Genomic DNA, 54,864 nt, shown 5'->3' on the forward strand with positions numbered 1-54,864 from the left:
GTCGGAGCCGGCCGTGAGCAGCGCCTCGATGGCGCCGTCGCTCAGCAGCGGGCACAGCGCGAAGCTCATGTTGGCCGAGTTGAGCATCTCGCCGCAGGCCGCGCCGATGGTCTTGGGCAGGCCCTGGCCGCCGAAGTCCGCCGGATGCTGCAGGCCCTGCCAGCCGCCCGACACGTACTGCGCAAAAGCTTCCTTGAAGCCGGCCGTGGTGGTCACCACGCCGCCCTTGAAGGACGAAGGATCGCGGTCGCCCGCCACGTTCAGCGGCGCCACCACGTCCTGGTTGAAACGCGCGCATTCCTCGAGCACGGCCTGTGCCGTTTCAAGGCCGGCGTCTTCGAAGCCCGGCGGCTTGGCGATCTCGCCGATGTTGGCCAGGTGCTCGATGTCGAACAGCATGTCCTTGAGGGGGGCGATGTAGCTCATCTCATTGCTGCCTTTAAAAGCAGTTCCAAATTACTCGGTGATAACAAGTCGCGTGCGGATCCTCCGATCAGCCGGCCCCAATTTCTTTTTCCATCTTTTCCTTCTTCTCATGCGCATCGACGAGCTGTGCCAGAAGCCTCATGAACTCGGCGCGATCTTCGGGCGACAACGGCTCGATCAGCAGCTCCTGGGAGCGGTGAATGCTTTCCTGCAGATCGGTGATCAGGTTGAGCCCATCCGTCGTGATCACCGAGAGTCTCGACCTGCGGTCGCCGGGGTTGACGCGGGTTTCAACCAAGCCCTTGTCACCAAGACGCTTGAGCACTTCTGCAGTCGTCGTGCGGTCGAGCGACAGTTCCCGACCGATCGCTTTCTGATCCAGCCAGGGGTTCATCGAAAGCGCCGTCAGCATGCCGACCTGAAGAGGCGTGATGCTTTCCGACTTGCAGAGATCGAAGAAGATCGCCTGTCCGATCTGCGTCAGCCTGCGGATGAGGAAACCCGGCCGGCGCCACATGACCTGGCGCAATGGATTGAACGTCTCCAAGACCGGATGCTTTGCCACATCGGCTGAGCCGACCGTCTTTTTCTGAGCGGGGGAACGCTTTGTCATCATCTCGAGATCGCTGAAGTTTTCAGCCGACGAGTTTATCGACTCCCCTGTCTGTGAAACGGAGCAAGACACGCTTCGGATTGCGCTAGCGCAGGTCGAGCTTCAGGTAATCGCCGAGCAAGCGATAGAAATCTTCTTCGTCATCCCACGGGATCATGTGCCCGGCGTTCGACGCCGTGCACTGCGACAGCCCGGGCACAAGAGACCCGATCTCGGCAAGGTCCTCTGGCAGCATCACCCCTCCCCGGCCTGCCGCCATCAGAAGCGCGGGCGTCCTCAATTGGGGGAGATCGGCGTGGATGTCGTCCTCGTGGAAGCCGGCGTGCGCCTGAACGATGGCATCCGGGTCGCAGGTATGGAGCCATTCGGCCCTGAGGCGCAATTGGTCGTCCGTCCACGTGGGTGCATAGGGGCGAAGCTCTTCGGCTGTGATGCCCTTGAGCGCCATCTGGATGGAATCGGCATACCAGGCCAGCGGAACCGGATAAGGACGCCGGCCCGGCCCGGACACCGGCGGATCGACGAGCAGCAGCCTCGCCATGCGCCCCGGATCGCGCGCAGCGGCTCGAATCGCCACGCGGGCACCCATCGAGTGGCCCAGCACCGTCACCGACGACCACTGCAACACGTTCAGCAGGTCCAACACATCGGCCACCATGGCATCGAGGCTCGCAACCATGCCCGGCGCGCTGAAGGACAGGCCTCGCCCCCGGAAATCAAGCACATGAACATCGAAATGGCGAGCCAATCGCTCTGCGACGAAGCCCCAGGTGATGGCGGGACTCGTGATGCCGGGCAACAGCAGCAGGCGAGGACCCTGCCCTCCATAGCGCAGAAGATGCAGCCGCACCCCGTTCGCACGGACGTGATAGCCAAGAAGAAAGGAACTCATTCGGACCCCCTCGGCGGTTTGCCGAACCAGCCGCGGAAGCGGTTCCAGAGCACGCTCCACATCATCCCGGCGACGGACACCGTGGGTTGCGGCTCGTCGGCCGCAACCGTTTGGCCGCTCAGCCTTCGCGTGATCTGCTTTCCGAAGTCTGCGACCATGCGTCGCACGAAGTCCTTCACGAGTCCGGAGCGCGAGAACTGCGCGAGTGGGCCCTGCAGGGCATAGATCATGTCGACGTGCACACGGGTGCTGTCGGCCGTCAGTGCCTCCAGCCGATAGGTGATGTCGCCCTGTGTGCGTGACTTGCTCAGGCTGTCCTGGCCGGCACCGCGCAGGACCGCGCGCCTCGCGGCGTCGTCGCGCTCCAGCCGCGCAGCGCCTGCGAATGCCGCCGACATCGGCCCGAACTTGATCGCGATGGTGCCCTTGACACGCTCTCCTTCGTATGAGTCGATGGTCGCACCAGGTAGGCAGGAGGCCACCGCCGGCAGGTCTCCCATGAACTTCCACACTTGGTCTTCCGGATAAGGCACGTCGAAATGCACTTCGATGGCGTTGCCCTTGGCCTTGGCCTTGGCCATCGCGGCGGGATCGACCTCTGCCATTTCCGCAGACGCCGCAGATTCGGCCGCAGGCTGCCTGGCGGCGGCGACCGCGAGCGGCTGCGCCTGGCTCGGCGCCGTGGCCGGGCGCGGTGCAATAGTTCGCGGGGCACTCAGTGCATGCCGCAGCTTTTCGACTTGTGCGTCGGGGGTGTCGCGCTGCTGTTGCAGCACATCGAGAATGGCATCCACAATGCCCTGGTAGCCGGTGCAACGGCACAGGTTGCCGGAGAGCTCGAGGCGCACGCGCGCTTCGTCGGCCTGGGGCAGACGCAGTACGATGTCGCGCGCCGTGGTAAGCATTCCGGGTGTGCAGAAGCCGCACTGCAGCGCGTGATGCCGCGTGAACGCCGGGCGCAGACGCCTCATTACCGCATCATCGTCGTAGCCTTCGATGGTGGTAACTTCCTGGCCCTCGCACGCCACGGCGAAGGTGATGCATGAGCGCGTCGGCTGGCCGTTGACGAGCACCGTGCATGCGCCGCAAACGCCATGCTCGCAGCCAAGATGGGTTCCTGTCAGGCGCAGTTCGTCGCGCAGGAAGTCACCAAGATGCGTCCGTGGTTCCGCGTGCCGGCTGAAGCTGCGGCCGTTGACCTGAATAGCGATGGGGATCAAGTCTGTTACTCCGCTGGCTTGTGGTTGGAAAAAACACCCGACTGCGCCAGGGCGCGCTCGACACAGGCCGTGAAGAGCTTTCGGTCGATGCCGTCGCGATCAGGCAGCGCCCGGCCTACGGCCGCGCCCACCTTGTCGCGCTCTGCGGCTTGCGCGCCCTTGCTTGCAACTTCCGCCGCGAATTCGTTCAACAGGATCGGTGGCCCGTCTGACGCCCCCAGCACCACGCGCGCGCGCTTGCGCGAAACATCGAAATACACCGCGGCGCTGGCCTCGGCAAATTCGCCAGGCTTGCGGCAGACCTTGTGATAGCCCCAGCGCGTGGCCGGCGTTTCGCATGGCACGTGGACGGCCACGATCAACTCGTCGGACTCGAGCACCGTCGTATAGGCGCCGAGCATCACCCCATCCGCCTCGATCGTGCGTTCGCCGCGCGGCGACCTGAGCACGATCCGGGCGCCCAGTGCGGCGAGCGTGACCACCCAGTCCGCGGCAGGATCTGCATGCGCCAAGCTGCCTCCGACAGTGCCGCGGCTGCGAATCGCCCGGTAGGCGATCCCGCCCGCAACCTGACGCATGGGATGCGCCGCCAGTGGCGGGTGCACGCCATCTTCGATCTCGGCATGTGTGACTCCCGCACCGATCTCGACCCACTCGCCCTTGCGACTGACGGCGCGCAACGCTGCGATGCCGGCGATGTCGACCACCTGCGCCGGTCGCGCGAGTCTCAAATTGAGCATCGGGCCGAAGGACTGGCTCCCACTCAGCGCCTTCGCCATGCCGCCGCCGTTGGCCAGCACCTCGATCGCCTCATCCACGCCGAGCACTCGCGTGTACTCAAATTTCGCGGCTTTCATTTGACGAGCTCCTGTTGCGGCTTTGCGCTCTCGAGGGCTTTGAGCAGGCGCCGCGGTGTCAGGGGCGTCATCAGCACCTCGGCCGCGCCCGTGCCTCGCAATGCGTCGTTCACGGCGTTGAAGATCACCGCGGGCGGCGCGATGGCGCCTCCCTCCCCCACGCCCTTCGCGCCGAATTCGGTGTGAGGCGACGGTGTCTCGAAGTGCTCGATGCGGATGCGAGGCACTTCCGTGGCGCCAGGCAGGATGTAGTCGGCCAGCGTGGAAGCCAGCGGCTGGCCTTGGTCGTCGTACGGGCTCTCTTCGTACATCGCGGTGCCGATGCCCTGCGCGATGCCGCCGATGGTTTGGCCCTCCACGATCATCGGATTGACCATGGTGCCGCAATCCTCGACCACGACGTAGTCGAGGATCTCGACCTCGCCTGTCTGCGTGTCGACCGCGACGACGACGGCATGGGTTGCATACGTAAAGGTACCGGTGTCGACTTTGGGCTTGTACGCACGCGAAACCTCCAGGCCACCAAGATGCACCTCATCGGGCAGGTCCTGCGGCGTGAGGTACCACGCGCCACCCACTTCGGACAGCGGAATCGACTTTTCCCCGGCGACCGCGAACCCCTCGACCAGCGCGACAGTCTGCGGCTCCACGCCCATGAGATAACCGGCGATCGACTGGATGCGAGGCAACAGTTCCTTGCACGCGGTCGCGATGGCACCTCCCGACATAACGGTCGCCCGGGATGCGTAGGTGCCTGATGAAAAGGGCGTGAGCGCGGTGTCTCCATGCACGACCCGGATACGCGCAACGGGAATGCCGAGCACATCATTGGCGATCTGCGCGAAACTGGTCTCCATGCCCTGGCCATGCGAGTGCACGCCGACCCGCACCTCCAGCCCGCCATCCGCGGTCATCCGCACCACCGCCTGATCAAAACCGGGTACCACCGGAAGACCCCAGTTGGCGAACACGGTCGTGCCGTGCGCGGACTGCTCGGTGTAAGTGGCCGTGCCGAACCCGATCCGGCGTCCGTCCGGCTCTCCCCGGGTTTGACGCTCACGCACGGCAGCCACTCCGACCATCTCGACGGCGCGGCGAAGGCTCGCGGGAAAGTCGCCGCTGTCGAAGTGCTTGTTGGCCACGTTGACGTAGGGCATGGCAGCGGCCGGCACGAGGTTGTCCATGCGAACCTCCCACGGCTCCCGGCCCACTTCGCGCGCCACGGCATCCATAAGAAGTTCGATCGCAAAACAGACGCCGGTACGCGCCACGCCGCGGTACGCCATGAAGCCCGGCTTGTTGGTCGCGACACACAAGGTCTCGCAGCGGTAGCCACGGAATGTGTACGGACCCGGCAGGTTGCCGATCGCCTGTCCAGGCTCCAGGCCCACGAAGAACGGATAGTACGAATAGGCGCCGCCGTCGATGGTGATGACAGCGTCCAACGCCAGGAGCTTGCCCCTGCGGTCCGCGTAGGCAGTGAGCTGGTAGTGATGCTGCCGCGTGTTGGCACCGACGATCAGATGCTCGCGCCGATCCTCAAGATATCGAAATGGGGTTCGGTACGTCTTGGCCAGCCAGGCAATGCACAGATCTTCGGGGTAGAGCTGCCCCTTGTAGCCAAAGGCACCACCCACGTCGGGGGACACCACACGCACCGCCTCCTCGTTCATCGAGAGGTGCTGGGCGATGCCGACGCGCAGCAAATGCGGAACTTGCGTTGCACTGACGACCACAAGTTGATCGGCCTGAAAGTCCCAATAGGCCAACACCGACTTTCCCTCCAGCGGCACGATGCACTGACGCGACAGCTCGACGGTGCGACTGACTTTTACCTCCGCCTTCGCGGCAAGTTCATCGAAGTCGCGATTGGCCCGCAGCGTGAGAAAGACATTGTCTTTCCACCCGGGATGAAGGAAGTCTCCCGTCGCCGCAAGAGAAGACTCGGCGCCGTGGTAGACGAGCAGCTCGTCATAAGAAACCTGCACCTCTTCGAGCAGGTCTTCCGCCACTGCACGCGTTGGGGCAACGGCCATTGCGATCGCCTCTCCCACGTGCCGGACCTTGCCCGAAGCCAGCGGCGGCAAGGCCGAGTACTGGTATGTGGGCAGCGAAGACGGCGAACCGATGTCCGCCGCGTCCGTCATCATCTCGCGCACGAAGATCTTCCCCGCATGCTCCTGCGGAATCTCGACACCCGTGATGGTGGCGTGCGCCAGAGGGCTGCGCAGGAAGGCGACCTCCTGCAGACCAGGCAGCACGAAGTCGCCCACGAAATTGCCTTTGCCAACCATGTGGCGCGCGTCTTCCTTGCGAGGCACACGGGCGCCGATGCCCTCGGGCTTGAGAACTCTCGCCGGAATGTCTGCCTGGTTCATGCGTTTCCTTCTGCTTGACTGATTGTTCCCGGGCGCCGCTCGGGATGTGCGGCACCGTCCGAGATTAGGACTTCACTCGTATTTGCAACAGTACACGTTCATAAGTATAGGCCTGCTTGTCACGCGCGTGAAGACAGTGGCTAATGATGAAAACCCTGACACATCGATCTCCCTGAATCGGTGCGCATTCATGGACTACACGCACTGTTTTCGCCCTTTTCATACAGGCATCTCCATCCACCCTGGTGCAAGCCAAACAAGTACAAACCCGCACTTGAAAAAAGACGTTGACCTGCCTAATATGACAGTTCACTGAGTATTTATTTCAGTTCTCTGAATGACAGGATAGAAGCCCATGGATTGGATCAAGGTCGCCTCGGCGCAAGAGCTGAGCAACGATGAAGCGAAGACCGTCGATGTCGATGGCTACGGGGTTGCGCTGTACCGGATCGACGACGAGTTCTTTGCCACCGACAGCATGTGCACTCATGCCACCGCGCTGCTGTCGGAGGGCTACGTGGAAGACGGTTGTGTTGAATGCCCGCTGCACCAGGCCCGTTTCGACATTCGCACGGGCAAGGCGATGTGCGCGCCGGCCACCGCAGACCTGCGCACCCACACCGTGAAGCGGGAGGGCGACCACATCTACGTGCTCTCGCCCGTTGGCAAATGACATCGCGCGGCATCGTCATCGTCGGTGCGGGCCAGTCGGCGGCCGTCGCGGCACTCGCCCTGCGCGAGCACGGCTATAGCGGGCGCATCACGATGGTGGGCCGGGAGCGCCACAAGCCGTATGAGCGTCCTCTGTTGTCGAAGGCCGTCCTGATGGCTGCAGAGGCGCCCAGGCTCGACGTGCTGACCGACGACGCTTGGACACGCAGCGACGTCGAACTGCTGAGCGGCAACGAAGCGGTTGCACTGGATCTCCAGCGGCAGCATGTCCGTCTTGCGGACGGGCGGATACTCGCTTACGAGTCCTGCCTGATCGCCACCGGCGGTGAGGCCACCACGCTGGCGTGCGTGCCGGCCGGCCGTGCGGGCGTGCACTACATCCGCACGTTGGACGACGCGCACCGGCTGCGCACCGCACTCCAGGCAATGCCGCAGGTCGCGGTTCTTGGCGGTGGATTCCTCGGCCTCGAGGTCGCAAACTCGGCGCTGTCCGCGGGCGCCTCGGTGACGGTGCTCGAACGCGCGCCATCACTGCTCGATCGCTTCGTGCCACCGCAGGCGTCGGAATGGCTCGAAGCGAAGTTGCACGCAGCGGGCGCCAGGCTCCTGCTCGGCGCTTCCTGCAGTGGCGTCCATTCATTGCCGCAAGGCCGGTTGCGCTTGAGCACCAGCACCGGCGATCTCGAAGTGGACGAGGTGGTCATCGCCATCGGCTTGTCTCCCAACGACGCGCTGGCGCGCGATGCGGGGCTGCAGATCGCGGCAGGCGGCGGCATTCTGGTGGACGCGTCTTGCCGCACGAGCAACGCACACGTGTTCGCATGCGGCGACTGCACCAGCCAGCGCCGTGCCGGACAGGCGGCGCCGACGCGCCTCGAATCCTGGCAGAACGCAAACGAGCAGGGGCGCACGGCCGCCGCCGCCATGCTCGGCCTGCCTCTTCCCGCACCCGCGGTGCCGTGGTTCTGGACCGACCAGGGCAAACACAACATCCAGATGCTGGGCCTGCCGGCCAGCGATCTGGAATACGTGCGCCGTGGTAGCCCGGCCAACGACAAGGCGCTATGGATCGGCCATCGGGACTGCGTGCCGGTGCACGGCGTCGCAATCAACGCAGGCCCCGACCTGCGGGCCGTTCGCCCGCTCTTCGAACGCGGGCGGCGCGTGCAGTGGGACGACTTCGCACTGGACGCTACCAACCTTCGCACATGGGCCAAGCAGATGCAAGCCGACGTCGCGACCACCACTTAAACCACCTCTCTCAAAGCCAAGGAGCTTTCATGTATCAATCGCAGGCGGTCATCGGCATCACGAATGCCCGGAAGAATCCGCCCTTGGAGCAATGCGTCTGGCCCGCAGACGCCATGAACAACATTCCGGACTGGGTCTACACCAGCCAGGCGAACTATGACCAGGAGATCGACCGCATCTTTCGGGGGGACACCTGGAACTTTGTCGCCCTGGAAGCGGAGATCCCCAACCCCGGCGACTACAAGCGTGGGTACGTGGGAGCCACGGCCGTCGTGATCGTGCGCGCGGAGGACGACACGATCTCCGTCTTCGAAAACCGCTGTGCCCATCGCGGCGCGGAGTTCTGTCGCGCCAGCCAGGGCAACACGAAGGAGTTCGTCTGCCCCTACCACCAGTGGTCATACGACCTCAAGGGCAACCTGCAGGGGGTCCCGTTCAAGCGTGGCATCAACAAGGTGGGCGGCATGCCGGCGGACTTCAAGAACGCCGACCACGGCACCCGCCAGCTGCGCGTAGCCACCCGCAACGGCGTGGTGTTTGCCACCTACTCCGACAAGACCCCTCCGCTGGAGGAGTACATGACGAAGGAGATCACCGAGGAGTTCGACGTTCCGTTCTCGGGCAAGAAGCTAAAGATCCTCGGCTACTGCCGCAACGAGCTCCCGTGTAACTGGAAGATGTACCACGAGAACCTCAAGGATCCGTACCACGCGACGCTGCTGCATTCGTTTCTCGTGGTGTTCGGCCTGCTGGTTCCCGGCATCAAGTCGATCGTCTTTGCGGACAAGGTGCATGGCCGGCACGGCTTCATGGCGTCGGCCAAGCCGGACGAGATCTACGCTACGGTCGCCGATGACGACAAGGCGCAGATGCGCTCCTTCAGCGACAACCTTCGGTTGCGCGACGAACGGTTCCTCGACTACGTGCGGGAGTTCAAGTCGCCCTGGTCCGCCAACATGATGACCATGTGGCCGAACCTCATCGTTCAGCGCCAGATGAACACGATGGGCGTGCGCCAGATCATTCCGAACGGCCCGAACAGCATGGTCATGCAGTGGACGATGTTCGGATACGAGGACGACACGCCGGAGATGACACGGCACCGCCTTCGCCAGGGCAACCTCATGGGCCCGGCCGGCTTCCTGGGCCTCGAGGACAACGAGGCTTTGAAGTTCGTGCAGGAAGGCCTGCGCAACTCTTCCACGGACAACAACGTCGTGAAGCTTGATGCCGGCCACCAGGGCACGGCACGCAATCTCATCTCCGAGTCCTGCATCCGCTCCCTTTACCAGTATTACCGGGACGTGATGGATATCCGTGTCGCGGAGAAAGCCGCATGAAGGATCGCCTCACCTACGCCAAGACGACTATCTCGCCGCTACGCGCGGCCGAGCTCCGAGCCGAGATCGAGTCGTTTCACGTCGAGTACTGCGCGGTCCTGGATGCGAACGACGTGGAACGCTGGCCGGACTTCTTCAGCCAGGAAGCGACGTACCGCGTGACATCGCGCCAGAACGCGCTCTTGAACATGCCCGTGGGACTCATCTACTGCGAAGGCCTGGACATGATCATCGACCGGGCCCTCGCCGTCGCGCACTCGCAGATGTTCGCGCCGCGGCACATGCTGCATGTGCTGGGGATTGCCCGCGTACTGGAAGAGACGGAAAACACGATCAGTTCCCAGACGCCCTTCATCCTCATGCAGACCCTTGTGGAGGGCCCATCGACGGTGCATCTGGCCGGCGTCTACCACGACCGCTTCGTGCGCGAAGGCGACTGGCTGCTGCTTGCCAGCCGTGAAGTGATCCACGACACCGAAATTCTCGACACCGCCTTGGCCTATCCGGTCTGAGGTTACCCAGGAAGACTATGAACCAAATTCCCAAAATCGCACTGGAAGAGCACTTCTCGGCCCCAGGGTTCGACGCGTACTCCTCCCCTTACACGCGGGCGCTTCCCGCCGCATTCGTCGCCAAGCTCGACGCCCGGCTGACCGACTTCGACGACCAGCGCCTCTCGGAAATGGACGCAGGCAACATCGAGTACGTCGTGCTATCGCAGACCATGCCCGGCGTACAGGCCGAGGTGGATCGCGACACCGCCATCCGCCGGGCGCGCGAGAACAACGAGTTCCTTGTCGCGCGTGTCTCGCGCCATCCGCAGCGCTTCGGTGCCTTCGCCCACGTGGCCATGCAGGATTCGGCTGCCGCGGCCAAGGAGCTGGAGCGCACCGTGGTCGAACACGGTTTCAAGGGCGCGATGATCAACGGCCACACCCTGGGCCGCTATTACGAAGGCGCCGCATTCGATGTGTTCTGGGAGCGCGCAGAGGCGCTGGGCGTGCCCATCTACCTGCACCCCAACGCGTTCAGCCAGGCACCGGCCCTGCTCGAAGGCATGCCGGTGCTCCAGGGCGCAGCCTGGGGATGGGGCGTCGAGACAGCGGGCCATGCGTTGCGCCTGCTGTTCGGCGGAGTGTTCGACCGCTTCCCGCGCTTGACCCTGGTGTTGGGCCACATGGGCGAGGCCCTGCCATACCAGCGCTGGCGCATCGACAGCCGCTTCGCCGCGTATCCATCGGGCATCACGCTGGCGCGCAAGCCCAGTGAGTACATCGGCAGCAACATCCTGATCACCACGTCGGGCGTGTGCTCCGCACCGGCGCTGCTGGGCGCTATTGGCGAGCTCGGGGCACAGGCCGTGCTCTTCTCGGTGGACTACCCCTACGAGTCGACCGCCGAGGCCTGCAACTTCATCGAAGCCGCCCCGCTGGACGACAAGACGCGGGCACAGGTGTGCCATGGCAATGCGCGCCGGCTCTTCAAGCTGGGCAGCCCGGAAGACCTGGCGCTGCTTCAGCTCTGACACTCACTCGAAAGGAAAAAAATGGCAGTCAGCGACTATCAGATGATCAAGGCGTGGGACGAGGTCCTGAAGCTCAGCAAAGTGGAGCGCGGCCAGACCGTCTCCATTCTGTGCGGCCCCCACACGCACCCGCAGACACTCCAGACGGCGACGATCGCCGCGCAGGCCGCGGGCGCGATCGTGACCCGGATCGAGTTGCAACCCATCAACGCGGAGAAAGCAACCAGCCGCGACCGGATGAGTTATCTGGGTGAAACACCGCTCACGAACAATCCAGTCGCACTCGCTGCAATGAAAGATAGCGATCTCGTCCTTGACTTGATGGTTCTCCTGTTCTCTCCAGAGCAACTGGAAATTCTCGAGTCCGGGACAAAGATTCTTTTGGTCGCGGAGCCGCCCGAGGTACTGGTGCGAGCGATTCCTACTGAAGGCGATCGCAAGCGCGTCTTGGATGCATCGAAGCTTCTCAAAAAGGCGAAAAAAATGCACGTGACGTCGCCGGCTGGAACGGATGTGACGTTCCAGCTCGGCGAATTTCCTGTCATCACCGAGTACGGTTTCTGCGAGGAACCCGGGCGCTGGGACCACTGGCCGAGCGGCTTCCTCTTCACTTTCGCCAACGAAGGCGGCAGCGACGGAACCATCGTGATCGATCGCGGTGACATCCTACTGCCACAGAGGAACTACGTCTCGGACAAGATCACATTGAACTTGCGCGACGGTTTCGTGCGCAGCATTGAAGGTGATGTCGATGCCGCCATGCTGCGCGAGTTCATGGAGGCCTACAAGGATCCCGAAGCCTACGCTATCGCGCACATCGGGTGGGGAATGCAGCCCCGTTGCTACTGGCACACGTTGTCGCTGATGGACCGCGAGGCGACAACCGGTCAAGACGCGCGCGCGTTCGAAGGCAACTTTCTGTTTTCCCTGGGTCCGAACAACGAGGCTGGCGGCTCCCGCACCACGCCTTGCCACCTCGACATTCCGCTGCGCAATTGCACGGTGGCGCTGGACGGCACCGTCGTGGTCCGCGACGGCAAGGTGATCGACGAGGCCTTTCTATGAGCTTCGACCAGAGCATCTACCAGAAGCAAGGGTTCGGCAATGCCGTGGCGCCGATGGCGCCCTACGGCCTGCTGATCATCGACTTCGTCAACGGTTTCGCCGATCCGCTCACCTTCGGTGGCGGCAACATCGCCGACGCCATTGAAAGCACACGCGGGCTTCTCGACCAAGCGCGACAGCGCCAATGGCCGATCGTGCACACGCGGGTGGTGTATCAGGACGATGGCGCCGACGCCAACATCTTCGCGCTCAAGGTGCCCCCCATCCTTGCCTTACGTGAGGATGCGCCGGAAAGCCAGATCGTGCCGCAACTGCAGCCGGAGGCCGGAGAACTGGTGCTGCGCAAGACCAGCCCCTCGGCCTTCTTCGGGACTTCGCTGGCCGCCTGGTTATCCCTGCGCGGCATACGCACGCTGCTGATTGCCGGGTGCACGACCAGCGGCTGCGTGCGCGCCAGCGTGGTCGACTCGATGTGCCACGGGTTCCGCCCGCTCGTCGTGACCGACTGCGTGGGCGACCGTTCGCTGCAGGCCCACGACGCCAATCTGTTCGACATGAATCAGAAATACGCGACCTTGATGCCCCGCGACCTCGCCCTCGAAGCGACCGGCAAGGCAGCCGACATCGCGCCGGTCTGATACGCCGTTCGAAGCTCCGCCAACTCATCCGATCCTCCGGTGCTCACCGCACCAGCCACGCCCCACTACCTGGATAGAAGAATGACCATCAAACTCGTTGCCGCCCTGGCGGTTTCACTCACGACGATCGCCTTTCAGTCCCGTGCCGACGTCATCAAGGTGGGCGTCATCGCGCCGATGTCCGGGCCGTTTTCTGTCGTGGGGCAAACCTGGGAGGGTGCGACCAAGGCCTATCAGAAGCTCAACGGCACGGCCGTGGGCAAGCACACGATCGAAGTCGTCTATCGCGACCTTCCCGAAATCAACCCCGCTCAGGCCAAGGCGCTGGCACAGGAACTGATCGTCAAGGAAGGGGCGCAGTACATCGCTGGCCTCTACTTCACGCCCGACACCCTGGCCGTGGCTGCGCTCGCGCAGGAGGCCAAGGTACCGGTCGTGATCTTCAATGCATCCACGTCGTCGCTGCTCGACAAGTCAGACTTCCTGCTGCGCACTTCATACACCCTGCCGCAGATGGCGGTGCCCGTGGCCAAGTACGCGCTTGAGAAAAACGTCCGCAATGTCGTCACGCTGGTTAGCGACTTCGGTCCTGGCCTGGACGCCGAGAAATCCTTCACCACGGCCTTCATCGGCGGCGGCGGCAAGCTGCTCGAGGCCATCCGCGCGCCGTTGAAGACAACCGATTTCGGTCCGCTGATGCAGCGCGTGAAGGCGCTCAAGCCCGATGCCCTCTACGTCTTCGCCCCGGGTGGCCCTTCGACCTATGCGATGGTCAAGGCCTACAACGAGGCCGGCCTCAGAACTGCCGGCGTGCGCTTTCTCGGCACCGCCGAGACTGACGAGGACCAGCTGCGGGCCATCGGCCCAGAGCTTCTCGGCATCGAGACCGGCATGTTCTATTCGGCCACGCACAACTCGGCGCTGAACAACGCCCTCATCAAGGCATTCGGCGAGGTTGCACCTAAGGCCATTCCGACCGTTCAGCTCGCCAACGCCTACGACGGCCTCCACGTGATCTATCGCATGGTCCAAGCCACCGATGGGCAGCGCGACGGGGTCAAGGCGCTCGCCAGCGCCAAGGGGTACGCGTGGGAGAGTCCGCGAGGCCCGGTGAAGATCGACCCGACTTCCCGCGAGTTCGTGCAAAACGTCTACATGCGCGTGGTCGAGAAAGACCCGTCAGGGCGCTTCGTGAACCGCGAATTCCGCACGTTCGAGATGCAGCCCGATTACGGCCGCACCCAGAACGTGTCCAAGTAACGCAGAGCCTGCAGCATGTCTCTCTCGCTCCTGAGCAGCATTCTGATCGACGGGATCGCCTACGCGATGATCCTTTTCATGATCACGGTGGGCCTGTCGATGACGATGGGCCTCATGCGGGTGGTGAACCTGGCGCATGGCGCCTTCGCGATGCTCGGCGGCTTCTTTGCAGCCACCATTCCGCAACGCCTGGGAATGCCGGCCTGGCTGGGATTCCTGCTGGCCATCGCCCTGGTCGGGCTTGTTGCGCTGCTGTTCGAGCGCATCCTGCTGCGGCGCTTCTATGGACGTGACGATCTCGACCAGATGCTGGTGACGATCGGGCTGATGTTCCTGGCGACGGCTGCGGTGAACCTGGTGTTCGGTTCTACCGTGACATCCGTGGCGCTGCCCGAGCTGTTCAACGGCACGGTCGATCTGGGCTTCCGGTCCATCCCGCGGCATCGGCTCATCGTCGTGGGCTGCGGGCTTGTCGTCGTCTGCGTGCTCTGGCTGACGGTGGACAGATCTTCCTTCGGCATCCGGGTGCGCGCCGCTGTCGACAACGCCCCCATCGCACGCGCGATCGGCATCGACACCACGAAGATCTACGCAGCCACCTTCGTGATGGGCGCAGCGCTTGCGGCACTGGGCGGCATCGCTGGTGCAGAACTTCTGCCAATGGAGTCGACGTACGCGTCCAAGTACCTGGTGATCCTGCTGGCCGTCGTCGCCGTCGGGGGCAACGGAAATCTCTTCGGCTCATTCTTCGCAGCGTTGCTGCTCGGTATTGTGGAAACCTCGATGAAATACATGGTCCCGCAGCTCGCATCTGCTGCGTTTTTCCTCACGATGATCATCGTCCTGCTGGTTCGGCCGCAAGGGCTGTTCGGGAGGCCCGCATGAACACGGTCACTGCGTCGCGGGCGGTGCCCGCACCGTCTCGCGCCCGCCCATGGATGCAGCTGCGCGGAGAGCTCGTGCTGCTGCTGGTGGGGCTGCTGGCCTTCGTGCTGTTTCCGCATGATCTCGGCTTGCTGACCAACATGGCGACCATGTCGATCTTCGCACTGTCGCTGAGTCTCGTACTGGGGCAGGCCGGCATTGCGACCCTGGGCCAGGCCGCGCTGTACGGCAGCGGCGCCTACGTCGCGGGCTGGACGGCGCTGTACCTGACGGCAGACCCCATCGCAGGCTTGCTGCTCGGCGGGCTCGGCGGCGGAGTGATCGCGGTGCTGAGCGGCGCCGTGATGCTGCGATCGACCAAACTCACGCTGGTCATGCTAACCATCGCGGTCGCCCAACTGCTGCTCGAACTGGCCAACTGGGCGAGGTGGCTCACGGGCGGCGACGACGGCCTTGCCGGTTTCAACATCGCGCCGCTGTTCGGCATCTGGGAGTTCAGCTTCCTGAGCTACACGGGCTACTTCTATGCCCTGGGTGCACTCGTGCTCGTGTACTTCCTGCTGAGGAACCTCGTGGAGTCGCCTTTCGGCCTGACGGCCAAGGCCATCCGCCAGGACCCTGGACGGGTTCAGGCGCTGGGGGGCCGCGTCTACCTGCACCTGCTGGCGGTCTACACCGTCGGAGGCATTGTGGCGGGGCTGGCCGGCGCATTGACGGCACAGACCAGCAAGGTCGCCAATCTCTTCATGCTGGACTTCTCGACGTCGGCGGGCGTCGTCGTCATGATCGTTCTGGGCGGAACGCGCCGCCTGTCGGGCGCCGTGCTCGGCACCGTCGCCTACATGACCATTCATCACATCGCATCGACCCTGAACCCCTACCACTGGCTGTTCATCATCGGGTCGATGCTGATCGTCGTCCTCATCGTGTTGCCCGAGGGGCTGATCGGGCTGTTCGACCGCGCCGTGGCGTACGCCCGGCAGCCTCGCCGCAGCGGGGTGGCACGATGACTCACCGGCTCCAGACGCACAACCTGAGTCACTCCTTTGGCGGCCTCGCGGTCACGCAGAACGTCTCGCTGTCGCTTCCCCACGGCGCGCGCACGGCATTGATCGGCCCCAACGGCGCCGGCAAGACGACGCTGGTCAACCTGCTGAGCGGCGCCCTGCGCCCGCAGTCGGGCGACATCCAGTTGGACGGGCGCTCGATCGTCCAGTTGGCGCAGTACGCTCGCGTGCGCAATGGCATCGTCCGCACGTTCCAGATCAGCCGCCTGTTCAAGGAACTGACCGTGGCGGACAACGTCAAGGTCGCGGTGCTGCAGCGGCATCGGGCCTCCATGCAGTGGTGGCCCTCGCCTTCGCATTCCGCGCGCGTGCAGCAGGATGTGGACGAGACGCTCGGCATGCTGGGCCTGCACCCGTATGCGAACCGCGTGGTGGGACAGCTGGCACTTGGAGAACAACGGCTCGCGGAAATCGCCCTGGCACTCGCGATGCGGCCTCAGGTGCTGCTGCTCGATGAACCGGGCGCAGGCGTGCCGCAGGGCGAAGGCGGCCGCATCATGGAAGCCATTGCGCGCCTGCCGAAGGATCTGTCGGTGCTGCTGATCGAGCACGACATGGACCTGGTGTTCCGGTTCGCGTCGCACATCATCGTGCTGGTCGCCGGTGCGGTGATGGTCGAAGGAACGCCGCAGGAAGTCGCTGCCAACGAGCAAGTCAAGCAAATCTATTTCGGACGAGACGGTCATGCCCCAGCCCACCACTGAACTCCGGTTCGACGACGTCACCGCAGGCTATGGCGGCCTGCCGGTGCTCGAGCATCTCAGCTTCAGCGTGCGCGAAGGCGAGCGACTCGGCCTGATCGGGCGCAACGGCGCCGGCAAGACCACCACGCTCGCGACCGCCATGGGCCTGGCCGACTTGATGAAGGGACACATCCACTTCGGCGGCGCCGACATCAGCAACGCGAGCACCTATGCACGCTCGCGCGCCGGCCTCGGCTACGTTCCACAGAGCCGCGACATCTTCCCCTCGCTGACAGTCGAGGAGAACCTGCTGTCCGGCTTGCAGGGGCGCTCGGCAAGCGTCACCCTACCACCGATCTATGCACTGTTTCCGCGGCTCAAGGAGCGCCGACGCAACGGAGGGACGCAGCTGTCTGGCGGCGAGCAGCAAATGCTGTCGGTGGCACGCGCACTCGTGGGGCAGCCGCGAATCCTGTTGCTCGACGAGCCGCTTGAAGGCCTGGCGCCGATGGTGCGCGAGGAGTTGATGGATGCCATCGTCCGGATGAGTGATCAGCTCGGCGTGGGCTGCATCATCGTGGAGCAGCACGTGGATGTCGTTCTCGAGTTTTCCAACAACGTGATCGTTCTGGAACGCGGACTGACCGCCTACGCCGGGTCTGCGGCGGTGCTGAGTGGCGAAGAGGCATTGCTCAACCGCACCATCGGCATCCAAAAGTGCTGAAGACGAACTCACCGGTGGCTCGACGCGATTCGCTCCAGAAGGAAGGCCCACGCTCGTGCAGCAATGCGCATCTTTGATGACTCGGCGCGGTCAAGCACTGAAGCCACCGATCGACCGGCTCCGTTCGAACGCGGGGTAGGCCAAGGCTGCTGCGCGTTCTTCTCGGCGTGCGTAACGACTGCGCCATTCCGCCGTTCATATTCACTTCGTCATAAGGATCCACACATGACGCCCTCTCCTCATTCACCTTCAGAACTGCGGCAGCATTGGCGCTACGTCCTGGGTTGCTTCCTTGGCCTGGCCAGCGGGGTCTCATCGCTGTACTTCTACAGTTCAGGTCTGTTTCTGAAGCCGCTCGCCGCCGAGTTCGGGTGGACCCGAGGCACCGCGTCCCTGGGCTCGCTGATCAGCAGCGTGCTGCTCGGATGCGCGGCGCCGTTCATCGGACAGGTGATCGACCGGTACGGCGCGCGACGCGTCACCATGCTCTCGCTGGTGGGCCTAGCCACCTCGTTCCTGCTTCTGGGCGTTTGGACACAGGGGTTGGCCAGTTTTCTGGCGCTGGTCACGGTCCTGACACTGCTCGGTGGCGCGACCTCGCCCTTGTCCTTCACGAAGATCCTCGTGGGCAAGTTCTCTCGGCAACGCGGACTGGCGCTGGGCATCGCCATCACCGGAACGGGCGTCGGGGCGATCCTGATTCCGCTGATCGTCACGCCGGCCATCACCCATTTCGGATGGCGCGCTACCTACCTGGGCCTTGCGGCGGTCGTCCTTGTACTCTTGCCGTTGATTGCCTACTTCCTGCGGGGCGCTGATGCGGCCCCTGCAGACAAGGGCCGCCGTGCCTCAGCCGGAAATAATCTGAAGGCGCTGGCCGACCCGCACTTCTTCCGCATTGCTGCGGTCTTCCTGTTGTGCTCGGTCGGCATCTTCGGCACGATCGTGCACGTCGTTCCGATGCTCACCGACCTGGGGCTTTCCCCGAACCGTGCCGCCGGTCTCGCCAGCATCCTTGGCGTGGCGGTCATCGTCGGACGGATCGTCACCGGCTTTCTGCTGGACGTGTTCGATGCCGCGCGCTTGTCGGCGACGCTCTTCATGCTGTCTGCCACGGGCATGCTGCTTCTGGCAACCGGCCAACCGGCGCTGGTGATTCCGGGGTTGCTCTTGACAGGCTTCGCGGTCGGCGCGGAGTTCGACCTCGCAGCCTATCTGGTGAGCCGAAAATTCCCGCTGAACCTCTATAGCACCCTCTTCGGGGGTGTCTATGCCACGGTGGCCATCGGCGCCGGCATCGGGCCATTTCTCGCGGGACGGCTCTTTGACATTTCCGGCAGCTATGTCTCGTGGCTCTGTCTGGCGGCGGGGCTGCTGGTTGCGGCCGCAATGCTCTGCCTCACGGACCGTCCGGCCGCCAGGCACGCGAGCAGCACGGCCGCAGCGGCGGGTCCGGGCGAGCGCTGAGTTCGCTGCGCCTTCACTTTGGTCACGATGCACAGTCTCCGTGCGCTCCTGGGCCCGCTGCGCGTGTTCGATGCAGTTTGCCGCGCCAAGGGGATCACGCGCGCCGCTCAGGTGCTTCATGTGACGCCCGGCGCGGTCAGCCAGCAAATCAAGCAGCTGGAGGTCGGGCTCGGAGCGCAGCTGTTCCAGAAATCCGGCCGCGAGATCGAACTCACCGCGGTGGGCAAACGACTGGCCCACCGCGTCTCGGATGCTTTCGACCGGCTGAACGATGCGCTCAATGACGTGGTCGATGTCCAGCTGGACAAGCGGCTGCGCCTGAAGGTGACGCCGAGCCTCGCCCTCCGATGGTTGGTACCTCGCCTGCGCGGCTTCTACACGCAACACCCCGACATTGATCTGGAGATTTCGACCATTGCAATGGCCGACGACATCCGGCTCGAGGGCGCTGACTTCGCGATCCGGCATGGCATGGGAGATTGGGCCGATGTCGAATTGGATCACCTCTTCGACGACGAATTTCTTCCCGTCTGCGCACCCCACCTGGCCAGGCATTTGAAGACCCCTCAAGACCTGCTGCAAGCCAACCTGCTGCACTCGATGATGCGTCCGGAAGCCTGGTCGCTTTGGTTCAGTTCGGCCGAACTTGTGGATTCCCCGCGTCTGCATGGAATCACCTTGGCGAATGCTGCGCTGTGCTACCAGGCTGCGGCCGATGGATTGGGGGTTGCCATCGCCCAGCGCGCCTACGTGGACGATGACCTGCGCAGCGGGCGCCTTGTCATCGCCGTGGATCACGTGGCCAAAACGGAGTCCGGGTACTACCTGGTCTGCGATCCCCTGAAAGCGGCAAAGGCTCCCGTGAAGCTCTTCAGAGATTGGATCCGTTCTGTCCGGTAGCAAGGGGTATCGAGGAAAGCGTCAAAGACTGATCGCCGCGATCCCCGCCAGCACGATCACCGCGCCGGCCCTGCGGCGCATGAGATGACCCTCGCCAAACAGGCGGCATGCAACGAGTGAGCCGATGACGATGGACGACTCGCGCAGGGGCGCGACGCGCGCCACCGGCGCCTTCAGCGTGGCGGTGAGAACGAGGATGTAGCCGAGCGGGGAGAACACAGCCACGCTAAAAATCGGCACAGCGTCGAACCGGATGGCCGCTCGGATGCGATGGCGCCGGCGCAGCAAGCTGGGGGTCAGGATCAGGCTTTGCAGCAGCAGCGTGGCCGCGTAGTAGCTCACAGGCGCCAAGTGCAGCGCAACGACCGCGTAGCCGTCCCAGACGGTGTAGGCGGCGATGGTCGCCCCGGTCGCGGCGCCCCAGAGCAAGCCCTACAGCGGCCGGCGGCTTGCGCTCCTGAACGGGTTGCCGGTGACGACGAGTATGCCCGCCACGACAAGCGAAGCGCCGAACATCGCGGCCACGGTCAGCTGTTCGTCCAGGAGTAGGATCGCGAACAGCATCGCCAGCACCGGCCGGTGCCGCGGGCGACCGGATGGACCACCCCGAGCTCGGCGCGTTCGTAGCCGGCGTTCACATCAGAGAGTAGGCGGTGTGCAACACGGCCGAGACAGCGGCGCCCGCCGCGAGTTGCAAGCCGAGCACCTGCTGCCCATCCTCCATAAAGACGACTGATCGGGACACACAGCAACGCCGACGCGTAGGTGCAGGCGCAGACGAACAGGACGGCATCACCGCGCTTGTATTTCGAGGCCAGGTTCCATACCGCCTGGGCGAGCGCCGCGGCGAGGACCATCGCGACGGTGCCGGGCGGCATCAGGCGATATCGGGCAGGTCGATGCCCGCCCGTTCGGCGCGGCGGCTGCGCTGCGGGTCCCGCAGCGCGACAGCCGCGACCAGCGCGTCGATCACCACAAGCTGCGCCAGCCGACTCCCGGCCGCGGCCATCTGGGCTGTCAGTGGTGCCCCGCGACGAGAAGCGCGATGTTCGCAAGGGTCGCCAGCGGCGTGCCGTACTGGTTGGTGATAACGATGAGCGAGGCGCCGGCAGAAGCTGCCGCATCGGCGATGGCGAGCGTCGTCGAGATGCCTCCCGTCGAACTGATGGCGATGACTCACCGGGGCCCAGGAGCCGCGTCGCGATCATTGCCGGCAGATGGTCCGCGATGCCGATGCTCGTCACGCCGACCGCGCGCAGTCGGAAGACCGCATCGGCGGCGACCGTCGCGGAAGGGCCGGCTCCGAATGCGATCACCTGGCGCGCCTGCTCGATGGTGCTGACCGCCCGCTCGAGCGCCGACAGCTCCACGGCTCCGCCGAGCGCGCGGCCGCGAGCCATGACCCTAGTTGATCCCTGCGGCCGATGCGCGCACCGTCGCGCCTCTTCCTCTGCGCGCCCGCAATCCTCCGTCGAGTTGCGGTCCAGCCAGTGTGCGAACACCGGCCTTCGCGGCCCGCACCCTAGTCCGCTTTGAATCCCGAAGCCTTGACCACCGGCTCCCAGAAGGCGCGCATTTCGCCGAACCGGACTTGAGCCTCGGCCGGCGAGCTTCCCGCCTCCACGAAGCCGAGCGTGCGTATCTTGCGCGCAAACTGCGCAGTTGCCACGGCTTTTCGGATCGCAGTGCTCCACTCGGAGACGACGACCGCAGGTGCTCCAGGAGGCAGGCAGACGGCCAACACGCCCACGGCGGTGAGCTCCTTTCGGCCGAGTTCGCCGAACGTCGGGACGTCGGGCAGGAGCGGCGAGCGTTGCGCAGAGGTGACGGCCAGTACGCGAAGCTTGCCGGCGTTGTGGTGCTGCGCAAAGTCTCCGACCGTCGAACTTCCCGCGGCGACATTGCCACTGACAAGGTTCACGATCATCGGGGCTGCACCCTGAAACGGCACGTCCTGCAGCGGTGTGCCGATGACCTTGGCGATCTGCAATCCCAGGAAATGGGTTGGGCCTCCCGGTGCGGCATGGCCGAAGTTCGCATGCTCAGGATGGGCGCGCACCCATGGGGCGAACTCGGCAAAGGTCTTGACGGGTGAGGATGCGGGTACAGCCAGCGCTATCGGAAACTCGACCACCGTCGACGCCGGCAGGACATCCCGCTGTGCCGCGTAGCTGAGCTTGTTGAAGACGAACGGATAGATCGATTGCAGGAAGTCAGGGCACAGAATGGCCACGCTTCCGTCGGCCGGGGCGGCACGCAGCGCATCAACCGCGATCTTTCCGCCGGCGCCGGGTTTGTTCTCCACCACGACCGTGCGATGGAGCGGCTCATGCAGCTGATCCGCAAGCGCTCGTGTGACCACGTCGAGTGTCCCGCCGGGCGAGAATCCCACCAGAATCCTTGCGGGCGGGCGGCTCGTCGGCTGCGCGATGGCCGACGTGCCGAAGGACACGGCAGCGATGAGGGCGAGGCTGCAGAGCCAGGCGGTACTCGGTTTGTTCAAGAGCTGCTCCAGGAAAATTCAGCGAGGTCACGTCGCTTGCTGCGGCGCCGGCACGGGGCCAATCGGGGATTCGAGCGCGCAGCGACCCACGACGCTTGAGCCTGTGTGAGTCAGCGCCCCCGGAAGACCGGGGCGCGCTTGTCGGCGAAAGCACGTCGCCCCTCCAGCCGGTCCTCGCTGTCTCTGAGCACGCCAAAGGCCTGGCGTTCCAGTTCCAGTCCACCGGCAAGCGGCAGCTCCCGTCCGGTCATCGCCAGACGCTTGGCTGCGATCATCGCCAATGGCGCATTGGCAGCCATTGCGCGTGCCAGGTTGATCGCCGTTTCCTGCAGCGCGGAAAGGGGAACCACCTTGCTGACCAATCCGATCCGCAACGCTTCGTCGGCATCGATGCGTTCGCCTGTCAGCAGCATCCGCATCGCGTCCGACTGGCTCACCGCGCGAATCAGGCGCTGGGTGCCCCCGGCGCCTGGGATGCTGCCGACGCGCACCTCCGGCAAGCCGAACTGCGCGTTGTCGGAACAGATGCGGATGTCCGCAAGCAAGGCCAGTTCCAGTCCACCGCCCAGAGCGTAGCCATTGATCGCGGCAATGACAGGCTTGTCGGTCTGCAGCGTGCCGAAATTGGAATGTCGGGTGCCAGCGCGAAAGACCTGTCGAGCTGCGCTGTCGGCAGGCGGCATCGTCTTCTTGAGGTCTGCACCTGTGCAGAACGCACGCTCGCCCGCGCCGGTCAGAACGAGGACGCGGACGTCCTCGTCGATCGAGATCTCGTCCCAGATCGCGAGCAATTGCTCGTTGGATTCCGGGTCGATGGAATTCATGGCTTCGGGCCGATTCAGGGTGACGATGGCGACGCCATCCCGGACTGTCTTGACGATAGGCATGGGCGTGTCTCAGTTCGAAGGAGAGTCGGCGGTGATGACCGCCTCGATCTTTGCCGGCGGCATTCCCAGTTCGGCCAGCACCTCGCGCGTGTGCTGTCCGAGTGTGGGAGCGGCCCGTCGCGCCTGAGGCCGCTCGCCAACCGCACCGATGACGCTGCGTGGCATGGTCAATGCACCTGCGACCGGATGCTGCAAGGTCTCTGTGAGCGCCGCTTCGACGAAGGGCGCGGATTGCGCGACCTCGGCATAGTTGTTGATCGGCCCGCAGATGATGTCCACGGCCGCGAACTGCTCGAGCCAGAAGGCACGGGGATGCGCAAGCATGCGTGCTTCGAGCAGGAGCAACAGCGCCTCGCGGTGCTGCAGCCGATTCTTGTTTTCGGCGAAGCGTGGGTCCGACGCGAGCTCAGGGGCACCGATGGCGGTACACAAGGCCTGCCATCGCGCGGGGTGATAGGCCGCCACCATGATCCACCCGTCGGCGCAACGCAAGGCCTCGTTCGGCGTCGAATACGGCGCTGCGTTTCCCTGCGGGCCGGGCACATGGCCGTCTGAGAAATAGGACGCGAAACTCACATGCTGTAGCGCAATGGCGCTGGCGAACATGCTTGCTTCCACGTGCTGGCCCAACCCCGTGCGTTGGCGATCCGCGAGGGCAGCCAGGATCGAGATGGTCGCGAAGGACCCCGTGACAAGATCGACAACGGGCACCGGCACCTTGCACGGCTGTCCATCGGGCGCGCCAGTGACGCTCATGAGGCCGCTCACGGCTTGCAGCACGCCATCCACCCCGGGCAGGTCCCTCGCGGCCCCGTGCTGACCGTACGCGGAGACAGAGCAATAGATCAGCCGCGGATTGGCCGCAGCCACCTTGGCGTAGTCAAGCCCCAGGCGTTCCATCACGCCCGGGCGGAAGCTCTCCACCAGCACGTCCGCCTGCGCGACCAGTTGCAGCGCCGCCTGCCGGTGGGTCGGCTGCTTCAGATCGAGCACGATGCTGCGCTTGTTGCGATTGAGCGCCAGGAAAGGAACGCCCTCGCCATGAACCCAGGGCGACAGCGCTCGAGACAGATCGCCTGTGGGGGCTTCCACCTTCACGACGTCGGCCCCGAGGTCGGCCATGCACAGCGTGCACGTGGGGCCCGCCATGACCTGGGTAAAGTCGATCACCTTCAATCCGCTCAATGCATTTGCGAGCATGGAACCTTCGATCTCGTTAGATGTTCTTCTTGGATCCGCATCGGTTCACTACACCGACGGACTGCTGAGACTGCGTCCACCGCAAACGTAAAGCAGTTGCCCCGTGACGTAGCTCGAGCCTGGTTCCGCGAAGAATCGAACGGCACGGCCGATGTCTTCCGGCTGGCCGATGCGCTCCATCGGCACGGTCTTGTGAAGACCCTGCCTGACCTCTTCGGTGAGCGTTTCAAACAGCGGCGTCTCGACGATGCCCGGCGCGATGGCATTCACGGTGATGCCCTTGCGCGCATATTCCAGCGCCAGCGAGCGGGTAAGGCTCACCACGGCGCCTTTGGAAGCGGAATAGGCCGCCTGGCCGCGATTGCCCAGCCATGCACGCGAACCGATGTTGATGATGCGTCCGAACCGCTTTTCCGCCATCTGGCCCAACACCGCCTTGGAGCAAATGAATTGGGAATGGAGATTGACCTCGATCACGCGACTCCAGAACGTCAAGTCCATCTTGGAAACAAGCTTGTCTCCACCGATGCCGGCGTTATTGACCAGGATGTCGATGCGCGCATGCGACGCCAGCAGTTGGGCCACCGTCGACTCCACTTGCTCCACAGAGCTCACGTCAACCTTGAAGGTCTTCACGTCAACCCCTTCACTCGCAAGGCTGCGCTGGGCCGTTTGCAGGGCTTCGTCGTCGAAGTCCCACAGCGCGATGCGGCAGCCGCCCTGCGCAAGCTCGCGGGCGATGCCAAGACCGATGCCCTTCGCCCCTCCGGTCACGACGGCGACGAGGCCTTGCAACGAGCCAGGCGCGGTTGGAATTGTCTGGTTCATGTCGACCCGATCAGAGCGAAAGAATATGGATGGCGCAGGCGGCGTGGTCCACGCCCCAGATACCGCCGCCCGTCACCTGCGTGAGGCCGATGCGCGCCCCCTGCACTTGCCGTGCTCCCGCGCGGCCTTGCAACTGCTCGCAGACCTCCACGATCTGCGCGACGCCGGTCGCGCCGGGCGGATGTCCCTTGGCGAGAAGGCCGCCACTTGGATTGACCGGCACCCGCCCGCCCAGGGCCGTCGCACCGCTGTGCAGCAACTCCGCCGCGCCGCCGCGATCGCAAAGCCCGAGCGCTTCGTAGTAGAGCAATTCGGAGATGGTGAACGCGTCGTGCACTTCCAGCAGACTGAGGTCCTGCGGGCCCACGCCGGCCTGCTCGTAGGCCAGCCTGGCGGCGCGCGCCGTGATCTCGGCTTCCGTCATATCGACAGGGGTGGTTTCGAACAAGCCGGACTGCACCACGGACGCCAGCACCTGAACCGGCTTTGCTACGCCTTGGGAGGGCTTGGTGCTGAGCACGAGTGCCGCTGCACCGTCAACCACGGCGGGACAGCACTGCAGCAGCGTGAGCGGCTCGGCCACGGGGCGGGATGCAAGAATCTCCTCGCGGGTCGCCAGCTTTGCAAACTTGGCGATGGGATTGAGAACACCGTGCTTTCGGTTCTTCACGGAGATGTCCGCAAGCGTCTCGAGCTTGAGCCCGCGGTCGTGCATGTATCGCCGAGCGCGCATGGCGTACAAGGCGGGCATGATCATGCCCCGCCTGTTGTTCCAGTCTTGCTGGCTTAGCTGCAATGGCCCGCCTCCGAGGCCGCTCAGATGGTCCATCCCGAACACCAGGACGGTGTCGTACTGCCCAACCTTGAGCGCCTGCAATGCGAGATTCAGTGCGGTCGCTCCGCTGGAGCAGGCGTTGTCCATGTTGTAGACAGCGCCCCCGTGCGCATGCAGTTCACGCAATGCCCGCTGCCCCGGCAACATGGCCCCGAGCGCGTTGCCGCAGTAGAACGCCTGTACCTCGGAGAGTCGCGTGCCGGCATCTTCCAGGGCATCAAGAATGGCCGACTGGACCATGGCCTCTTCGGTGAGCTCCGGAAAGCGGCCGAAGTCGGTGATTCCCACGCCGGTGATCATAGGTAGCTTCATTTCATTGCTCCTGGAAGGCGTAGTCGGGTGTGCCGTCCGGCAACGCGAAGGGCACCACGCGCACGCGGCTTTCGATCGCAGGCGGGCTTCCATCGAACAAGAGCCGACCGAAAGCGCGAACGCCCGACTCGAAATCGACCATCGCCAGTGCGTAGGCGGGCTTGTCCTTGCCGGGATGGACCACCGTGAAGCTGTAGAGGGACCCGATCGGGCCGAGCTCGATTTCCTCGATCGGCTGGTCGTGGTGAACGAATGCGATCGGCGGGAACTGGGGGGGCTGACCGCCTGCCTGTGTGGCCACAAGCACCATGCCGCCGGGGGTGTCACGGATGTGGGAATCCGTGCGCTTGATGATCTTCAAAGGTGTCTCCTGTTCCGGTGGCAATGGCCACGGCAACAGGAAGTGTGGTGACCCGCGGCCGCCCCGTCATTGGATTTGTACTGGGCATTCTTTAGCCTTCCTAAAGCGTGCAAAGCGTGTAGTTCTGCTAAAGCCAGGGCAGCCGAACTGCAAGGACGCGCGCCGTGCGCACGCGCATACTGAAGGAATGAAAGAACAAATCAGCGTTCCGGTTACCTTGATGCGCGGCGGCACAAGCAAGGCTGTCTTTCTCGCGCAGCGTGACGTGCCGTCCGATCCGCAAGCGCTGCAGCGATTCCTCCTGGCGCTGTTCGGGAGCCCCGATGCGCGCCAGATCGACGGGCTTGGAGGCGCCGACATTCTCACAAGCAAATGCGCAATCATCGGACCACCGTCACGGCCTGACGCAGACATCGACTACACCTTTGTGCAGATCGGGATCGATCAGCCCAGCGTGAGCTTCGAGATCGTCTGCGGCAACATCTCATCGGCCACCGGCGTCTACGCGCTGCAGGAGCGCTTGATTCCCGTGCAGGAACCCGCCACCACGGTGCGCGTGCACAACACCAACACCGGGAAGATTCTGCGCATGGTGGTGCAATGTGCGCACGGCGAGCCCCGCGTGGAAGGCGACACCGAAGTGGATGGGGTGCCAGCCAAGGGCGCCGAGGTCGCGTTGGACTACTCCGGCACCAGCGGGGCCACCACGGGCAGGTTGCTGCCCACCGGGCAGGCACGTGATTCGGTCTATGTTTCCAAACTCGGTCGCGAGATACCCGTCTCGATCGTCGACGTGGGCACGGCATGTGTGTTCATCCGCGCAGCGGATCTGGGCGTCACGGGCACGGAGCTTCCCGGTCAGCTCGACTCCGACATCTATGAGATGGCCGAGGAGGTCAGGCGCTGGGCCGCCGATCGATGCAACCTGCCAGCGTCAGGAACCCTCACGCCTTACCAGATCCTCATCGGCGAAGCGCAGGACTACCGAACCATCGGCGGCGATCGAATCGTCAAGTCATCGGAGATCGACTTCGTGGCACGCATGGTTCTCAATGGCGGCGCGATGCACAAGGCCTTTCCGGGCGGTGGCTCGGTCTGCCTTTCCGTGGCAGCACAGATCGCAGGGACGATCCCGGCTGAGGCGCGAGGCAGTCATGCCGGTCCCACGCGCATCCACATCGGTCATCCGAGCGGGGTGATCGGAATTTTTGCGAACGTGGCTCGCACTGCCGACGACGAGTGGACGGTCCGAGAAGTGCACTTCACCCGAACCGCTCGACGGTTGTTGGATGGCACCGCCTACGTGAGACGAGCACTTCTCGAAGTGGACTGACCCCGCCGGACTGCCAATGCGGCAGTTCTGAAGACGGCGGCGCTGAGGACCTTTGGTCACGAACCTTGGGGCCACACCGGTGGGCCAGCCGGGGAGCACGGGCCGCCTGCGCTCTGCCAGAGCTCCCGTGACGTTTTCATCAAGGCCAGTACGTCATTGGCGTCCAAAAGTCAGACAGGAGATATTTCACATGCGCAAGAACACCACGGCCGAGGCATCGCAATGCTGAGGCGCGATCTTTTTTCTCTGCAGGACCGCACCGCAATCGTCACGGGTGGCTCCCGGGGCATTGGCCGCATGATCGCCGAGGGATTTCTGGCGCAAGGCGCACGCGTCTACATCAGCGCGCGCAAGGCCGCGGCATGCGATCTGGCGGCTTCGGAACTGTCGAAGCACGGACATTGCGTCTCGCTGCCTTACGACGTCTCCACCGTCGACGGCTGCCGGGCCGTGGCCGCTGCCTACGCGCAGCATGAGACCACCTTGGACATCCTGGTCAACAACGCCGGCGCGGCCTGGGGAGAAGACTTCGATGCTTTCCCCGAAAGCGGCTGGGACAAGGTGGTCGATCTCAACATGAAGACACCCTTCTTCCTGACGCAGGCGCTGTCCGAACCGCTGCGCGCCGCGGCCAAGGAGCGTGTGGGGAAGATCATCAACATCGCGTCCACAGATGGCATCGCGCTCAACCCTCAGGAGAACTACTCCTACGTCGCCAGCAAGGCGGGCTTGATCCACCTGACCCGGCGCATGGCACTGCGCCTGGCGCAAGACCACATCGCGGTCAGCGCCATTGCACCTGGCGCGTTTCCCTCCGAGATGAACCGCAACGCACGCGACCGCGGCGACGAACTGTCCGAACACATACCCGCCAGACGCATCGGCACTTCGGAGGACATCGCAGGCGCGGCGATCTTCCTGGCGTCGCGTGCAGGTGACTACGTGATGGGCGCTACCCTGGTGGTGGACGGTGGTGTGACCCACGCCCGAGCCTACAGGTGAGTGTGTCGATGGGATGACCGCTGGTGTGCTGCGACGCGCTGACATGAAATCGCGTGTCATCTACCGACTCGAAAGCTGACGAGCGCGTTTTTCGCCCCGGAGGAGCTCGACCGCCGGCTGAAGTCCTGAGGGATTTCATCGACAAGCATCGTGACACCTTCGGGGTCGAGCCGATCTGCAAGGTCTTGCAGGTCGCCCCGTCGGGCTATCGGCGGCACGCGGCACTGCTGCGCGAGCCGCACAGGCGCGGCGCCAGGGCGCAACGCGACGATGCCCTCATGCTGGCGATACAGCGCGTCTGGCAGGCCAACATGCAGGTCTATGGGGCCGACAAGGTCTGGAGGCAGCTGGCGCGCGAGGGCACTGCTGTGGCGCGCTGCACAGTCGAGCGGCTGATGCGGCGCCTGGGACTGCGGGGCGTGATGCGCGGCAAGGTGGTGAAGACCACGATCAGCGATTCCAGAGCACCGTGCCCGCTGGATCGGGTCAACCGGCAGTTCCGCGCGCAGCGACCGAACCAACTGTGGGTCTCGGACTTCACTTACGTGTCGACATGGCAGGGCTGGCTGTACGTCGCCTTCGTGATCGATGTGTTCGCCCGGCGCATCGTGGGCTGGCGGGTCAGCAGCTCGATGCGCACGGACTTCGTGCTCGATGCTTTGGAGCAAGCGCTGTACGACCGTCAACCTGAACGCGACGGCAGCTTGATTTGTCACTCCGATCGCGGCTCGTAATACGTCAGCATCCGGTACACGGGACGACTGGGCGAGGCTGGCATTGAGCCATCAGTCGGCAGCAAAGGCGATTCCTACGACAACGCCCTGGCCGAGACGATCAACGGCCTCTACAAGGCCGAACTGATCCATCGCCGGGCACCGTGGAAGACCAAGGAGGCGGTGGAGTTCGCGACGCTCGAATGGGTGTCCTGGTTCAACCACCATCGCCTGCTCGACCCCATCGGCTACATCCCGCCTGCAGAAGCTGAGGCAAACTATTACCGGCAACTCGCCAGTCAGACCGCCACGATGGCGGCATGACTTAAACCAACCGGCCTCGATGAAAGGCGGGGCAATTCATCGTGGAGTAAAGTACTAGATCCTCAACACGGAGCCCGCAAGGGAAGGACACATGGCCACACCGGAAGGGGCAACGGCAACCGCTTCAGCTGCGAACATTCTTGGAACAGAGATGGCGCTGACGGCAGCCTTGAGAGCGCTCATCAAGGCTCACCCCCACCCTGATTTGCTCGCGCAAGAACTTTCGCAACAGCGGCAGTTCTCCCAAGCTCACCTTGAAGCAAGCCCTGTCCCAGAAAAAGCACTTGTAGGCTTCGAATTAACCTGGGCCCTGATCCTTCATCAGGACCCAGCCCAAGACGTGCGGCTTGTGCCGGCGACGTAGGTTAGGCCCGCCCGCAAGGACGCTTCTTTCTCCATCTGCCGCGTGAAGCAGCTGCAAGAGACACGCCGGCCTAATGCAGCTTTCAAGCGCCACAGCGTATCTATCGGTGCCCGGTTGCGTCGGCGTGCCGCTCGCAGACGGCGCCGCCAGCTCCCCGTCGCCCAGCGATGCGCGCCAGATCTTCTCCTCTCGAGTCAGCCCGGCCGACAGGTCGGCGAGCCGATCGAAGGGGTCGGCGGCTGGCGCCCTTCGCCGGCCGCTGGGGGCGCTGCGCTGGCTGCACGGACGGTGACACGATAGGCGGCGAGTTGTTGCTGCAGTTGGCGAGCGGCGGCGCCAGCGCGATCAGCATCAGCGCGAGAGAGACAAAGCCATGAACCAAACTGCACTGTTTCACTCACGGGCGGCTGCGCCGGCATCTGTCCTTCCTTGGCCACAAAACCGGCGGAAGCGGATGCGCCGTTCGTTTTCGAGGACACCGAGGCGGGGCATCGCGTCGCGCACACCGCGCGCCGGGTCGACTATCCAGCTGTCGACGAAGCGCTGCGCGGCGCGGAGCAGCGCTTCCGACGGGAACTCGACAGCCAGCTCGGCGCCGACATGGTGCCGGCGCTGCGCGCCTTCCAGAACGCCCGCGAATCCGGCGAAAGTGATCCATCCAGTAAGCGCCCAGCCGCCCCACCTTGAGTAAAACCGGTGGTTAAACGATGCTGTCCAGTTAACTTCTAACTGGACGGTTATGGACGTGGCCCCCAAGTCGCGGCGCAGGCACAGCGCTGAGTTCAAGGCACAAGTTGTGGCCGCGTGCGCAGAGCCTGATGCCACGGTTGCAGCGGTCGCGCGAGAGCTTTCGGCCTGAACGACAACCTCGTTCGCGACCGGTGGCGCGGTCGCAGCGGCGCGGGCGCTTCCAAGACCATCGGAATATCGCTGCAAGAATCAGCGCCAGAGCTTGTTGCGCTGTCGCTGCCTTCATCGCCGCCACCCCCAGCACCGGCGCCAGCGATCGCTCCAGAGGGGATCCGTCTTCAGTTCAAGCGTAGTGCAATCTGCGTAAGCGCGACGTGGCTGATCTCGGTTGCTGCCGACTGCGCGGCGTGGCTTGATGAGGTGCTGCGTTGATCCGCATCGACGCGCTGTGGCTATGCACGAAGCCCATGAAGCGCGCGACGAGGACATCAGCGAACGGCTGGACATCATTCCGGCCGAGTTTCTTCATGCACCGCCATATCTACGGCGAGTGGGCCTGCCGCCGCTGCGAGTGCCTGGTGCAGGAAGCGGCCTCGCCACAGATCATCGACGGCGGCATGCCCGCCACGGGCCTGGTGGTGCACGATGATCAGCCGCTTCGTGGATCGCGTTCCGTATTACCGTCAGGAGGCCATCAACGCGCGCTCGGGCGTGCACACGCCGCGCTCGACGCTGGCGAGTTGGTCCGGTGGCGGTGGCGCGGCACTGGAGCCGCTGTTCGTGGCGCAAAAGCGCTTCGTGCGCTCGGCGAGGGTGCTGCATGCCGACGAGACGCCGGTGGCCATGCTGGACCCCGGCGCGGGCAAGCCCAAGCGACCTACGTGTGGGCCTATGCGCGAAGTGCCTTCGATGCGTTGCAGGGAGTGGCCTACGACTTCTGCCTTGGGCGAGGGTCGCAGTACCCCATCGCGTTCTTCCGCGCGGATGATGACCAGACTGCCCACACATCTGAACAGTCGCATTGACGACTCTTGCCACATTGCTGGCAACCCATGGTCTAACAGCCTTCGCCTCTCTGCCCGGGACTCTCAAGAAACGATTTCAATGCTAAGTCGACGGGTCCCAACTGAGCGTTCTGCCGATGAGCGCAGTCTTCTCGGAAGCCCCTATCCGAACCAAGGAACTGCATCGAATTGAGGACAGATCGCACCAATCTCGCTGCGCCGAATGACCAATTCGACTGCCGGTTCGAGTTCCTCTTCGTACGAGGAAGCGAACTGTCGCAGCGTTACGTGGTACACGCCCGACGGCGTGGGCAATCGGACATGATGAGCGGCATACGGCGCTGTATCGCTGAACTGCGCCGCCATCGTCAACTGGGTGTAGTCAGTCAACCAAAGCCCGCCCTCGCCAACCCGAATCAGCCCTGATACCTCTCGCCGTGCAGCGGCCGTCGACGGGGTGTCAGAAATCCGAAGGGACGCATCGGCCAAATCAGGGCCTGGATAGACCGCGAACAGCGCCCCAGTGCTCATCTGCTCCACGAAAGTGGCGAGCACCTGATCGAGTGTCCAATCTTCACTCACGTATCCCGAATATGTATCAGGACACACCAGCGCGACAAAGCCGTCCTCGTCCACCACGGCATGCAATTCAAACTTGGCTTCACTCACAGGCGGGCTCCATCACTTAGCGGATTTCCATTATCCACAGGGACGACCGGACCAGGAGCAACCGAACACTCAAAACGGGTTTACTGCATGCTGCCGGCGATGGGTGGAGCGGAGTTTCGAACGCCCCCGAATGCCTCAAGCGTCAAGATATTGGGTTCGATCCACACACCTCACAGGGGGCCAGCAAAGTTAGATCTGCAGCTAACAGTTCATGCCGTCAAAATGGCATTGCCAGCCGCTTACTCTGTCCATGGCCGAGATCGCGTTGACCATACGCGGAGCCAAGGTCCACGACGCTGCACGCGCGGCTGGCGTCCGAGATCTGGGCGACACGGGCGACACGGGCGAGGCCTACTTCGAAGTGCGGCCCTGCTCTAGTCTTACTGTGTCATAAATGAAATAATGCGATCCTCTCGTCTTCGCACCGGAGGATTGATGAATGCAGCCGAGCGCTTCGATAGCTACCTGGAGCACCTGAGCGCAGGCTTGGGTCACGCGGACCGGCACGCCGGCCTTCGGGGCTACTGCACGGGCCTGATGCTTCCCCTGTCGCGCAAGAGCGTGGAGCCCATGGCCGCGCGAGTGGATCCGACACACGCCAGCGCACGGCACCAGTCACTGCACCACTTCGTGGCCAAGGCCGAGTGGTCCGACACCCAGATGCTGCGTCGCGTGTGCCAGTGGGTGATGCCCAGGATGGACTTCAGCCAGGGCGGCTGGTGGATCATCGACGACACCGGGTTCCCGAAGAAGGGCCGCCATTCGGTCGGTGTCACGCGCCAGTACTGCGGGATGCTGGGCAAGCAGGACAACTGCCAGGTGGCCGTGAGCATTTCGCTGGCAAGCAAACAGGGCAGCTTGCCCGTCGCTTGGCAGTTGTACCTGCCCGAGGACTGGGCGGCAGATGCTGAACGCCGCACCAAGGCTGGCGTTCCCGATGAAGTGCGCTTCGCCACGAAGACGCAGATCGCGCTGCAGCAATTGCGTACGCTGCTGGACGAAGGCGCGCCGCGCCATTGCGTGCTGGCCGATGCGGGATACGGCGTGGACAACGCCTTCCGCCAAGCGCTCAGCGACATGGGCTTGCTCTATGCCGTAGGCATCACATCTGCTGTCGTGGTCTGGCCGCCTGGCGTTCAGCCGCTGCCACCCAAGCCTTACAGCGGCATGGGCCGCCCGCCAGTGGTGCCCAGGCGCACGGCGGCGCTGCAGCCTATGAGCGTCAAGGCATTGGCGCAGTCATTGCCAAGCCGAGCGTTCCAGAACGTCAGTTGGCGCGAGGGAACCAACGACACACTGAACGGCCGCTTCGCGGCCGTGCGGGTGCGCCACGCTGGCGGCAATACGGGCAAGGCACGTCTGCGTCCCGAGCAGTGGCTGCTCATCGAGTGGCCAGCAAGCGACGCTGAGCCGAGCAAGTACTTCTTGTCCACCCTGCCAGAGGACACACCGATCAACGAGTTGGTCGACATCGCCCATCAGCGTTGGCGCATCGAGCGTGACTACCAGGATCTGAAGCAGGACTTCGGCCTCGGCCACTACGAGGGCCGAGGATGGCGAGGGTTCCATCATCACGCCGCGTTGAGCATCGCGGCCTACGGGTTCCTCATGGCCGAACGCCTCGTTGCCGACAAGTCTGTCGGCGGTAAAAAAAACTTCATCGAACGCCAGGTGCTTGCCCTTCCCGAGGATTACATCCCCCGCGGAAGTCCTGCGCGCGCAGCGCCACGTGGCGACGTCAATCACGACATTGCGCCATCGACTGAGCTACCAACTGATCGCTCGTCTCGGGCAGTGTCCCTGCTGCGGAAGGGCAAGCGCAAAGCTACTCTTGTGACACAGTAAGACTAGACCTTCGTCACCGATCAACATCGGTTTAACGCTCGTCGCGCGGGACGGCTCGGGGCGATTGTGTTCGAGCATGACTCGGCAGGCTTGCGTGATCGAGTAAACGACGGCGGATTGTGGCGGGCTGCCGGCGTCCCTTCTTTCCACCTTTGCATGAATCAGCAATGCCGCCGCCAACAACTCTACTGAGCGGATGGCGCCCGGGCACGTGACCGTTAAGGGCAGGCTCTCAAGCTCAAGCTTTTGTAGGTACTGGAGAGTCACAAGCGCTGATCTCATTTCCGCAGAGTACGAAAGGGCCGGTCAGGGCACATTGTCAGATCACGCTTATGTCTTTGCAAGCGACATTCGATTTCTGCGCCGCGTCGATATCTGCTTCCGCATAACTGGCAGCAAGGGTCGGAGGCAACTCGGGACTCACTACAGCCGTTCTCGCAAACCTATTTGCGCCCACAGACTGCAAGTCTGGGGTCTCATAAAAATAGTCAAGATCCGCTCGGATACTGGGGCGACGTCAACCCCGTCCAATCGTCCCTTTGGCAAGCAGCATCGTTCACCGTTCACGGACCATGCCAAGGCGCATACCGATGGTTGGGGCCAGGCTCTTCGCAAGAGTTTCGGGGCGAATTGTTCTGCTACTCAGCTGCATCGCCCGGGGACGGCAAATTCACAGGCAACGTGACATGGAATGTCGCCCCGGCATGACTCCCAGCACTTTCGACCCGAATCGTCCCGCCGTGGTGCTCGACGATATGGCGGGCAATGGACAGGCCCAGCCCCAGCCCTTGAGCGTTCGCCTTGAGTTGCTTCGTGAACGGCGTGAAAACGTGTGGGAGCAATGCTTCCTCGATGCCGCTGCCCGTGTCCGCCACCGACACGGTGTACGCCTGCGCATCGCAATGCAACTGCAGCTCGATGTGTCCGGACGCCGGAGTGAACTTGACTGCGTTGGACAGAAGATTCCAGAACACCTGCTGCAGACGATGCGGGTCGGCCATGAGCGGCAGTTCGCCAAGTTCGTCCAGCTCTGGAACCACGACGGAAATCTGCTTGGCCTCGGCATGCGGCACCACGGCAGAGATTGCTGCCTTGAGGATGTCGCGGAGCGACGCAGGTTGCATGTCGATGCGCAACTGGCCGGTGCGGGTTCGCGCCGCCTCGATGAGGTCCTCGACCAGCCGTGCTTCGGTATTCACGTGGTACTTCATGTTGACCAGGGAGGCCCTGATGGCCTCCGGATCGGCGAGCGCACCGCGCAGCAGGATCTCGATGCGCATGCCGAGCACGGACAACGGCGTGCGAAGCTCGTGCGACACGCTGGCCAGAAACACCTCGCGCAGCCGGCTGAGCTCCTGAAGGCGCTCGATCGCCTCGGCATGGCGGACCGTGGACTCGATCATGGTTTCGAGCAGTTCGGTGTACACCGTCATGCGCGACTCGGGAACGGGTGACTCCAGCCGCACCTCCGCCCAAAGCCGTGCGCCATCGACACCCAGCTGACGCGCAATGCGCTCGCATCCCAGCGGTGTTCCGAAGGTGGCGAATGCCCATCCGTAGACGATCACGCCACGCACTTGGCCTCCGATCAGTAACGGAACTGCCTGCAGGCGCAGTTCGTCGCCTACGCTGGCGTTACCGGGTGCACCCGTTTCGAGGACCTGCGCGGCAAGGTCCCGCTCGACCTTGTCGCCCAGCCGGCCCTCGTTCCATACGCCTGCAGTTGCCAGCAGGCGCGCGACCTTTGAAAAGGCAAATGGTCCGGCCTGCCTTTCGCAGTCCAGGTCATAGGCGCTGACGCAAAGTTCGGTCGCCGCGGCGAAACGCGACAAGGCGCGACGCCAGCCTTCCCAGTCCAGCCCCGCCGGACGGTTCTCAGGGCTCTGGGCGTCCGCGCCAGCGTTCACTTGGTCGTCTCGGGAGGCAACTCCGGCGAATCCGGCAACGCCTTGCCGTGCGCGACGGCGTCCTCGATCACCGGGCTCTTGCGCGACGGTGAGCGAGCGAGCAGCCCGTAGTAGGAAGAGAAGGGCAACTGCGGCACGGGCGCAGCTTCCTCTCCCTCGGCCGCCGATTCGTCGAGCAAGGAAATGCCGCCTGCACCGATCACGTACTCGCGCGTCGTCTGGATGTTCTTGCTCCCACGCACCTTCGGCACCGCGATCGCGCGGCGCAGGCGCGTGGAGATTTCCACGTAACTCAGCAATATGATGTTGTCGACCAGGTGCGAGCCTTTGAGCTCCTGGCTGATCTGAGAGACGCCCAGGAGCTCGGGACTCTCGTAGTTGAAGAACGCCGTCGCGAGCCGGCCTTTGACGAAATCGGCCAGCGCATAGAGAAAGTCGGAAGCCTGGTCGGGACTCGCCATCTCGTAGACGGCCACCGAGTCGAAGACGATGCAGTCGATGCCTTCCTTCTCCACCAGCTTCGTCACCCGGTCGAAGTGCACGTCCAGCTCCAGTTCCAGCGGCGATTCGTAATGGATGAAGAGCGAGCCCTGCCGCACGAGGCCCTCCAGGTCGAAGCCCAGGCTTGCCGCGTTCCGGATCAGCTGGCGCGGATGCTCATCCAAGGTCACCAGCAGCGCCCGCCGCCCGGCTTGTACGGCCGTGGTGAGAAACTGCACGCCCAGAACCGTTTTGCCGGTACCGGAGATGCCGGTGACCATGGTGATCGAGCCCTCGTAAAGCCCACCGGCCATCATCACGTCCAGCGCGGCGCACCCCACGGACACGCGTTCGGTCGACGTGGGTTGGTCCTCGTCGACCTTGGGGCGCGACTGGGCACGCCGATACACGTGAATGCCGGTGCCGGCCTCGATGCGCATGGAATGGTTTCCGCTGATGAAATCCTGGCCGCGCGACTTGACGACCGCCAAGGTCCTGTGGACCCGGCGACGCACTTCGTTGCGGGTCAGCGAGATGATGGTGTCGAAGACGAATCGCTCGTGGGCATGCGCCTCGAACTTCGTTTCCGCGCGTTCCGCGGTGACGAGCGTCGTGACGCCGAGCCGGGCGAGCCCTTCGACAAGCAAGTGCACATCCTCTCGAAACGGCTTGTCGTTGGCCTCGGCATAGAGGCGAAGCGGCGTCAGGCCGTCGATCATCAATCTGCGCGCACCGATGGAGGCCAGCTCAGCGGTGAACGCGCCGTCGGCGGAGCGGAATTCATTGAGCAGCACCGCTGGCGAGGTCTGGATGATCTTGACCTTGCGCTCATCAATGAGCCGCTGCAAGTCCCAATTGAACCCCTTGGCGTCCCGCAACAGTTTCTCGGGATCGAGCTCGAAGGAGACGATCACGCCGGGTTCGTCGTAGAGAGCCGCACCCGCGTGAATGAAAGCCAGTCCCAGGGTAGTCTTCCCGGCGCCGGGCGCACCTTCGACCAGGATGTTGTTGTTCCGCTGCACGCCTCCCAGAAGCACCTCGTCCAACCCTGGAATCCCGGTGCGCACGGGGTTTTTCTTCATCTAAGTCCTTCGGATCGTCGTCTTGGGGGATTCGAACTTTACTCTGCAAATACCTGTTTCCGAAAGTAGAGCTCATCCCCAAGCAGGTGCGCGTGCTACAGCACCACCGCATCAAGAAAGCCTGCCCCCTGTTGCGATCGGAGCTTGAAGGTTGCGCTGACGCCGGCACGCATCATCCCGCGCAGCCTGCTCACCGGGCAGGCCTAGGCCTGGATCATCACTGGCAAGTATCAGTGGATGCTGCTGTATCGCACGGCCGCGCCGCTTCGACGGCGACATCGCGAGCAATACGCTGGCCTCCGGTGTCGTGCGCATCCGCCAGGCTGTGCGAAATCAGGGATTACCTTTAGCGATTCGCGCCTCATATGTCGTCGCGACGACCGCTGCCGCGAACGTCCATCCTAATCTTCCGATACGCAAAACAGAAGGAGACATCCATGCTCGCTACAGCTCGCAGCCTGCACAAGGAGGCTTCTCCTTGGCTCGGTGTCCAGGCCGCCGCCGCCCGCATCGCAATGGCGGGGGCACTGTTCATCGCAGGCTGCGGCGAAAGTTCGGACGCGTCGACGTTCTCTTTCATTCCGGGCGTGGGCCCCTCCCCTGCCCCGCAGACGCCGGCCGCGCTCCAGATCAAGACGCTCTCTTCGCCGCCCGACATGATCAGCGGCGGCGACACGCTCGTCGAAATCACCGCACCCGTAGGCGTTGCACTCGACAAGGTGCGCGTGAGCCTCAGCGGCAAGGACGTGACCTCGCAGGTGCCGGTGGTCAACAGCACCAATCGCGTACTGCGCGGGCTTGTCACGGGACTCACGACAGATCCAACCAGCACCGCGGTCAGCGTCAGCACGCTGGTGGTGAGCAATGCCGAAGCCGAGGCGCAGCGCAGGGAGGCCAAGCTGGTCAACTACCCAATCACCGGCCCAGTACCTCCTCGCGCAGCTCTTTCCTGGGCTGCTCGATGGGCTTCAGACTTTCAAGGCCTTCCCCGAGACTTTCATGCCGAACGTCTAAGAATGCCGATTGGCTCCTGCCGTCTTCGCGAGCGACCTCGCACGCTGGACCACCGCCAAGCAAGTATCCGTCCAAGGCTTTACGGCTGGGACCTGCAACTCGTGGAATCTGGCGTTCGCCAGCCTGCTGATTGGTACCGACTATGCGCCGGGTTGTGCGGTCAGCGTGACCTGCCCCACCGTGACCGAAGTCGCTCACCAACTCGCAGTACTGCGGTGGCAGGTCTTCCAACGAGCGGCCGATCAGCGGCTGCAGGCCCTGCACCTGCACGCCCCTGCAGAATGGTCTGGCCGGCATGCCGTGCCGCATGCGGATTCTTCGGACGCAGGAACTCGCGCAGGCGCTGCAAGTCCTGCAGCGCCGCGGGCGCGAACCTCACTCGCGGCATTCGGGCGCGGGCAGTTCGTTGTCCATACCCCAACTGGTCAGCCAAGCCTGCACCTCTTCGCCTGTAGCGTGCAGACCTTTGCGCTGGAATTCCTCCCAGGCAGCCACCGCCTGCTGGTGCATCTCCTGGCGCTTCTCCTCGCGCTCCACGTACTGCGCGATGGCTTCGCGCATGAGCCAGTGCGGTGCACGGTGACGCGCCTCGGCCAGGCGCTCCAGGCACCCCTAGAGCTGCGGGTCGAATTTGACCGGCGTCATGGCTGATGGCGGAGGAAGAACTCGAAGTGGTCATGAGTAATACGTTACCCAAGTCCGCGCTCATGGCCAATTGCAGTCTGGTTGCTCGCAGCCCATGTTACGTTTTTGCGGGGCGCGTCTACCCTGCTTGATAGACGCCTAGCTCACTTTCAGTGGTAGTCGTCCTCTCGCTGATGCCGAATAGCAGACACCACGATCTCCCTTTCGCTGACGACATGAAACAAAGCGACGTGGCCTGACGCGCCAAATGGAATGACCAGTTCCCGCTCCAGCCGGTCGTCGAAGGCAATTCGACAAGTGAAGGGATTGGTCTCCAAGATCCGGAACTCCCTTCGGATGGCCAGGAGCGCGCGGTCCGGCAACTCCCAGTCTCCATGCGTGAGCGCGGCGTCAAGAAGAAAGGCTTCAAGACGCTGCAGATCTTCCACCGCTTCGCGCGTCAACCGCACGACGTATGTCACGGGCGCCGTGTGAAGACGCCGCCGCGCTCCGCCTCGACCGCCTTGCGCACGATGTCAAACCGGGACTTCATCGCCTCGAGGACCTGGTCTGCCGCATAGGACTCGCCCGTCTCAAGCGCGCGGGCAAGCGATGCGCGTCCACGCGCCACGAATTCTTGCTGCGCCTTGCGACGACGCGCCGCATCGATTGAAGCCTGCTCAACGAAATGCGACAGCGTTTCCCCGTCGAGCAGCACGCCCTCGATCTGTTCTCGAACGGCGGCCGTCACCCGGACCGGGGGGAGTTGGGTCGTCTTCATGGCCCCAATGTATAGCAAATGCTATACATCAAGTCGGAAGCCGACCTCCACCTGGCGGCCACGCCAGCTTGGCGGAATGCCGCTCGGTGAGAGCGTTGCGTCCGGCGCCTGGCCCATCGCGCCCCGCCCACGAAAGAAAGAAATGAACACCGCCCCAGACCCAAACATGTTCCAGCGGGGATACCGCGCGGGCGACAAGGCAACGGTGGATCTGTCGGAGGAAGAGAACGAGACCTTGCTCAGGGCCTTCAAGGCAGGTTTTGTGCATCGCCACGGGAAGCTTGAGTCCGGCCTACATGGGTCAGGAAGCCGCACACCGCGCGAGACTGAACGCCGACGACTTCACACCCTACGTCAGCATCGCGGCCATGCGGGACTGGGCAGAGGTACTCGGCGGACGCCCTGTCGCCACCTCACACCCGCCGCACATCGGCCAAGCAGCACGGGATGTCTGGAACACCGGCAAGGTGTGAACCCGGATCCCGCCCGGAGCGGGCCCCATGTCGGCGTGGCCCAACGCACCTCCTCCAGCAAGAAGAAGAAGCGCGCGCGGGAGGAGAGAGCTGGCTATTTATCGTGATCAAGCGACGGATGGGTGTGTCCATCACGAACTTGCGCGGAGGGGCGCCCACATCGCGAAGCAACCGACGCAACGGCACTCCCCAGCCGGCACCGCCCGGGAACACCTCGCGCCCCTCACGGGTGCGCAGTCACTCCCGTAGCGTGGAGACCACCGACAGGCTCTCGGCTTGGAGTCGCCCCCGCGGGCGCTGAGGCCGGTGTGGATCCGCAGTTCGGTGCCCCCCAGATGCCGGTCTGCGCAGTGCATTGCGTGCAATATGCAACTGCAAACACATCAATTCCATTCAAGTCGGATCTCCTCGAAGATCGCATTTCTCCAAGCGATCACGAAGAGAACACGATGACTGAAACCCTCGCCCAACACCGCGACGTTCCGAGCGCCATCGCTGCGCCATGGTCGCCAGAAACCACCGCAGCATGCGTTTCTTGCGTCGTGCGTTCGCGCCGGGCCACGCGCGCATTCAAAGCCAGCCCTCTTCCTCGGGAAGCCGTGGAGGAGATCCTGACCGAGGCAGCCTGCGCCCCCAGTGGCGCCAACATCCAGCCCTGGCGCGTGTACGTGGTCAGTGGCGAGGTGAAGGACGGCTTGACGCATGCGCTGGTCACCGCGTCACGCGCTGGCGTTGCGCCAGCACCGGCGCATTTCCCTGACCCCTTGCCCCACATGTTTCGCAACCGGCTGCAGGACTTCGGTGCCCGCTACTACGCATCGCTCGGCATCGAACGCTCCGACACCGCTGCGCGCACGCGCCAGACCGAGCGCAACTACGCCTTCTTCGGCGCCCCGGTCGGCCTCATCTTCAGCATCGACCGCCGGTTGAAGCCACATAGCTGGATCGACCTCGGCCTGTTCGCGCAGACCGTGATGCTCGCGGCCAAGGCACGCGGCATCGACACCTGCCCCCAGGTGGCCTTCGCGCAGTTCCACGAGCCGATTGCGTCGTATCTGCAGATGCCGCAGGAAGAGATCACCGCGTTCGGCATGTCCATGGGATACGGGGACACGCAGGCCCCGGTGAACCGGGCTGCCATGCCCCGGGTTCGCTTGCAGGATTTCGCACAGATCCTCGGGTTCGCCGGCTGAACCCCTGCAACGCCACCCATCATTTTTTCAAGGAGAAGCTCCATGCACGCTTCCTGGCTGCTCGCCATCACGCTCACCGCCGGAGCGACCGGCTTGTTGACGACCCCTGCCGCGAACGCACACGGCGCGGGCGAAAGAGTCACGCCCGCGTTACAGCAGCAGATTGCGAACATTCCCGGAAAGTCGCTGGTTGCCGTGGTCGTCGACTACGCGCCCGGCGCCGGTTCGCCCTCCCATGTGCACGCGAAGTCCGCGTTCATCTATGGCTACGTGGTCTCGGGCGCCATCGAGTCGCAGGTGAATGAAGGCCCCAGGCAGATCCTGCGTGCTGGAGACAGTTTCTATGAGCCTCCCGGCGCACGGCACACCGTCAGCAGGAATGCCAGCAAGACCCGGCCCGCAAAGCTGCTGGCGGTGTTCGTCGTGGACAGCGCCGACACGGCACTCACCACCCCCATTCAATAACCGATCAAGAGGATCACAACCGTGAGCAACCGCATCGACTACAACACGGTCGCCCCGGCTGGCGTCAAGGCGCTGGGCGGCGTGTATGGGTACATCTCGAAGAGCGGCCTGTCGCCTGTTCTCGTCGACCTGGTGTACCTGCGCGTTTCCCAAATCAACAACTGCGCCTACTGCCTGGACATGCACACGCGCGATCTGCTGAAGAAGGGCCAGCCCATCGAAAAGATTGCCCTGCTGCAAGCATGGCGCGAGGCTGGCGCGCTCTTCGACGCGCATGAGCGCGCTGCTCTGGCCTGGGCTGAATCGGTGACCCGCGTGGCAGAGACCGGCGTGCCCGACAGCGATTTCGCCGCCGCCCGCTCCGTGCTCAGCGAGCCCGAACTCGTGGACCTGACGATCGCCATCGGTCTGATGAACACCTACAACCGGATGGCAATCGCGTTCCGCAACACGCCCCAGGCCCTGGCCGCCCTGTGATACGGGGCCACTGCAGCGGCGCGCACGCACAAGCGACATCCACCAGCACAAGGACCACGCCATGACGCACTCAGCCATCCCTGGGGTGTACATACCCGACAGCAAGCTCGCGCGGGAGATGACCCAGTTCATCCGCGACACCGAGAGCGATCTGCTCTTCCACCACTCCGTGCGCGTGTATTGCTGGGGCTACCTGACCGGCGCCCGCACAGGCTTGAGCTTCGATCCGGAGCTGCTCTACGCGGCGTCGATGTTCCACGACATCGGCCTCACCGCACGTTACCGCGACAGCCAGTTGCGTTTCGAAGTGGACGGTGCGAATGCCGCACGGGAATTCCTGCGGAGCCACGGCGTGCGCGATGCAGACATCGAGACCGTCTGGAACGCCGTTGCGTTGCACACCACGCCGGGCATACCGCAGTTCATGCGCCCGGAGATCGCACTGGTCCAGGCCGGGGCAGGCATGGACGTGGCGGGCCGCGGCTACGACCAGTTTTCCGAGGCGCAGCGCGCGGCCGTGGTCGCCGCCTCTCCGCGGGAAGCAGACTTCGCGCAGGGCATCATCGACGCCTTCTACGAAGGCATGCAACACCGCCCGCTCAGCACCTTCGGCACCTTCAACGACGATGTCCTAGCTTTCAAGGACCCCGCCTTCCAGCGCATGGACATGTGCAGCATCATCCTGGCTTCGGACTGGACCCGCAGAACGGGCTGCCAGGCGGCAGGCGGCTGCCCGCGCCACGACCATCCACACCCCCCGGCAAACGGCTAAGCCACCTGTTGCGCCACCCGCGCGATGCTTTCCTGCAGCCACACCTGCGCGGGGTCGTGGTCATTGCGGCTGTGCCAGACCGCGCGGAACGTGGACAGCGCGGTTGGATAGGGCGGCTCGCGCACCAGTAACTCGCCCGCACCTGCCAGACTGCGCGCCAGCGACGACGGCATGATGGACAACATGTCGGAGCCGCGTAGCAAGGCTGGAATCGCCAGGGAATGCGGGACGGTCGTGCGATACCGCGGCGCCAGGCCCTCGGCCGACAACGCCTCTTCGAGCGCATGGCGGTCGAACATCTCGGCCTGCCGCGCCAGGCCACGCTCCAGGATGAAGCCGCCGACGGCACCCTCCTCCTGGCCGCCCACAGACACCGTCACCAAGCGATAACGCGCCAGGTCGCGCAGTGCCAGCTTGCGGCGAGAAGCCGGGTGCCCCTTGCGCATGACGATCATCTCGCCCTGCGTCATCAAGGTCCGCGCGCTCAGGCGCGACGGCACCTGCGCGAAGATGCCCACGGCGATGTCGATCTTGCCGACGTCGATCTGCTCGGCGAGATCGAGGCGCGTGGACGGCCGGACCACGAGGTCGATGCCGGGGGCCTCCACCGCCATGAGCCGGCTCAGCTCCGCCACCATCACCGCCGTCAGGTGGTCGTTGGCGGCCACCGCGAAGCGGCATGTGGACTTGCCCGGGTCGAAGGGCTCCACCCCCAGCGTGGCCTCGATCCGGCGCAACGAGTCGCGCAGCCCGTCGGCCATCGCCGCTGACCGTGCCGTGGGCACCATGCCCTTGGACGTGCGGACGAACAGCTCGTCGCCCACCACCTCGCGCAAGCGCGTGAGCGCGTGGCTGACTGCCGACTGGCTCAGGTTCAGGCGCTTTCCCGCACGCAGCAGGTTGCGGTCTTCATAGACCGCGTCGAACACCTTGATGAGGTTCAGGTCGATGCGTCCGATGCTCATGGTGCGCGTCTCCGATATTGCACGGCGTGCATTGTGCTCTTGCAAAACGGGCGATTCCGTTCATGGCGACGGATGACGATCATGGAGCCCACAACCCCTTGCAACCTCGCGGAGCCCCCCATGAACCCACTCTCACGCCGGCGCTTCGGTGCCCTCGGTCTCACCACGCTGGCGACCTCGGCACTGCAGCCCATGGGCTGGGCGCAAGCCCCGGCGCCCCCGCGACGGATCGTCGTGGGTTACCCCGCAGGAGGCACGCTGGACCAGACCGCGCGCCGCGTGGCCGAGGCATGGCGCAAGCAAGGCATTACCACCATCGTCGACAACCGGCCTGGCGGCGCGGGCCGCCTGGCCAACGCACAGCTCAAGCGCGAGCGCGCGGACGGCAACACCCTGCTGTGCACGCACACCTCGGCGCTCAGCATCTACCCGCACGTCTACACGAAGCTTGCGTACGACGCGGCAGCCGATTTCGTGCCCATCACACCGGTCGTCTCGGCGACCTGTGCCCTGGCCGTCAGCAACGCCGTCCCCGCGACCGTCAAGACCCTCGCCGACTACGTGCGGTGGGTGCAACAGGCTCCCAGCCGCGCTATGTTCGCGTCGCCGGCGGCGGGCTCCATGGCGCACTTTCTGGGTTTCCAGTTGTCCGAGGCGGCGGCGCTCAAATTGCAGCACGTGGGCTACCGAGGTTCGTCGCCAGCCATGAACGACCTGCTCGGTGGTCAGATCCCCGCGTACCTGGGCTTTGTCGCCGACTTCCTGCCGTACCTGCAGAGCGGCAAACTGCGCATCCTGGCCGTGAGCGGCGACAAGCGCTCGCGCGCCATGCCTGGCGTTCCGACCTTCGCCGAGCAGGGCTACCCCGCGATCACCGGCGTCGAATCCTACGGTGTCTTCGCTCCCCCCGGCACACCCGAAGCCGTGGTGAAGAGGCTGTACGACGACGTGCTCACGGCCAGCAAGGACCCGGCCCTGGTGGCGGGCTTCGAGGAGGTCGGGATGGAGCTGTTCACGCTCACGCCCAAGGCCTACGAAAACCACATCCGGACCGAACGCGACAAATGGGGTCCGGTCGTGCGGGCCTCCGGCTTCACATCAGAGGAGTGACCATGAGCAAGCATGACAGCAACCAAGACCGGGAAGAACTGATAGCGCGCAGCATCGCCTTTCTCGGCGAAGTGAAGGACATGACCGCGGGCACAGACGTCGAGCGCTGGCTGAACCAGACCCATGGCCCAGGCAGCGAGGTGTACGAGCAGCTCGCGCGCCTGGTGAAGGCCGGCGTGCGGGACGGCTGGGCCGCCCACGTCGAGATCACCGGACCGCACTACCGGCGCAGCCGCCTCGTGGATCCGTCGGAGCGCACGCACTGGTTCAGCATCACGGCCGTGTACATGGACAGCACGGCCAACACGCAGGGCAACCCGGGCAACACGTTTCGCGGGCAGTACCACGCGCATCCCTATGGCGAGCTGAACATGGTGGTCCCCCTCAACGCCGGCGCAGCGCTGGCAGGGCCCAACGGCTGGTGCGAAGCGGGCTGGACGGCGCCCGGCCCGGGCAGCCACCACTACCCGGAAGCCCGCGGCGGCGCGGTCATTGCCCTGTTCTACCTGCCTGCCGGGCGCATTGCATACCACGCGCCACCGGTCGAAGCGCAGGCCGAGGAGCGGCCATGACGCAGGGCGACGTCGCGCACACCACGCGCGTGGTCGACGGTGTACTACGGGGGCGACGCAGCCTGCGCGCCTACAAGCCGGACCCCGTTCCGCGTTCCCTGCTGGAAGAGATCTTGGACGTGGCATCGAGCGCGCCCAGCAACTCCAATACCCAGCCATGGCAGGTGCACGCCGTCGCCGGTGCGCACCTGGCAGTACTGGGCGCCGCGTTGGTGAGCGCATGCCGCGAGAACACGCTTCCGCCATCCCCGCACTTCCCCGACCCATTGCCCGACGAATACGCCCAGCGGCAGCGCGATTTCGGTGCGATCTACTACCAGACGCTCGGCGTGGACGTCGCCGACATGCTCAGCCGCATCCGGCAGACCGAAAAAAACTTTGTGTTCTTCGGCGCGCCGGTCGGCCTGATCTTCACCATCGACAGGCGCCTGGCGCCCCACAGCTGGCTCGACCTGGGCCTATTTGTCCAGAACGTGATGATCGCCGCCGCAGCGCGCGGCCTGGGCACCTGTCCGCAGGTGTCGTTCGCGCGGTTCCATCCGGTCATCGCACAGCACCTGGCCTTCATGGAGCACGAGCTGACGGTGTGCGGCATGTCGCTGGGCTACCCCGATCGCGATGTGCCTGTGAATCAGGTGGCCACGCCGCGTCGGGCCGTGCATGAGTTCGTCAGCTTCCAGCGCTTCGCGGATCCATGAGCGCGCCCAGAACGGCGGCCGAGCGCAGCGTTCGTCGGGCATACCCACATCGGAGACTGGTGCTTGGCATGGTGCCTGTGGCGCTCCGCGGATTGATATTGCCAACGCCCGGACCCTTGCAATTGTCCGCCGGCGTGCACTCAGGGTCGCGGCGGTGACCGACCGCAACGGGCGCAGAGCGATAGTTCACCAGCTGCGCGAGCAGCCGTTCGCGTGATCTAGCGGTGAGCTTTCGCTGATTGACCGATGAAGAGGGTACAGCGGACCGACGCGCTTGGCGAGCGTGAATTTCGGGTTTCGTAAGCGACGGTCATTCAGATCTGAAAACTCAAGGTTAGCAGCCAGTCTGAAGCAGCCTTCGAACGCCGCAGCTTTTGATTCTTAGCGGCCCCAAGACATTCACGGCGATGGCTTACGGGCGGGACAGTTCCACCTTCACTGCCACATTGCCTGTACTGTCCCGCACAAGCTGATCGAGCCCAGACGCGAAACGTCCAAGGCGCACAAGGCCTTGCGAGGGAGCGCCGGCCTTGTAGAAGAACGCAAGGTTGCCCCACGGAGCGTAAAAACAGATGTCCCCCGCAGAAGGCGTGTAAGAGTCAGGCACGCCCGCTGTTGTCAGTTGCCTCGGCAGGTCGGCAATCTTTTCTGTTGCTTCGTAGTCTTTCAGACGCAACGTCAGCGGCAAGAAGGGTGGCGAAATCTTCGGCGCTGCGTGAGACGTCAAGCGTTGCAGTTGCGATGACGACGCCGTCGATGCTCATCCTGAGGTTCATCTGGTTGACCTGTCCTTCTTGAATTGACTCAATGGCTTTTTGGGGACGGCGTCTCTGTCTGTCGACGGCCATCACATCAACTTCTCCGGAGTGATCGGCAGATCGCGCACGCGCTTGCCGGTGGCATGAAAGATCGCGTCGGCGATGGCTGCCGGAATCCCCACCATGCCCAGCTCGCCCATGCCCTTCACGCCGAGCGGATTGACGATGGTGTCGTCTTCCTCGACGAAGATGGTTTCGATGGAATGAATGTCTGCATTCACCGGCACATGGTAGTGCTGCAGGTTGGCGTTCATGATGCGGCCGTAACGGTGATCGATCTCGGTGGCCTCTTCCAGCGCCATGCCGATGCCCCAGACCACACCGCCGATCTCCTGGCTGTGGGAGGCAAGCGGATTCAGGATCTTGCCGCAGGCCGTGACCTCGATCACGCGGGTGACCTTCACCGTGCCCAGGTCCGGATCGACCTTCACCTCGACGAACTGGGCGCCGTGCGCCAGCGAGGCGTACTTTGCGCGCTCGGGCGAGGGTGTCGAGTCGTACGTCTCGGTGATCTCGTTCGTTCCGTTGCGGCGCATGACGTCGGTAATGACGATAGAACGCGACGGATTGCTTTTGAGGCGCAACAGACCATCAAGCATCTCGACGTCCGCCGCCCTCGCGATCGGAATGTGGTACTGCGCCTCGACCTTGACCGCCGCGGTCTGCATCGCGGCGACAGGGTTACCTCGGGCCGTGCTCTTCGCTGTCGCAGGGTCCGGCTGCGCACGGTCCAGCACGATGGCGAAGTCGGAGTTGTGCGGCTCCGTCCGGTAGGTCGCTTTCATCCGTCGCGCCGCGTGCCGTGCCTGTTCGTAGCTCTCCGCAACGACCAGCGCAATCGGTTGGCCGTTGAAGAACACCCGGTCCGATTGCAGCGGCCAGGTCCATGCGGGCGCCGCGCCGGCCTCAGGTGCCGGCCCCCAGTTTGCCGGCGTTCAGGTGCGTGAAGACGTGGATCACGCCGCCCGCCTGCTCGGCTTCGCGCGTGTCGATGGCCGTGATGCGGCCCTTGGCCACCGTGCTCAGCACGATGAAGCCGTAGCTGACATTCGGGATCTGGAACTCGGCGGTGTACTTCGCCTTGCCGGTGACCTTGGCGAGCCCGTCGACGCGGGTCGTTTCTTTGCCTAGATAGCGTGCCATGCGATTTCCTTTTTCACGCCAGGCGCGAAGCGCGCATCAGCGCTCGCACCACAGAACGGCGAGCCAGTTCCACTTTGTGCGCGTTATGCGCCAGCGGGCGCGCATCGCGCAGCGCGGCTTCGGCAGCGCGCTTGAAGGTCGCTTCGTCTGCACGCTGGCCCACCAGGATGGCCTCGGCCTCGGCACTGCGCCAAGGCTTGTGCGCGACGACGCCCAGCACCACACGCGCCTGACGGATCTCGCTGCCATCCATGTCCAGAGCGGCTGCCACGGAGACCATCGCGAAGGGCGGATAGTTCTCGCGCACCAGCGGGTGGTTGGCCGTTTTGGTGTTGGTCGCCAGTGCACCGATAGACAGTCCTGAACGTGTGCGCTGGATCTCCCGCAGCGGCAGGCGGGTGACGTCCACAAGGCGCTTCGGTCGATCTGCGATCGCGGCTGAGTGAACAGGGTGATGGCGAACCATCGCGGCTATCAAATCGAACAGCCTGAACATCGATTTGCTGCGCCAGACACCCGTCAAGCGGGTCTGGCGAGCCCGATTGGAGTGTTGCAGACACACTCATCCCCCCAAGGCGCCTTTTCGCGACAGCCGCGTCAGCCGATGTCCGACACGCCGCCCGGTACGAAGTCCTAGCGTTTCCCTTTCGGTGGATGTTCTTCATTCGCCCCGCATTCCATTCATTCGCGCCATCGCAGGAAAGGAAAAAATGCCATGAGCGAACTATCGAGAAGACAGCAAGCCAGGGACGACAGGCGCGACAACCGGGGCGTCTTCGTATTCACTGCGACGGTGGCCATTGTCGTGATGCTCGGCGCTCTGTTCTATTTCTATGCCGTGGACAAGCGCGGCGAGGGGCCCTCCCATGAGGCCTCGCCCCCGGCCGCGCAGGTGCAGGGCGGTGCGCGGACGGCGCCCACCGCGGCTCCTGCGACGAAGTAGGCAAGCGTAAATGGGCCGGCTTCCTCTTCATTAACCCGACCCATCATCGAGAGGATCTATATGCGACGTTTCAAGGATCGCGTCGTCATCGTGACCGGCGCGGGCAGCGGCATCGGCGAAGCCACCGCACGCCGCTTTTCGCAGGAAGGCGCGAGCGTGGTGCTCGCAGGCAATACGCTCGCCAAGCTGGAGCGCGTCGCTCGCGAGCTGCCGCAAGAACGCACGCTGGTGAAGGTGGCCGACGTGTCCAGCTTCAGCCAAGTGCAGGCGCTGGTGGACGCGACCATCGAGCACTTCGCCGCGCTGCACGTGCTCTTCAACAATGCCGGCATCGCGGTCGAAGGCACGGTCACACAGCCGCCGCTGGAAGACTGGGGCCGGATCATGGCGGTCAACGTCGGCGGTGTGTTCCACGGCTGCCGCGCGGCCATGCCGCACCTGATCCGGAGCAAGGGCTGCATCGTGAACACCGCGTCGGTCTCCGGCCTGGGCGGCGACTGGGGAATGGGCTTCTACAACGCGTCGAAGGGCGCCATCGTCAACTTCACCAAGGCGCTCGCGCTGGACCACGGCAAGGACGGCGTGCGCGTGAACGCGGTGTGCCCCAGCCTCACCTTCACGCCCATGACCGAGGACATGAAGAGTGACAGCGCGCTGATGGCGAAGTTCGCAGAACGCATTCCGCTCGGGCGCGGCGCAGATCCCTCGGAAATCGCCGCCGTGGTCGCCTTCCTGGCGAGCGACGACGCGAGCTTCGTCTCGGGGATCGCGATGCCGGTGGACGGCGGGCTGATGGCGTCCAATGGCCAGCCCGACATGGGCTGAGGAGCGGCACCGCCATGGCTGCAAACACAGTCGGTGACTTCGTCGTCGAACGCATGCACCAATGGGGTGTGCGCCGCATCTACGGCTATCCGGGCGATGGCATCAACGGCATCGTGGGCGCACTTGACCGTGCCGATGGTGCCATCGAATTCGTGCAGGCCCGCCACGAGGAGCTGGCGGCGTTCATGGCCTGCGCACATGCCAAGTTCTCGGGCGAGGTGGGTGTGTGCCTCGCGACCTCGGGGCCAGGCGCCATCCACCTTCTGAACGGTCTCTACGACGCCAAGCTCGACCACCAGCCGGTGGTGGCCCTGGTCGGCCAGCAGAAGCGCAGCGCGCTGGGTGGCGACTACCAGCAGGAGGTGGACCTCGTCTCGCTCTTCAAGGACGTGGCCCACGAGTTCGTGCAGATGGTCACCAGCGCCGAGCAGGTGCGACACCTGATCGACCGCGCGATGCGCATCGCGCGCGACCGCCGCACCGTGACCTGCGTGATCTTTCCGAACGACGTGCAGGAGCTTCCCGCCGTACCGGTGCCACCGCGCGAGCACGGCACGGTGCACAGCGGCATTGGCACCACGGTGCAGTCGGTGGTGCCGCCCCCTGATGCTCTGCAGTACGCGGCGGACATCCTGAACACGGGGCGCAAGGTCGCGATCCTTGCCGGCGCGGGCGCGCTCCATGCGGGTGACGAGGTCATAGCCGTGGCCGAGCGCCTGGGTGCGGGCGTCGCCAAGGCGTTGCTCGGCAAGGCCGCAGTGCCCGACGATCTTTCATTCGTGACGGGCGCCATCGGCGTACTCGGCACGCGGCCCAGTTCGTGGATGATGGAAGAGTGCGACACGCTGCTGATCGTGGGCTCGTCGTTTCCGTATGCCGAGTTCCTGCCCGAGGAAGGTCAGGCGCGCTGCGTGCAGATCGATACCGACGCGCGCGCTTTGGGCTTGCGCTATCCGGTGGAGCTGGGCCTGATGGGCGACAGCGCTGCCACATTGGCGGCGCTTCTCCCGCTGCTGGAGCCCAAGGGCGACGCGTCCTGGCGCCTATCGATCGAAAGTGAAGTCGCGCGCTGGTGGCGCGTGCTCGAGGCGCGAGCCCATGTGCCGGCATCGCCGATCAACCCGCAGCGAGTGTTCTGGGACCTCTCGCCGCGCCTGCCCGACTACTCGGTGATCACCTGCGACAGCGGATCGGCCGCCAACTGGTATGCACGCGACGTGAAGCTGCGCCGCGGCATGAAGGCCAGCTTGTCAGGCGGGCTCGCGACCATGGGGCCGGCGATACCGTATGCGATCGCGGCGAAGCACGTCCATCCCGAGCGGCCCGTGGTCGCGCTGTTGGGCGATGGCGCAATGCAGATGAATGGCATCAACGGCCTCATCACCATCGCGCGGCTGTGGCGCGACTGGGTCGATCCGCGGCTCGTGGTGATGGTGCTGAACAACCGCGACCTGAACCTCGTGAGCTGGGAGCAGCGCGTGCTCGGCGGCGATCCGAAGTTCGAGGCGTCGCAGGAGTTGCCAGACTTTCCTTACGCGCGCTTCGCGCAGATGCTGGGGCTTGAAGGCATCCGCGTGGATATGCCCGAAGCCATTGGCGGCGCATGGGACGCGGCCTTTGCGGCCGACAGGCCCGTGCTGCTCGAAATGGTGACCGATGCCGCGGTTCCGCCATTGCCGCCCGACGTTTCGCTGGCGCAAGCCAAGGCCTACTTCGCGGCGTTGTGGCAGGGCGACCCCGAAGGCATGCGCACGCTGAAGGCTGTGATACGGGAATACTGGGCCAGCTTTACGGCCGGCCGGTTGAAAACGACCTCCTGATCCGGAGCGGGCTCAGGCAGAAAGGGCTGCCTGTTCTATTCAGGCGATGCAGCGGCGCTTGAGGATGTCGATGCCGACCTTGGCGGAGATGTGGGTCGGCACACCACAAGCTTGCATCGGTGACGATTGAGGAGGGAAATGTCGCCCCAGCGCAACGAAATGACTGTCTTCAGTTTTCAACAGATAGATCGCGCAGGTCCACGCTCCTGACCGACCGTCGTGGATAAACGTGTGTCCATCCACGGCACACCTGCGCAATACCTCCACACTCATCCAGGCGCGCCATGAGGATCGATCAGCTGGCGCGACCAACAAGTGAATCCAACAATGCACGCATTCGCATGCGGGCGCCAACCGATATTCCGCAGAAAGGCTCCAAGTTTTTATCCGCGCCCCCTGCTGATCTCGATTGCACTGGCGCTAACACCCCGGCTGCGGTTGCAGCGCCCCGAAAGATCCAGCCAGTCACCGCCGGCACGGAACGGAACGGAATGACAGTCGAAGACCCGATGTGCTACAAGTGTGCTACAGGGTGCGCCACCGCCAACGTCATGAGGTCCATCAACATGTCGACAACGACCATCCGCCTTGAAGATGAGCTCAAGGCCCGCATCGCGGCTGCGGCTGCGAGGTCGGGCAGGTCTTCGCATGCGTTCATCCTGGACGCGCTGTCCGACATGGTCGAGCGCAGCGAATTAGACGAGGAACTGCATCGGATCGCAGACAAGCGATGGGCCGCGTTGCAGCGCACCGGCGAATCGGTCGCCTGGGAGGACGCTGCGGGCTACTTGAAGGCACGCACGGCCGGCCAGAAACCTCGCCGGCCTCTGGCGCGCAGGCCGGGGCTCTGACCGACCCATGGTCCGGATCGAGCTGGCGCCAGCGGTTCTGGATGACGCCGCCCCCTTCATCGACCATCTGGAACAGCACCAAGTCGCCGATGCGGCGAACCGGGTCGGGGAGATTCTCGAGGCCATTCAGATCCTTTCGCGCAGTCCGCTGATCGGCCGCCCCGTCGCAGGTGGAAAGCGCGAGCTGGTCATCGGCAAGGGCAACCGCGGCTATGTGGCGCTTTACCGTTACCTGGCCGGGATCGAGACCGTCTTCATCCTGGCACTGCGAGCCCAGCGCGAGTCCGGGTTCAAGCACTGAAGGGCCGCCCGCCCGCGCCTTCGACCTCGCGCTTCGAACGCCGCTCACCCTCCGCTCTCGCCCCGACCCAGGCGGCACAGGACCGAGTCAAGCAATCCCACACACGGCGCGCGTCCCTCCACGTGATACTCAATATCTTCGAGGGTAGGAGCCGAGAAGCCGGAACTCTGCACGGTCCGCCAGCAGCCTGGCGATTTCCGGCTGCGAGGCATGGCCCACGACGTCGATGACATAGCGGTGCCCATCCGGCGATCGCTTGCCCGGGCGTTCGTAGACTGCCAAGACCCGGGCCGATTGCGCGAGCGCCTGCAGCGATCGCTGAAAGCCTTCTTCGTCGACGGTCAGCAGCAGCGTCGTCTTGTCATGGCCGCTGGGTGCCGGGATCGCATGCCCCAGCACCCACCAGCGCGTCGTGTTGTGGGGCCCCTCCTCGATGCCGCTGACAATCGACGTGATGCCGTAGAGGCGGGCCGCGCCGGGCGGCCCCATGGCGGCGATGCCCGACGCGGCCCCTTCCGCCACCGACTTCGCCGCGGCGCCGCCGCTGGCCGCCGGCTGGCGTTCGACGTCCGGCATCTCCAGATCAAGCCAGGGCTTGACCTCCTCCAGCGCCACGGGGTGCGCGAGCACCGTGCGGATGTCCTCCTTGCGGGTGCCGGGCTTGGCCAGCAGGCTGTTGCCCAGTGCCTTCGGGTGTATGCGCTGCCCGCGCGGTTGAAGCGGCCAGGTCCGGCGCACTCAGCGGGGCGACGTGTCGTCAAACCCACCGTCGAAGCACTGGAGGACCCCACGGCCCACCCCTCGGCCAGCGAGGTGC

64 protein-coding genes, 1 pseudogene and 1 other annotated feature are annotated in these 54,864 nt (G+C 64.4%); of the genes and pseudogenes, 35 read left to right on the forward strand and 30 right to left on the reverse strand.

The features are described 5' to 3' along the window. The 6 genes from BM013_RS28555 to BM013_RS28580 all read right to left on the reverse strand — a co-directional run. Positions 1-426, reverse strand: a 426-nt coding sequence (locus tag BM013_RS28555) for an acyl-CoA dehydrogenase family protein (RefSeq protein WP_177225596.1), incomplete at its 3' end; no start/stop codon positions are given. Positions 427-493: 67 nt separating this feature from the next. Continuing rightward, a complete protein-coding gene (locus tag BM013_RS28560) occupies positions 494-1,042 on the reverse strand; it encodes a MarR family winged helix-turn-helix transcriptional regulator (RefSeq protein ID WP_093131413.1) in 549 nt (182 codons plus the stop codon). A gap of 82 nt (positions 1,043-1,124) precedes the next feature. Beyond that, complete coding sequence (locus BM013_RS28565) at positions 1,125-1,931, reverse strand: alpha/beta fold hydrolase (protein WP_093131415.1); 807 nt, start codon at positions 1,929-1,931, stop codon at positions 1,125-1,127. Then, positions 1,928-3,151, reverse strand: a complete 1,224-nt coding sequence (locus BM013_RS28570; RefSeq protein WP_177225597.1) for a xanthine dehydrogenase family Fe-S subunit — start codon at positions 3,149-3,151, stop codon at positions 1,928-1,930. Before BM013_RS28570 ends, BM013_RS28565 begins: the two co-directional genes overlap by 4 nt. A 5-nt stretch (positions 3,152-3,156) precedes the next feature. Next, positions 3,157-4,008, reverse strand: coding sequence for an FAD binding domain-containing protein (locus BM013_RS28575; protein WP_093131417.1), 852 nt, complete (start codon positions 4,006-4,008; stop codon positions 3,157-3,159). Further along, a complete protein-coding gene (locus BM013_RS28580) occupies positions 4,005-6,386 on the reverse strand; it encodes a xanthine dehydrogenase family protein molybdopterin-binding subunit (protein ID WP_093131419.1) in 2,382 nt (793 codons plus the stop codon). The genes BM013_RS28575 and BM013_RS28580 overlap by 4 nt, the downstream gene beginning before the upstream one ends. 355 nt (positions 6,387-6,741) lie before the next feature. Here BM013_RS28580 and BM013_RS28585 point away from each other — a divergent pair, with 355 nt between their 5' ends. The 14 genes from BM013_RS28585 (at position 6,742) to BM013_RS28650 (ending at position 19,863) form a co-directional block, all read left to right on the forward strand. Further along, positions 6,742-7,059 carry a non-heme iron oxygenase ferredoxin subunit gene (locus BM013_RS28585; protein WP_093131421.1) on the forward strand — a complete coding sequence of 106 codons (318 nt, stop codon included), beginning with the start codon at positions 6,742-6,744 and terminating at the stop codon, positions 7,057-7,059. Beyond that, positions 7,056-8,309: an NAD(P)/FAD-dependent oxidoreductase gene (locus BM013_RS28590; protein WP_093131423.1), complete on the forward strand. Its 1,254-nt coding sequence runs from the start codon at positions 7,056-7,058 to the stop codon at positions 8,307-8,309. Before BM013_RS28585 ends, BM013_RS28590 begins: the two co-directional genes overlap by 4 nt. A 29-nt stretch (positions 8,310-8,338) precedes the next feature. After that, a complete protein-coding gene (locus tag BM013_RS28595) occupies positions 8,339-9,649 on the forward strand; it encodes an aromatic ring-hydroxylating oxygenase subunit alpha (RefSeq protein WP_093131425.1) in 1,311 nt (436 codons plus the stop codon). Beyond that, complete coding sequence (locus tag BM013_RS28600; protein WP_093131427.1) at positions 9,646-10,161, forward strand: aromatic-ring-hydroxylating dioxygenase subunit beta; 516 nt, start codon at positions 9,646-9,648, stop codon at positions 10,159-10,161. The genes BM013_RS28595 and BM013_RS28600 overlap by 4 nt, the downstream gene beginning before the upstream one ends. Positions 10,162-10,178: 17 nt before the next feature. Next, positions 10,179-11,174 (forward strand): amidohydrolase family protein, encoded by a 996-nt coding sequence (locus tag BM013_RS28605; protein WP_093131429.1) that lies wholly within the window; start codon positions 10,179-10,181, stop codon positions 11,172-11,174. Between the two features lie 21 nt (positions 11,175-11,195). Continuing rightward, positions 11,196-12,239, forward strand: a complete 1,044-nt coding sequence (locus BM013_RS28610; RefSeq protein ID WP_093131431.1) for a 2,5-dihydroxypyridine 5,6-dioxygenase NicX family protein — start codon at positions 11,196-11,198, stop codon at positions 12,237-12,239. Next, positions 12,236-12,877 carry an isochorismatase family protein gene (locus BM013_RS28615; protein WP_093131433.1) on the forward strand — a complete coding sequence of 214 codons (642 nt, stop codon included), beginning with the start codon at positions 12,236-12,238 and terminating at the stop codon, positions 12,875-12,877. Before BM013_RS28610 ends, BM013_RS28615 begins: the two co-directional genes overlap by 4 nt. A gap of 81 nt (positions 12,878-12,958) precedes the next feature. Beyond that, on the forward strand, positions 12,959-14,137 hold the full coding sequence (locus BM013_RS28620; RefSeq protein WP_093131435.1) for an ABC transporter substrate-binding protein: 1,179 nt from the start codon (positions 12,959-12,961) through the stop codon (positions 14,135-14,137). 15 nt (positions 14,138-14,152) lie between these two features. Next, positions 14,153-15,022 carry a branched-chain amino acid ABC transporter permease gene (locus BM013_RS28625; protein WP_093131437.1) on the forward strand — a complete coding sequence of 290 codons (870 nt, stop codon included), beginning with the start codon at positions 14,153-14,155 and terminating at the stop codon, positions 15,020-15,022. Beyond that, a complete protein-coding gene (locus BM013_RS28630) occupies positions 15,019-16,032 on the forward strand; it encodes a branched-chain amino acid ABC transporter permease (protein WP_093131439.1) in 1,014 nt (337 codons plus the stop codon). The genes BM013_RS28625 and BM013_RS28630 overlap by 4 nt, the downstream gene beginning before the upstream one ends. Next, positions 16,029-16,793 (forward strand): ABC transporter ATP-binding protein, encoded by a 765-nt coding sequence (locus BM013_RS28635; protein WP_093131441.1) that lies wholly within the window; start codon positions 16,029-16,031, stop codon positions 16,791-16,793. Before BM013_RS28630 ends, BM013_RS28635 begins: the two co-directional genes overlap by 4 nt. Then, positions 16,774-17,496 (forward strand): ABC transporter ATP-binding protein, encoded by a 723-nt coding sequence (locus BM013_RS28640; RefSeq protein WP_093131443.1) that lies wholly within the window; start codon positions 16,774-16,776, stop codon positions 17,494-17,496. Before BM013_RS28635 ends, BM013_RS28640 begins: the two co-directional genes overlap by 20 nt. 225 nt (positions 17,497-17,721) lie before the next feature. After that, positions 17,722-18,963 (forward strand): MFS transporter, encoded by a 1,242-nt coding sequence (locus BM013_RS28645; RefSeq protein ID WP_093131445.1) that lies wholly within the window; start codon positions 17,722-17,724, stop codon positions 18,961-18,963. Positions 18,964-18,990: 27 nt separating this feature from the next. Next, positions 18,991-19,863 (forward strand): LysR substrate-binding domain-containing protein, encoded by an 873-nt coding sequence (locus BM013_RS28650; RefSeq protein ID WP_093131447.1) that lies wholly within the window; start codon positions 18,991-18,993, stop codon positions 19,861-19,863. Positions 19,864-19,884: 21 nt separating this feature from the next. On the opposite strand, the gene BM013_RS41875 is transcribed toward BM013_RS28650, so the two are convergent. The 10 genes from BM013_RS41875 to BM013_RS28690 form a co-directional block, all read right to left on the reverse strand. Further along, entirely contained in the window at positions 19,885-20,292 is a 408-nt protein-coding gene (locus BM013_RS41875) for an EamA family transporter (RefSeq protein WP_256221731.1), read from the reverse strand. 3 nt (positions 20,293-20,295) lie between these two features. After that, positions 20,296-20,427 (reverse strand): hypothetical protein, encoded by a 132-nt coding sequence (locus BM013_RS41880; protein WP_256221732.1) that lies wholly within the window; start codon positions 20,425-20,427, stop codon positions 20,296-20,298. 313 nt (positions 20,428-20,740) lie between these two features. Continuing rightward, on the reverse strand, positions 20,741-20,872 hold the full coding sequence (locus tag BM013_RS41885) for a hypothetical protein (RefSeq protein WP_256221733.1): 132 nt from the start codon (positions 20,870-20,872) through the stop codon (positions 20,741-20,743). 8 nt (positions 20,873-20,880) lie between these two features. Beyond that, positions 20,881-21,036, reverse strand: coding sequence for a hypothetical protein (locus BM013_RS42160; protein ID WP_371281146.1), 156 nt, complete (start codon positions 21,034-21,036; stop codon positions 20,881-20,883). 349 nt (positions 21,037-21,385) lie between these two features. Beyond that, complete coding sequence (locus tag BM013_RS28665) at positions 21,386-22,366, reverse strand: Bug family tripartite tricarboxylate transporter substrate binding protein (RefSeq protein WP_093131449.1); 981 nt, start codon at positions 22,364-22,366, stop codon at positions 21,386-21,388. A gap of 110 nt (positions 22,367-22,476) precedes the next feature. Continuing rightward, positions 22,477-23,253: an enoyl-CoA hydratase/isomerase family protein gene (locus BM013_RS28670; RefSeq protein ID WP_093131451.1), complete on the reverse strand. Its 777-nt coding sequence runs from the start codon at positions 23,251-23,253 to the stop codon at positions 22,477-22,479. Positions 23,254-23,262: 9 nt separating this feature from the next. Then, complete coding sequence (locus tag BM013_RS28675) at positions 23,263-24,453, reverse strand: CaiB/BaiF CoA transferase family protein (protein ID WP_093131453.1); 1,191 nt, start codon at positions 24,451-24,453, stop codon at positions 23,263-23,265. Between the two features lie 48 nt (positions 24,454-24,501). Further along, positions 24,502-25,281, reverse strand: coding sequence for an SDR family NAD(P)-dependent oxidoreductase (locus BM013_RS28680; RefSeq protein ID WP_093131455.1), 780 nt, complete (start codon positions 25,279-25,281; stop codon positions 24,502-24,504). Positions 25,282-25,291: 10 nt separating this feature from the next. Beyond that, positions 25,292-26,428 carry a thiolase family protein gene (locus tag BM013_RS28685; protein ID WP_093131457.1) on the reverse strand — a complete coding sequence of 379 codons (1,137 nt, stop codon included), beginning with the start codon at positions 26,426-26,428 and terminating at the stop codon, positions 25,292-25,294. Position 26,429: 1 nt separating this feature from the next. After that, positions 26,430-26,789 carry a Zn-ribbon domain-containing OB-fold protein gene (locus BM013_RS28690; RefSeq protein ID WP_093131459.1) on the reverse strand — a complete coding sequence of 120 codons (360 nt, stop codon included), beginning with the start codon at positions 26,787-26,789 and terminating at the stop codon, positions 26,430-26,432. 187 nt (positions 26,790-26,976) lie between these two features. Here BM013_RS28690 and BM013_RS28695 point away from each other — a divergent pair, with 187 nt between their 5' ends. From BM013_RS28695 to BM013_RS41890, 7 genes and pseudogenes are all read left to right on the forward strand, one after another. After that, positions 26,977-28,122, forward strand: a complete 1,146-nt coding sequence (locus BM013_RS28695) for a PrpF domain-containing protein (protein ID WP_093131461.1) — start codon at positions 26,977-26,979, stop codon at positions 28,120-28,122. Between the two features lie 222 nt (positions 28,123-28,344). Beyond that, positions 28,345-29,124, forward strand: a complete 780-nt coding sequence (locus BM013_RS28700; protein ID WP_093131463.1) for an SDR family oxidoreductase — start codon at positions 28,345-28,347, stop codon at positions 29,122-29,124. Positions 29,125-29,207: 83 nt separating this feature from the next. Then, positions 29,208-29,324, forward strand: a sequence feature (AL1L pseudoknot). Beyond that, positions 29,214-30,161 (forward strand): annotated as a pseudogene (locus tag BM013_RS28705) (IS3 family transposase); the annotation flags it as partial. (Overlaps the previous feature by 111 nt.) A gap of 91 nt (positions 30,162-30,252) precedes the next feature. Further along, positions 30,253-30,525 carry a hypothetical protein gene (locus BM013_RS40760; RefSeq protein WP_143098384.1) on the forward strand — a complete coding sequence of 91 codons (273 nt, stop codon included), beginning with the start codon at positions 30,253-30,255 and terminating at the stop codon, positions 30,523-30,525. Positions 30,526-30,954: 429 nt separating this feature from the next. Then, a complete protein-coding gene (locus BM013_RS28710) occupies positions 30,955-31,212 on the forward strand; it encodes a hypothetical protein (protein ID WP_177225598.1) in 258 nt (85 codons plus the stop codon). Positions 31,213-31,264: 52 nt separating this feature from the next. After that, on the forward strand, positions 31,265-31,384 hold the full coding sequence (locus BM013_RS42235) for a transposase (protein WP_093131465.1): 120 nt from the start codon (positions 31,265-31,267) through the stop codon (positions 31,382-31,384). A gap of 476 nt (positions 31,385-31,860) precedes the next feature. Further along, positions 31,861-32,412: an IS66 family transposase gene (locus BM013_RS41890; protein ID WP_256221735.1), complete on the forward strand. Its 552-nt coding sequence runs from the start codon at positions 31,861-31,863 to the stop codon at positions 32,410-32,412. Here BM013_RS41890 and BM013_RS28725 read toward each other — a convergent pair. Then, positions 32,382-32,888: a hypothetical protein gene (locus BM013_RS28725; protein WP_093131467.1), complete on the reverse strand. Its 507-nt coding sequence runs from the start codon at positions 32,886-32,888 to the stop codon at positions 32,382-32,384. The two genes, BM013_RS41890 and BM013_RS28725, sit on opposite strands and share 31 nt — an antisense overlap. 435 nt (positions 32,889-33,323) lie before the next feature. Between BM013_RS28725 and BM013_RS28730 the strand changes: the two genes are divergently transcribed. Then, on the forward strand, positions 33,324-34,733 hold the full coding sequence (locus BM013_RS28730) for an IS701 family transposase (protein WP_093131680.1): 1,410 nt from the start codon (positions 33,324-33,326) through the stop codon (positions 34,731-34,733). Between the two features lie 638 nt (positions 34,734-35,371). Here BM013_RS28730 and BM013_RS28735 read toward each other — a convergent pair. Both BM013_RS28735 and BM013_RS28740 read right to left on the reverse strand, forming a co-directional pair. Next, positions 35,372-36,640: a sensor histidine kinase gene (locus tag BM013_RS28735; RefSeq protein ID WP_093131469.1), complete on the reverse strand. Its 1,269-nt coding sequence runs from the start codon at positions 36,638-36,640 to the stop codon at positions 35,372-35,374. Continuing rightward, on the reverse strand, positions 36,637-38,202 hold the full coding sequence (locus BM013_RS28740) for an ATPase domain-containing protein (protein ID WP_093131471.1): 1,566 nt from the start codon (positions 38,200-38,202) through the stop codon (positions 36,637-36,639). Before BM013_RS28740 ends, BM013_RS28735 begins: the two co-directional genes overlap by 4 nt. 656 nt (positions 38,203-38,858) lie before the next feature. On the opposite strand from BM013_RS28740, the gene BM013_RS42240 reads away from it, so the two are divergent. After that, the gene (locus BM013_RS42240) at positions 38,859-39,671 is read left to right on the forward strand and encodes a DUF6351 family protein (protein ID WP_371281148.1); all 813 of its coding nucleotides are present in this window, start codon (positions 38,859-38,861) and stop codon (positions 39,669-39,671) included. Here BM013_RS42240 and BM013_RS28750 read toward each other — a convergent pair. The 3 genes from BM013_RS28750 to BM013_RS28760 form a co-directional block, all read right to left on the reverse strand. Beyond that, positions 39,592-39,822 (reverse strand): CopG family ribbon-helix-helix protein, encoded by a 231-nt coding sequence (locus tag BM013_RS28750; protein WP_371281150.1) that lies wholly within the window; start codon positions 39,820-39,822, stop codon positions 39,592-39,594. The genes BM013_RS42240 and BM013_RS28750 overlap by 80 nt on opposite strands. Before the next feature lie 188 nt (positions 39,823-40,010). After that, complete coding sequence (locus BM013_RS28755; protein WP_093131475.1) at positions 40,011-40,322, reverse strand: type II toxin-antitoxin system RelE/ParE family toxin; 312 nt, start codon at positions 40,320-40,322, stop codon at positions 40,011-40,013. After that, positions 40,319-40,621 (reverse strand): YlcI/YnfO family protein, encoded by a 303-nt coding sequence (locus tag BM013_RS28760; RefSeq protein ID WP_093131682.1) that lies wholly within the window; start codon positions 40,619-40,621, stop codon positions 40,319-40,321. The genes BM013_RS28755 and BM013_RS28760 overlap by 4 nt, the downstream gene beginning before the upstream one ends. A gap of 922 nt (positions 40,622-41,543) precedes the next feature. On the opposite strand from BM013_RS28760, the gene BM013_RS28765 reads away from it, so the two are divergent. From BM013_RS28765 to BM013_RS28780, 4 genes are all read left to right on the forward strand, one after another. Continuing rightward, on the forward strand, positions 41,544-42,287 hold the full coding sequence (locus BM013_RS28765; RefSeq protein ID WP_093131477.1) for a nitroreductase: 744 nt from the start codon (positions 41,544-41,546) through the stop codon (positions 42,285-42,287). A gap of 42 nt (positions 42,288-42,329) precedes the next feature. Then, a complete protein-coding gene (locus BM013_RS28770; protein WP_093131479.1) occupies positions 42,330-42,752 on the forward strand; it encodes a cupin domain-containing protein in 423 nt (140 codons plus the stop codon). Between the two features lie 21 nt (positions 42,753-42,773). Then, the gene (locus BM013_RS28775) at positions 42,774-43,229 is read left to right on the forward strand and encodes a carboxymuconolactone decarboxylase family protein (protein WP_093131481.1); all 456 of its coding nucleotides are present in this window, start codon (positions 42,774-42,776) and stop codon (positions 43,227-43,229) included. A gap of 61 nt (positions 43,230-43,290) precedes the next feature. Continuing rightward, positions 43,291-44,001 (forward strand): HD domain-containing protein, encoded by a 711-nt coding sequence (locus BM013_RS28780; protein ID WP_093131483.1) that lies wholly within the window; start codon positions 43,291-43,293, stop codon positions 43,999-44,001. On the opposite strand, the gene BM013_RS28785 is transcribed toward BM013_RS28780, so the two are convergent. Continuing rightward, positions 43,998-44,966, reverse strand: coding sequence for a LysR family transcriptional regulator (locus BM013_RS28785; protein WP_093131485.1), 969 nt, complete (start codon positions 44,964-44,966; stop codon positions 43,998-44,000). The genes BM013_RS28780 and BM013_RS28785 overlap by 4 nt on opposite strands. Before the next feature lie 120 nt (positions 44,967-45,086). Here BM013_RS28785 and BM013_RS28790 point away from each other — a divergent pair, with 120 nt between their 5' ends. From BM013_RS28790 to BM013_RS28800, 3 genes are read left to right on the forward strand one after another with little or no spacing between them, the layout of a single operon-like run. Then, positions 45,087-46,076, forward strand: coding sequence for a tripartite tricarboxylate transporter substrate-binding protein (locus BM013_RS28790; protein WP_256220282.1), 990 nt, complete (start codon positions 45,087-45,089; stop codon positions 46,074-46,076). Positions 46,077-46,078: 2 nt separating this feature from the next. Continuing rightward, on the forward strand, positions 46,079-46,648 hold the full coding sequence (locus BM013_RS28795) for a 4-hydroxylaminobenzoate lyase (RefSeq protein WP_093131487.1): 570 nt from the start codon (positions 46,079-46,081) through the stop codon (positions 46,646-46,648). Next, a complete protein-coding gene (locus BM013_RS28800) occupies positions 46,645-47,346 on the forward strand; it encodes a nitroreductase (RefSeq protein WP_093131489.1) in 702 nt (233 codons plus the stop codon). Before BM013_RS28795 ends, BM013_RS28800 begins: the two co-directional genes overlap by 4 nt. 412 nt (positions 47,347-47,758) lie before the next feature. Here BM013_RS28800 and BM013_RS28805 read toward each other — a convergent pair whose 3' ends face one another. Genes BM013_RS28805 through BM013_RS28815 form a run of 5 tightly spaced genes read right to left on the reverse strand, consistent with a single transcriptional unit; the run spans position 47,759 to position 49,830 of the window. Then, complete coding sequence (locus BM013_RS28805; RefSeq protein ID WP_371281087.1) at positions 47,759-48,034, reverse strand: cyclophilin-like fold protein; 276 nt, start codon at positions 48,032-48,034, stop codon at positions 47,759-47,761. Then, entirely contained in the window at positions 47,946-48,194 is a 249-nt protein-coding gene (locus BM013_RS41895) for a hypothetical protein (RefSeq protein ID WP_256220292.1), read from the reverse strand. Before BM013_RS41895 ends, BM013_RS28805 begins: the two co-directional genes overlap by 89 nt. Then, the gene (locus BM013_RS28810; protein WP_256221737.1) at positions 48,194-49,024 is read right to left on the reverse strand and encodes a xanthine dehydrogenase family protein molybdopterin-binding subunit; all 831 of its coding nucleotides are present in this window, start codon (positions 49,022-49,024) and stop codon (positions 48,194-48,196) included. Before BM013_RS28810 ends, BM013_RS41895 begins: the two co-directional genes overlap by 1 nt. A gap of 46 nt (positions 49,025-49,070) precedes the next feature. Continuing rightward, complete coding sequence (locus tag BM013_RS41650; RefSeq protein ID WP_218152780.1) at positions 49,071-49,307, reverse strand: hypothetical protein; 237 nt, start codon at positions 49,305-49,307, stop codon at positions 49,071-49,073. A 13-nt stretch (positions 49,308-49,320) separates the two neighbouring features. After that, positions 49,321-49,830 (reverse strand): FAD binding domain-containing protein, encoded by a 510-nt coding sequence (locus tag BM013_RS28815; RefSeq protein ID WP_256221738.1) that lies wholly within the window; start codon positions 49,828-49,830, stop codon positions 49,321-49,323. 192 nt (positions 49,831-50,022) lie between these two features. On the opposite strand from BM013_RS28815, the gene BM013_RS28820 reads away from it, so the two are divergent. From BM013_RS28820 to BM013_RS28830, 3 genes are read left to right on the forward strand one after another with little or no spacing between them, the layout of a single operon-like run. After that, complete coding sequence (locus BM013_RS28820) at positions 50,023-50,250, forward strand: hypothetical protein (protein ID WP_093131493.1); 228 nt, start codon at positions 50,023-50,025, stop codon at positions 50,248-50,250. A gap of 60 nt (positions 50,251-50,310) precedes the next feature. Further along, a complete protein-coding gene (locus tag BM013_RS28825; protein WP_093131495.1) occupies positions 50,311-51,075 on the forward strand; it encodes a meso-2,3-butanediol dehydrogenase in 765 nt (254 codons plus the stop codon). A 14-nt stretch (positions 51,076-51,089) separates the two neighbouring features. Further along, positions 51,090-52,895 carry a thiamine pyrophosphate-requiring protein gene (locus tag BM013_RS28830; protein WP_093131497.1) on the forward strand — a complete coding sequence of 602 codons (1,806 nt, stop codon included), beginning with the start codon at positions 51,090-51,092 and terminating at the stop codon, positions 52,893-52,895. Positions 52,896-52,934: 39 nt separating this feature from the next. Here BM013_RS28830 and BM013_RS41360 read toward each other — a convergent pair whose 3' ends face one another. Continuing rightward, on the reverse strand, positions 52,935-53,075 hold the full coding sequence (locus BM013_RS41360; protein ID WP_177225599.1) for a hypothetical protein: 141 nt from the start codon (positions 53,073-53,075) through the stop codon (positions 52,935-52,937). 104 nt (positions 53,076-53,179) lie between these two features. On the opposite strand from BM013_RS41360, the gene BM013_RS41900 reads away from it, so the two are divergent. After that, entirely contained in the window at positions 53,180-53,746 is a 567-nt protein-coding gene (locus tag BM013_RS41900; protein WP_256221739.1) for a ribbon-helix-helix protein, CopG family, read from the forward strand. Positions 53,747-53,753: 7 nt separating this feature from the next. Next, positions 53,754-54,047 carry a type II toxin-antitoxin system RelE/ParE family toxin gene (locus tag BM013_RS28840; protein ID WP_093131499.1) on the forward strand — a complete coding sequence of 98 codons (294 nt, stop codon included), beginning with the start codon at positions 53,754-53,756 and terminating at the stop codon, positions 54,045-54,047. Positions 54,048-54,176: 129 nt separating this feature from the next. Here BM013_RS28840 and BM013_RS28845 read toward each other — a convergent pair whose 3' ends face one another. Beyond that, positions 54,177-54,785: a prephenate dehydratase domain-containing protein gene (locus tag BM013_RS28845; RefSeq protein WP_093131501.1), complete on the reverse strand. Its 609-nt coding sequence runs from the start codon at positions 54,783-54,785 to the stop codon at positions 54,177-54,179. Positions 54,786-54,864 lie beyond the last annotated feature (79 nt).

Origin of the sequence: Variovorax sp. OK605, assembly GCF_900115445.1 — a bacterium.
Classification (GTDB): Bacteria; Pseudomonadota; Gammaproteobacteria; order Burkholderiales; family Burkholderiaceae_C; genus Variovorax.

Coding starts and splice junctions, on each gene's coding strand:
- BM013_RS28560 (WP_093131413.1), bottom strand. CDS start 1,042: ATGATGACAAAGCGTTCCCCCGCTCAGAAAAAGACGGTCGGCTCAGCC.
- BM013_RS28565 (WP_093131415.1), bottom strand. CDS start 1,931: ATGAGTTCCTTTCTTCTTGGCTATCACGTCCGTGCGAACGGGGTGCGG.
- BM013_RS28575 (WP_093131417.1), bottom strand. CDS start 4,008: ATGAAAGCCGCGAAATTTGAGTACACGCGAGTGCTCGGCGTGGATGAG.
- BM013_RS28580 (WP_093131419.1), bottom strand. CDS start 6,386: ATGAACCAGGCAGACATTCCGGCGAGAGTTCTCAAGCCCGAGGGCATC.
- BM013_RS28585 (WP_093131421.1), top strand. CDS start 6,742: ATGGATTGGATCAAGGTCGCCTCGGCGCAAGAGCTGAGCAACGATGAA.
- BM013_RS28590 (WP_093131423.1), top strand. CDS start 7,056: ATGACATCGCGCGGCATCGTCATCGTCGGTGCGGGCCAGTCGGCGGCC.
- BM013_RS28595 (WP_093131425.1), top strand. CDS start 8,339: ATGTATCAATCGCAGGCGGTCATCGGCATCACGAATGCCCGGAAGAAT.
- BM013_RS28600 (WP_093131427.1), top strand. CDS start 9,646: ATGAAGGATCGCCTCACCTACGCCAAGACGACTATCTCGCCGCTACGC.
- BM013_RS28605 (WP_093131429.1), top strand. CDS start 10,179: ATGAACCAAATTCCCAAAATCGCACTGGAAGAGCACTTCTCGGCCCCA.
- BM013_RS28610 (WP_093131431.1), top strand. CDS start 11,196: ATGGCAGTCAGCGACTATCAGATGATCAAGGCGTGGGACGAGGTCCTG.
- BM013_RS28615 (WP_093131433.1), top strand. CDS start 12,236: ATGAGCTTCGACCAGAGCATCTACCAGAAGCAAGGGTTCGGCAATGCC.
- BM013_RS28620 (WP_093131435.1), top strand. CDS start 12,959: ATGACCATCAAACTCGTTGCCGCCCTGGCGGTTTCACTCACGACGATC.
- BM013_RS28625 (WP_093131437.1), top strand. CDS start 14,153: ATGTCTCTCTCGCTCCTGAGCAGCATTCTGATCGACGGGATCGCCTAC.
- BM013_RS28630 (WP_093131439.1), top strand. CDS start 15,019: ATGAACACGGTCACTGCGTCGCGGGCGGTGCCCGCACCGTCTCGCGCC.
- BM013_RS28635 (WP_093131441.1), top strand. CDS start 16,029: ATGACTCACCGGCTCCAGACGCACAACCTGAGTCACTCCTTTGGCGGC.
- BM013_RS28640 (WP_093131443.1), top strand. CDS start 16,774: ATGCCCCAGCCCACCACTGAACTCCGGTTCGACGACGTCACCGCAGGC.
- BM013_RS28645 (WP_093131445.1), top strand. CDS start 17,722: ATGACGCCCTCTCCTCATTCACCTTCAGAACTGCGGCAGCATTGGCGC.
- BM013_RS28650 (WP_093131447.1), top strand. CDS start 18,991: ATGCACAGTCTCCGTGCGCTCCTGGGCCCGCTGCGCGTGTTCGATGCA.
- BM013_RS41880 (WP_256221732.1), bottom strand. CDS start 20,427: ATGCTGTTCGCGATCCTACTCCTGGACGAACAGCTGACCGTGGCCGCG.
- BM013_RS41885 (WP_256221733.1), bottom strand. CDS start 20,872: ATGGCCGCGGCCGGGAGTCGGCTGGCGCAGCTTGTGGTGATCGACGCG.
- BM013_RS28670 (WP_093131451.1), bottom strand. CDS start 23,253: ATGCCTATCGTCAAGACAGTCCGGGATGGCGTCGCCATCGTCACCCTG.
- BM013_RS28675 (WP_093131453.1), bottom strand. CDS start 24,453: ATGCTCGCAAATGCATTGAGCGGATTGAAGGTGATCGACTTTACCCAG.
- BM013_RS28680 (WP_093131455.1), bottom strand. CDS start 25,281: ATGAACCAGACAATTCCAACCGCGCCTGGCTCGTTGCAAGGCCTCGTC.
- BM013_RS28685 (WP_093131457.1), bottom strand. CDS start 26,428: ATGAAGCTACCTATGATCACCGGCGTGGGAATCACCGACTTCGGCCGC.
- BM013_RS28695 (WP_093131461.1), top strand. CDS start 26,977: ATGAAAGAACAAATCAGCGTTCCGGTTACCTTGATGCGCGGCGGCACA.
- BM013_RS28700 (WP_093131463.1), top strand. CDS start 28,345: ATGCTGAGGCGCGATCTTTTTTCTCTGCAGGACCGCACCGCAATCGTC.
- BM013_RS40760 (WP_143098384.1), top strand. CDS start 30,253: ATGGCCACACCGGAAGGGGCAACGGCAACCGCTTCAGCTGCGAACATT.
- BM013_RS42235 (WP_093131465.1), top strand. CDS start 31,265: ATGGACGTGGCCCCCAAGTCGCGGCGCAGGCACAGCGCTGAGTTCAAG.
- BM013_RS41890 (WP_256221735.1), top strand. CDS start 31,861: ATGATCAGCCGCTTCGTGGATCGCGTTCCGTATTACCGTCAGGAGGCC.
- BM013_RS28730 (WP_093131680.1), top strand. CDS start 33,324: ATGAATGCAGCCGAGCGCTTCGATAGCTACCTGGAGCACCTGAGCGCA.
- BM013_RS28740 (WP_093131471.1), bottom strand. CDS start 38,202: ATGAAGAAAAACCCCGTGCGCACCGGGATTCCAGGGTTGGACGAGGTG.
- BM013_RS42240 (WP_371281148.1), top strand. CDS start 38,859: ATGATCAGCGGCGGCGACACGCTCGTCGAAATCACCGCACCCGTAGGC.
- BM013_RS28760 (WP_093131682.1), bottom strand. CDS start 40,621: ATGAAGACGACCCAACTCCCCCCGGTCCGGGTGACGGCCGCCGTTCGA.
- BM013_RS28765 (WP_093131477.1), top strand. CDS start 41,544: ATGACTGAAACCCTCGCCCAACACCGCGACGTTCCGAGCGCCATCGCT.
- BM013_RS28770 (WP_093131479.1), top strand. CDS start 42,330: ATGCACGCTTCCTGGCTGCTCGCCATCACGCTCACCGCCGGAGCGACC.
- BM013_RS28780 (WP_093131483.1), top strand. CDS start 43,291: ATGACGCACTCAGCCATCCCTGGGGTGTACATACCCGACAGCAAGCTC.
- BM013_RS28785 (WP_093131485.1), bottom strand. CDS start 44,966: ATGAGCATCGGACGCATCGACCTGAACCTCATCAAGGTGTTCGACGCG.
- BM013_RS28790 (WP_256220282.1), top strand. CDS start 45,087: ATGAACCCACTCTCACGCCGGCGCTTCGGTGCCCTCGGTCTCACCACG.
- BM013_RS28795 (WP_093131487.1), top strand. CDS start 46,079: ATGAGCAAGCATGACAGCAACCAAGACCGGGAAGAACTGATAGCGCGC.
- BM013_RS28800 (WP_093131489.1), top strand. CDS start 46,645: ATGACGCAGGGCGACGTCGCGCACACCACGCGCGTGGTCGACGGTGTA.
- BM013_RS41895 (WP_256220292.1), bottom strand. CDS start 48,194: ATGGCCGTCGACAGACAGAGACGCCGTCCCCAAAAAGCCATTGAGTCA.
- BM013_RS41650 (WP_218152780.1), bottom strand. CDS start 49,307: ATGGCACGCTATCTAGGCAAAGAAACGACCCGCGTCGACGGGCTCGCC.
- BM013_RS28820 (WP_093131493.1), top strand. CDS start 50,023: ATGAGCGAACTATCGAGAAGACAGCAAGCCAGGGACGACAGGCGCGAC.
- BM013_RS28825 (WP_093131495.1), top strand. CDS start 50,311: ATGCGACGTTTCAAGGATCGCGTCGTCATCGTGACCGGCGCGGGCAGC.
- BM013_RS28830 (WP_093131497.1), top strand. CDS start 51,090: ATGGCTGCAAACACAGTCGGTGACTTCGTCGTCGAACGCATGCACCAA.
- BM013_RS41900 (WP_256221739.1), top strand. CDS start 53,180: ATGAGGATCGATCAGCTGGCGCGACCAACAAGTGAATCCAACAATGCA.
- BM013_RS28840 (WP_093131499.1), top strand. CDS start 53,754: ATGGTCCGGATCGAGCTGGCGCCAGCGGTTCTGGATGACGCCGCCCCC.